41 protein-coding genes (1 of these 41 cut by a window edge) are annotated in these 43,960 nt (G+C 72.2%); 7 read left to right on the forward strand and 34 right to left on the reverse strand.

Going from position 1 to position 43,960, the window contains the following annotated elements; translation table 11 throughout:
- Positions 1-62: the beginning of a GuaB1 family IMP dehydrogenase-related protein gene (locus ACZ4Z1_RS01245; RefSeq protein WP_468484499.1), read on the reverse strand. The gene continues 1,378 nt to the left of window position 1, outside the view; the window shows 62 of its 1,440 coding nt (coding positions 1-62); the start codon lies at positions 60-62; its stop codon lies off the left edge, out of view.
- A gap of 483 nt (positions 63-545) precedes the next feature.
- Here ACZ4Z1_RS01245 and ACZ4Z1_RS01250 point away from each other — a divergent pair, with 483 nt between their 5' ends.
- Positions 546-1,688, forward strand: a complete 1,143-nt coding sequence (locus tag ACZ4Z1_RS01250; RefSeq protein WP_468484500.1) for a PP2C family protein-serine/threonine phosphatase — start codon at positions 546-548, stop codon at positions 1,686-1,688.
- Between the two features lie 66 nt (positions 1,689-1,754).
- Here the strand turns inward: ACZ4Z1_RS01250 and ACZ4Z1_RS01255 are convergent, their stop codons facing one another.
- From ACZ4Z1_RS01255 to fmt, 10 genes are all read right to left on the reverse strand, one after another.
- Positions 1,755-2,801, reverse strand: a complete 1,047-nt coding sequence (locus ACZ4Z1_RS01255; protein WP_468484501.1) for a hemolysin family protein — start codon at positions 2,799-2,801, stop codon at positions 1,755-1,757.
- On the reverse strand, positions 2,798-4,141 hold the full coding sequence (locus ACZ4Z1_RS01260) for a hemolysin family protein (protein ID WP_468484502.1): 1,344 nt from the start codon (positions 4,139-4,141) through the stop codon (positions 2,798-2,800). The genes ACZ4Z1_RS01255 and ACZ4Z1_RS01260 overlap by 4 nt, the downstream gene beginning before the upstream one ends.
- Positions 4,142-4,244: 103 nt before the next feature.
- On the reverse strand, positions 4,245-4,691 hold the full coding sequence (locus ACZ4Z1_RS01265) for a ribosomal maturation YjgA family protein (protein ID WP_468484503.1): 447 nt from the start codon (positions 4,689-4,691) through the stop codon (positions 4,245-4,247).
- A gap of 64 nt (positions 4,692-4,755) precedes the next feature.
- Positions 4,756-5,196, reverse strand: a complete 441-nt coding sequence (locus tag ACZ4Z1_RS01270) for a barstar family protein (RefSeq protein WP_468484504.1) — start codon at positions 5,194-5,196, stop codon at positions 4,756-4,758.
- Positions 5,193-5,639, reverse strand: coding sequence for a guanyl-specific ribonuclease (locus ACZ4Z1_RS01275; protein ID WP_468484505.1), 447 nt, complete (start codon positions 5,637-5,639; stop codon positions 5,193-5,195). The genes ACZ4Z1_RS01270 and ACZ4Z1_RS01275 overlap by 4 nt, the downstream gene beginning before the upstream one ends.
- 182 nt (positions 5,640-5,821) lie before the next feature.
- Positions 5,822-6,811, reverse strand: a complete 990-nt coding sequence (locus tag ACZ4Z1_RS01280; protein WP_468484847.1) for a sugar-binding transcriptional regulator — start codon at positions 6,809-6,811, stop codon at positions 5,822-5,824.
- 232 nt (positions 6,812-7,043) lie between these two features.
- A complete protein-coding gene (gene rpe, locus ACZ4Z1_RS01285) occupies positions 7,044-7,727 on the reverse strand; it encodes a ribulose-phosphate 3-epimerase (RefSeq protein ID WP_468484506.1) in 684 nt (227 codons plus the stop codon).
- Between the two features lie 243 nt (positions 7,728-7,970).
- On the reverse strand, positions 7,971-8,420 hold the full coding sequence (locus ACZ4Z1_RS01290; protein WP_468484507.1) for an RICIN domain-containing protein: 450 nt from the start codon (positions 8,418-8,420) through the stop codon (positions 7,971-7,973).
- A gap of 260 nt (positions 8,421-8,680) precedes the next feature.
- Positions 8,681-10,120, reverse strand: coding sequence for an RsmB/NOP family class I SAM-dependent RNA methyltransferase (locus ACZ4Z1_RS01295; protein WP_468484508.1), 1,440 nt, complete (start codon positions 10,118-10,120; stop codon positions 8,681-8,683).
- 184 nt (positions 10,121-10,304) lie between these two features.
- Positions 10,305-11,237, reverse strand: a complete 933-nt coding sequence (gene fmt, locus ACZ4Z1_RS01300; protein WP_468484509.1) for a methionyl-tRNA formyltransferase — start codon at positions 11,235-11,237, stop codon at positions 10,305-10,307.
- A 245-nt stretch (positions 11,238-11,482) separates the two neighbouring features.
- On the opposite strand from fmt, the gene ACZ4Z1_RS01305 reads away from it, so the two are divergent.
- Positions 11,483-12,025: a hypothetical protein gene (locus ACZ4Z1_RS01305; protein WP_468484510.1), complete on the forward strand. Its 543-nt coding sequence runs from the start codon at positions 11,483-11,485 to the stop codon at positions 12,023-12,025.
- Positions 12,026-12,340: 315 nt separating this feature from the next.
- Here ACZ4Z1_RS01305 and ACZ4Z1_RS01310 read toward each other — a convergent pair whose 3' ends face one another.
- On the reverse strand, positions 12,341-14,455 hold the full coding sequence (locus ACZ4Z1_RS01310) for a primosomal protein N' (RefSeq protein WP_468484511.1): 2,115 nt from the start codon (positions 14,453-14,455) through the stop codon (positions 12,341-12,343).
- Positions 14,456-14,674: 219 nt separating this feature from the next.
- Here ACZ4Z1_RS01310 and ACZ4Z1_RS01315 point away from each other — a divergent pair, with 219 nt between their 5' ends.
- The 4 genes from ACZ4Z1_RS01315 (at position 14,675) to ACZ4Z1_RS01330 (ending at position 19,976) form a co-directional block, all read left to right on the forward strand.
- Positions 14,675-15,982 (forward strand): helix-turn-helix domain-containing protein, encoded by a 1,308-nt coding sequence (locus tag ACZ4Z1_RS01315; protein WP_468484512.1) that lies wholly within the window; start codon positions 14,675-14,677, stop codon positions 15,980-15,982.
- Between the two features lie 66 nt (positions 15,983-16,048).
- Positions 16,049-16,813 carry a toll/interleukin-1 receptor domain-containing protein gene (locus ACZ4Z1_RS01320; RefSeq protein ID WP_468484513.1) on the forward strand — a complete coding sequence of 255 codons (765 nt, stop codon included), beginning with the start codon at positions 16,049-16,051 and terminating at the stop codon, positions 16,811-16,813.
- Positions 16,810-18,777, forward strand: coding sequence for a hypothetical protein (locus tag ACZ4Z1_RS01325; protein WP_468484514.1), 1,968 nt, complete (start codon positions 16,810-16,812; stop codon positions 18,775-18,777). Before ACZ4Z1_RS01320 ends, ACZ4Z1_RS01325 begins: the two co-directional genes overlap by 4 nt.
- A gap of 17 nt (positions 18,778-18,794) precedes the next feature.
- Positions 18,795-19,976: a hypothetical protein gene (locus ACZ4Z1_RS01330; protein ID WP_468484515.1), complete on the forward strand. Its 1,182-nt coding sequence runs from the start codon at positions 18,795-18,797 to the stop codon at positions 19,974-19,976.
- A gap of 70 nt (positions 19,977-20,046) precedes the next feature.
- Here ACZ4Z1_RS01330 and metK read toward each other — a convergent pair whose 3' ends face one another.
- The 13 genes from metK to pyrR form a co-directional block, all read right to left on the reverse strand.
- Positions 20,047-21,270 (reverse strand): methionine adenosyltransferase, encoded by a 1,224-nt coding sequence (gene metK / locus ACZ4Z1_RS01335; protein WP_468484516.1) that lies wholly within the window; start codon positions 21,268-21,270, stop codon positions 20,047-20,049.
- Positions 21,271-21,474: 204 nt separating this feature from the next.
- Positions 21,475-22,773, reverse strand: a complete 1,299-nt coding sequence (coaBC, locus tag ACZ4Z1_RS01340; RefSeq protein WP_468484848.1) for a bifunctional phosphopantothenoylcysteine decarboxylase/phosphopantothenate--cysteine ligase CoaBC — start codon at positions 22,771-22,773, stop codon at positions 21,475-21,477.
- A gap of 290 nt (positions 22,774-23,063) precedes the next feature.
- Positions 23,064-23,336, reverse strand: coding sequence for a DNA-directed RNA polymerase subunit omega (gene rpoZ / locus ACZ4Z1_RS01345; RefSeq protein WP_003982715.1), 273 nt, complete (start codon positions 23,334-23,336; stop codon positions 23,064-23,066).
- A gap of 38 nt (positions 23,337-23,374) precedes the next feature.
- Complete coding sequence (gene gmk / locus ACZ4Z1_RS01350; RefSeq protein ID WP_468484517.1) at positions 23,375-23,968, reverse strand: guanylate kinase; 594 nt, start codon at positions 23,966-23,968, stop codon at positions 23,375-23,377.
- Between the two features lie 38 nt (positions 23,969-24,006).
- Positions 24,007-24,330 (reverse strand): integration host factor, encoded by a 324-nt coding sequence (locus ACZ4Z1_RS01355; protein ID WP_365842196.1) that lies wholly within the window; start codon positions 24,328-24,330, stop codon positions 24,007-24,009.
- A gap of 192 nt (positions 24,331-24,522) precedes the next feature.
- Complete coding sequence (gene pyrF, locus ACZ4Z1_RS01360; RefSeq protein ID WP_468484518.1) at positions 24,523-25,437, reverse strand: orotidine-5'-phosphate decarboxylase; 915 nt, start codon at positions 25,435-25,437, stop codon at positions 24,523-24,525.
- A complete protein-coding gene (locus tag ACZ4Z1_RS01365; protein WP_468484519.1) occupies positions 25,434-26,543 on the reverse strand; it encodes a quinone-dependent dihydroorotate dehydrogenase in 1,110 nt (369 codons plus the stop codon). The genes pyrF and ACZ4Z1_RS01365 overlap by 4 nt, the downstream gene beginning before the upstream one ends.
- Before the next feature lie 96 nt (positions 26,544-26,639).
- Positions 26,640-29,951 (reverse strand): carbamoyl-phosphate synthase large subunit, encoded by a 3,312-nt coding sequence (gene carB, locus ACZ4Z1_RS01370; protein WP_468484520.1) that lies wholly within the window; start codon positions 29,949-29,951, stop codon positions 26,640-26,642.
- The gene (gene carA / locus ACZ4Z1_RS01375) at positions 29,944-31,125 is read right to left on the reverse strand and encodes a glutamine-hydrolyzing carbamoyl-phosphate synthase small subunit (RefSeq protein ID WP_468484521.1); all 1,182 of its coding nucleotides are present in this window, start codon (positions 31,123-31,125) and stop codon (positions 29,944-29,946) included. The genes carB and carA overlap by 8 nt, the downstream gene beginning before the upstream one ends.
- On the reverse strand, positions 31,122-31,712 hold the full coding sequence (locus ACZ4Z1_RS01380) for a PH-like domain-containing protein (RefSeq protein WP_468484522.1): 591 nt from the start codon (positions 31,710-31,712) through the stop codon (positions 31,122-31,124). Before ACZ4Z1_RS01380 ends, carA begins: the two co-directional genes overlap by 4 nt.
- Positions 31,709-33,004 (reverse strand): dihydroorotase, encoded by a 1,296-nt coding sequence (locus tag ACZ4Z1_RS01385; protein WP_468484523.1) that lies wholly within the window; start codon positions 33,002-33,004, stop codon positions 31,709-31,711. The genes ACZ4Z1_RS01380 and ACZ4Z1_RS01385 overlap by 4 nt, the downstream gene beginning before the upstream one ends.
- A gap of 2 nt (positions 33,005-33,006) precedes the next feature.
- Positions 33,007-33,996 carry an aspartate carbamoyltransferase catalytic subunit gene (locus ACZ4Z1_RS01390; RefSeq protein ID WP_468484524.1) on the reverse strand — a complete coding sequence of 330 codons (990 nt, stop codon included), beginning with the start codon at positions 33,994-33,996 and terminating at the stop codon, positions 33,007-33,009.
- 94 nt (positions 33,997-34,090) lie between these two features.
- Positions 34,091-34,666 carry a bifunctional pyr operon transcriptional regulator/uracil phosphoribosyltransferase PyrR gene (gene pyrR / locus ACZ4Z1_RS01395; protein ID WP_468484525.1) on the reverse strand — a complete coding sequence of 192 codons (576 nt, stop codon included), beginning with the start codon at positions 34,664-34,666 and terminating at the stop codon, positions 34,091-34,093.
- Between the two features lie 222 nt (positions 34,667-34,888).
- On the opposite strand from pyrR, the gene bldD reads away from it, so the two are divergent.
- On the forward strand, positions 34,889-35,389 hold the full coding sequence (gene bldD, locus ACZ4Z1_RS01400; protein WP_003982726.1) for a transcriptional regulator BldD: 501 nt from the start codon (positions 34,889-34,891) through the stop codon (positions 35,387-35,389).
- Positions 35,390-35,609: 220 nt separating this feature from the next.
- On the opposite strand, the gene nusB is transcribed toward bldD, so the two are convergent.
- From nusB to ACZ4Z1_RS01445, 9 genes are all read right to left on the reverse strand, one after another.
- Complete coding sequence (gene nusB, locus ACZ4Z1_RS01405) at positions 35,610-36,047, reverse strand: transcription antitermination factor NusB (RefSeq protein WP_468484526.1); 438 nt, start codon at positions 36,045-36,047, stop codon at positions 35,610-35,612.
- Positions 36,048-36,049: 2 nt separating this feature from the next.
- Positions 36,050-36,616, reverse strand: coding sequence for an elongation factor P (gene efp / locus ACZ4Z1_RS01410; protein ID WP_468484527.1), 567 nt, complete (start codon positions 36,614-36,616; stop codon positions 36,050-36,052).
- 65 nt (positions 36,617-36,681) lie between these two features.
- On the reverse strand, positions 36,682-37,788 hold the full coding sequence (locus ACZ4Z1_RS01415; RefSeq protein WP_468484528.1) for an aminopeptidase P family protein: 1,107 nt from the start codon (positions 37,786-37,788) through the stop codon (positions 36,682-36,684).
- A gap of 602 nt (positions 37,789-38,390) precedes the next feature.
- Positions 38,391-39,242 (reverse strand): AAA family ATPase, encoded by an 852-nt coding sequence (locus ACZ4Z1_RS01420; RefSeq protein WP_468484529.1) that lies wholly within the window; start codon positions 39,240-39,242, stop codon positions 38,391-38,393.
- A gap of 267 nt (positions 39,243-39,509) precedes the next feature.
- Positions 39,510-39,947: a type II 3-dehydroquinate dehydratase gene (gene aroQ / locus ACZ4Z1_RS01425; RefSeq protein WP_468484530.1), complete on the reverse strand. Its 438-nt coding sequence runs from the start codon at positions 39,945-39,947 to the stop codon at positions 39,510-39,512.
- A complete protein-coding gene (aroB, locus tag ACZ4Z1_RS01430; RefSeq protein ID WP_468484531.1) occupies positions 39,944-41,035 on the reverse strand; it encodes a 3-dehydroquinate synthase in 1,092 nt (363 codons plus the stop codon). The genes aroQ and aroB overlap by 4 nt, the downstream gene beginning before the upstream one ends.
- Positions 41,032-41,613, reverse strand: a complete 582-nt coding sequence (locus tag ACZ4Z1_RS01435) for a shikimate kinase (RefSeq protein ID WP_468484532.1) — start codon at positions 41,611-41,613, stop codon at positions 41,032-41,034. Before ACZ4Z1_RS01435 ends, aroB begins: the two co-directional genes overlap by 4 nt.
- Positions 41,610-42,794, reverse strand: coding sequence for a chorismate synthase (gene aroC, locus ACZ4Z1_RS01440; protein WP_468484533.1), 1,185 nt, complete (start codon positions 42,792-42,794; stop codon positions 41,610-41,612). The genes ACZ4Z1_RS01435 and aroC overlap by 4 nt, the downstream gene beginning before the upstream one ends.
- A 153-nt stretch (positions 42,795-42,947) precedes the next feature.
- Entirely contained in the window at positions 42,948-43,787 is an 840-nt protein-coding gene (locus tag ACZ4Z1_RS01445) for a shikimate dehydrogenase (RefSeq protein WP_468484534.1), read from the reverse strand.
- Between the last annotated feature and the right edge of the window lie 173 nt (positions 43,788-43,960).

Below are 43,960 nucleotides of genomic sequence, written 5' to 3' on the forward strand. Positions count from 1 at the left end.
ACCATGAACACATCGTCGTACGTCAGGTCGTACGGCGGCTTGGCATCGTTCAGAAACTTCATACTGGCTCTCTCACCTGCGGGTTCACTGCTCGGGCGGGTGGGGAGTCAGCTTCCGAACCGGCACCGGTCAGGATGCGGCTCCTAGGACATCATCCCTGATGAGTCCACCCTGGGGCGAACCGGTGTTCCCGTAAGCCCTCCGCACGCCCTCTTCCGGACGTCGCCTGACGCCTGCGGCGACCTCTCACAGACCGCCACCTTGTCACTCTCCGTCACTGAAATGACTGGTCTTCGACGGCCCGGACGGCCGGTCACCTGCGGTTCGACGCCAATGTGACCATATGACGGGATGGGAGGTTCTTGCTGGCCAGCAGGTGGGTAGAACCGTGTACGGGCCGCTTCGGGTGTCGATCCGCCGCGACCGCCGGGCCACCGGAAGCCTGGGCGATCACTTCGCAACTGGATACGTACAGTAACCGCGACGCGCGGTGGCGCCCGGCCGGGCCGGGCGCAGCCGCACCGGCCGTGGGGGAAGGGGAGGACATGCGCGAAGTCCGACAGGGCGCCCTGCTGCTGCTCACGGCCTTGGCCGGAGCCGCCGTCGCGGCCTGCGACCTGGCACTGGGCCCGGACGTCGGCCTGGCCGGGCTGCTGCTGGTGGGCCCACTGGTGGCGGCGACCAGACTCGAAGGCGCGTGCACGGCCGTGGTCTCGTTCACCACCCTGCTCCTGGGCGTGGCCGTCGCCGGACACGAACACACCCTGGGCCACACCGACCAGCTGCTGTCCCTGACCGTGCTCGCCGCCGCCGCGGCCTACGCGACCTGGACCTCCGACCGCCAGGCCGCCCTGGACAACCAGCTCGCCGGTGTCGCGGCCGCCGCCCAGCGCGCCATCCTGCGGCCGACCTCGTTCCGGGTCAGCGGCGCCTCGGTCTGCGCCCGCTACCGCTCCGCCGCGCCCCGCGCCGTCATCGGCGGCGACCTGTACGCCTTCGCCGACACCCCCAGCGGGCTGCGGGTGCTCATCGGCGACGTACGCGGCAAGGGTCTGGAGGCGGTGCGCCTGTCCGCCGCGGCCATAGGGCACTTCCGCGACTGCGCCTACACCCGCAGCAACCTCGCCGAGGTGGCCGAGGAGGTCGACCGGCGGCTGATCGACGACCTCGGCCCGGAGGACTTCATCACCGCCGTGATCGCCGAGATATCCCCCGGCCGGCTCCGGCTCGTCAACTGCGGCCACCACCCGCCCCTGCACCTGCCCGCCGCCGGCCCGCCCGTATTACTCACCCCCGCCGAGCCGACCACGCCCATCGGCCTGCTCCCGCTGCCGCGCGTGCAGGAGGTGGACCTGTCCCCCGGCGACCGGCTGCTGCTCTACACCGACGGCCTCGCCGAGGCCCGCGATCCCGACGGCACCATGCTCGACCTGGCCGGCCTGCTGCCGGCCTGCTCGCTGCCCGATCTCAACGACGCGATCGAGGCGGTGCTGTCGACGATGTGCCGGCACACCCACGGCGCCCAGGACGACGACGTCGCCCTCGTCCTGGTCGAGCTGGAGCCGAGCATCCCCCGGCAGCACCACGGCCACGCACCGCCCGCCGTCACCCGTACGAGCGCCGAGCCTCCCGGTGCCCCGCGGAACCCGGCCGGCCGCCCTGCGCCTTCCGCCGCGGTGTCCGACTGACGCGCGGCCTCCCGCCCTGCCCCTTCCGCCGCGGTGCCCCGACCGGCACGCGGCCTCGCCGCCCCCTCACGGTTCCCGGTCCGCGTCACGCCGGCGGGCCGGGTCCGGCGGGCCCACCAGCTCGTCCAGCACATCCGTCATGGTGACGAAGCCGAGCACCACACCCTGCTCCCCGCTGACGGCGGCCAGCTGGGTGCCGGCCGCCCGCATCGCGGTCAGCGTGTCGTCCAGCGGGGTCCCGCAGCCGACCCGCGGCATCGGGCGCAGCGCCTCCCGGGGGAACGGCCGGTCCCGGTCGGTGACGCCGAGGGTGTCCTTGATGTGGAGATAGCCGAGGACCGTACCGGCCGGTCCGGTGACCGGCAGCCGGGAGAATCCGGCGCGGGCCGCGGTGCGTTCCAGCTGGCCGGGGGTGACATCCCGGTCGACGGTGACCATCCGTGCCAGGGGGACGAGCAGTTTTCCGACCGGCCGCCGCCCGAGTTCCAGCGCGTCCCGCAGCCGCTCGCCGCCGGTGTCGGAGAGCAGCCCGGCGTGGCGCGATTCCTGGACGATACGGGCGAGTTCGTCGTCCGTGAAAGCGGCGGCGACCTCGTTCCTGGGCTCGGTCCTGGCGAGCCGCAGCAGGGCGTTGGCGAGGGCGTTGATGCTCACGACGACCGGGCGCAGCGCGCGGGTGAGGGCCACCATCGGCGGCCCCAGCAGCAGCGCGACCCCTTCCGGCGCGGCCAGCGCGACATTCTTGGGGACCATCTCGCCGACGAGCATGTGCAGATACGTCGCCAGCGTCAACGCCAGCACGAACGCGACCGGGTGGATCAGTCCGTGCGGGACGTGCAGCGCCTCGAAGGCCGGCTCGGCGAGGTGGGCGATGGCGGGCTCGGCCATCGCGCCGAGGAGCAACGAGGAGGCCGTGACGCCCAGTTGGGCGGTGGCGAGCAGCTCGGAGAGGTGTTCCAGACCCCACAGCACCCGGTCGGCCCGCCGGTCCCCCGCCTTGGCGCGCGGCTCGATCTGGCTGCGCCGTACGGAGATCATCGCGAACTCGCCGCCGACGAAGAAGGCGTTGCTGAACAACGTCAGCACGCCGACGGCCAGTTGGACGGCGGTCACGGCCGCTCCCCTCCCCCGCCGGCGGGCCGGGCCCCCGGCGAGGACGCGCCGGCGGGCGCGGTCACCCGTACCCGCTCCGCCCGGTGCCGGCGCACCGCCAGCACCGTCAGCCGCCAGCCGTCCGCCACCCGTACCTCGTCGCCGTCCTCCGGGATCCGGCCCAGCCGGGTGGCGAGCAGCCCGGCCAGCGTCTCGTACGGCCCCTCGGGCGCCTCCAGGCCGATCCCGGCCAGCCCGTCCAGGCGCACCCCGCCGTCCGCCTCCCAGGTGCGCGCCCCGGTCCGCAGCAGCTCCGGGCCCGCCACCGGGTCGTGCTCGTCCCGTACGTCGCCGACGATCTCCTCGACGATGTCCTCCAGGGTGACGATCCCGGCCGTACCGCCGTACTCGTCGATCACCACGGCCATGGAGCGGACCGTGCGCAGCCGGTCCAGCAGCCGGTCGACGGGCAGCGACTCCGGTACGAGCACGGGGTCGGCGGCCAGCTCGGCGGCGGAGGTGGCGGCCCGCTGCTCCGGGGTGAGGGCGAGGACGTCGCGGATGTGGACGGTGCCCACGACCTCGTCCAGGCCACCGCGGTACACGGGGAAGCGGGACAGCCCGGTGGCCAGGGTCAGGGTGGCCGCGTCGGCCGCCGTGGCGCGCGCCTCCAGGGCCCGTACGTCCACCCGCGGCGTCATGACGTTCTGCACGGTCAGCTCGCTCAGGTGCAGCGTCCGCACGAACAGTTCCGCCGAGTCGGCCGGCAGCGCGCCCTCCTGCGCCGAGTAGCGGGCCAGCGAAACCAGTTCGGCCGGACCGCGGGAGGACTCCAGCTCCTCGGTGGGCTCCAGCCCGAAGCGGCGTACCAGCCGGTTGGCGGACTGGTTCAGATGGCGGATGAACAGCGCGAACAGAGCGCTGAAGGCCCGCAGCGGCCCGGCCACGACCCGGGCCACGGCCAGCAGCCGGGAGATCGCCCAGTTCTTCGGCACCAGCTCGCCGACGACCATCAGCACCACCGTGGACACGCCGACACCGAGCGTGGACGCGACGCCCGGGACCACCGCGCCGGGCAGTCCGGCCGCCGCGAGCGGGCCGCGCAGCAGCGCCGCCAGGGACGGTTCCGCGAGCATGCCGATGACCAGCGAGGTCACGGTGATGCCGAGCTGCGCGCCGGACAACTGGAAGGCGAGCGCGCGGACGGCGCGCAGTACCCCTTCGGCCCCTCGCTCGCCCTCTTCCACCGCGCGCTCCACCGCGCTGCGCTCGACCGTGGTCAGCGAGAACTCCGCCGCGACGAACACGGCACAGGCCAGCGTGAGCGCCGACGCCACGAGCAGAAGCAGCACCTCGGCCACCGCGTCACCTCCCGCCGCACCTCGGTGCCCGGCGGCGGGCGGGTGAAACCTCACGTACGGCGGAGCGGGCGCATGTCCGTCGTGGCAGGCCGGGCCGTCCGGCTCAGACCGCTCCCGTACGGCGCCGGGCCCGCAGCCACCCGTGCGCCGCCCACGCGCACGCGGCGCCCACCGCGTACCAGAGCAGGTCCGGCGCGTTGAAGGTCGAGCCGAGCACCAGACGGGCCACCACACTGCGCCGGGAGAGCTCCGCCGGGACATCGCTGAGCTGCGCGAACTCCATCGCCCAGCTGAACGCCAGGGCCACGGCGGCCGCGACCGGCGGCCGGACGCGCGGCGCGGCCAGCACCACCAGCGCCTGTACGAGCACGGTGTACAGCGCGTCGCCGGCGTACTTGGCGACCTCCGGAGCCAGCCCCGCGCGGGCCGCGCCGGCCCGCACACCGAGCCCCGCCGCGACCGTCAGCAGCGCCGCCGCACCCGCCACCAGGCGCGTTCCGGAGCCGCCGCCGAGCCCTCCGCTCCGCCGTTCCCTGTCCCCATACGTCACGCCGTTCCCCATCCCCCCGTATGTCACGCCGTCCGCGCCTCCGGGCCCCCGTATGTCACGCCGTTCACGCTTCCGGCTCCCGGCCCCGCGCCATCACGACGACCAGCCCGGTGTCCGTGTCGCGCCAGAAGCCCACCGCGTCCGCGATGACCTCCTCCGCGACGCTCCAGTCGTCCGGCGAGGCGGCCGCGTACTGCTGCCAGCCGCACACCACCAGCACCCGGCCGCGGTCCGCCGGGCACCACGACAGGTCGGTGAGGCAGTCCGCGAGCGCGTCCCAGTTGCGGCCGAACCAGTCCGGCAGCCGCAGCGCCCGCGCACAGCGGTCCATGAACTCCGCCTTGCCGGTGACCCCTTCGAGGCCGAGCAGCGCACCGTGCCAGCCGGCCGCGCGCGCCGCGTCCAGCGCTTCGTGCGCGGGCCGGTCCTGCGGCCAGGGCACCACCCCGGGAGGCGTACTGCCGTCGAGCACCGCCGCGAGCGGCCGGGGCACGGGAGCCGTCATCGGAGCACCGCCTTGAAGGTCCGGTAATGGTCGTCGGTGTAGTACGTCTCGCGGCTGTCACCGGTGACGATCCGCCGCGCGCCGCGGTCCTTCGAGCCCGGCGTGCGGACCGTGTACTCGTGGTAATAGCCGCGCTTCTGCTTCGGCAGCCGTCGCTCGTGGTTGCCGAAGACCGTGCCGTCCTTCGGGTACGGGAACGGGCCGCGCGCGTCGATCAGCCGCAGCGTCTCGCGGGCCTGCGCGGGCAGCCGGCCGGCCGGCACGGTCGCCATGCCCCTGGCCCAGTCCGGCGTGGACGCCGTCGAGGGCGCCCCGTGCGTGGGCTTCGCGCTCCCCTTCCCGCCGCCACCGCCTCCGGAGCAGCCGGACACCAACAGCAGCAGACAGGCCAGCAGCGCGGCGAGTACGCCGGCGGCCGCGCGGGGAGCGGAGCGGATCACCATGCGCCGATGCTGTCACAGCCCGGCACGGGGTGCGCGCCCGCGCCCGTACAAGATCAAGTAGGCGGCCGTCCCAGGTCCCGGGCCCCGTCCGGACCCGCTTGCCCAGGCCCGCCCCCGTTCGGACCCGGTTGCTCAGGCTTCGGCTTGGCCCGGTTGTCCGGGCCCCGTCCTGCCCCGCTTGGTCAGACCCCGTCCGGATCCGCCCGCTCCAGCGCCGGACGCGGGCCGGGCCCCGTCTCCAGCAGCAGATGATCGGCGGCAGCCGTGTCCGTGACCAGGCTCGTCACCAGCCCGGACCGCAGCACCGCGCCGATCGCCGCCGCCTTCTGCCGGCCGCCCGCGATGGCCACGACCTCGGGGATGCGGCGCAGCCGGTCCGCCTCGACCGTGATGCACCGCTCGCCCAGGTCCCGGCCGATGCGGCGGCCCTCCGCGTCGAAGAGGTGCGCGGACATCTCGGCGGCGGCGCCCAGCGAGGCGTAGTGCTCCCGCTCCTGCTCCGAGAGCATGTCGTAGACGGTCGAGATGCCCGGCGCCCAGGAGCCGATGGACACACAGGCCACGGTGACCTTGTCGAAGTACTCGAACGCGCGGGCGATGCCGGTCTGGCCGCGCAGCGCGGCGGCCGTCGCCGAGTCGGGCAGCAGCATCGGCGCGTAGATCGGGTGCGCCTCGCCGCCGGAGACGTCGGCCGCCCGGCGTACCGCCTCGACCGAGCCGCGGTCCGCGGTGCCCGCGTCGTACACGCCGGTCAGCTGCACGACCGTGCACGGCGGGAGGCGGTGCAGCGCGGCCGCCATGTGGATGGTGGAGCGGCCCCAGGCGAGACCGAGGACGTCCCCCTCGGTCACCAGCTCCCCCAGCAGGTCGGCCGCGACCTCGCCGAGGTTCTCCGGGTCGGGGGCGTCGTCGGTGGCGTCGGCGGGCGACTCCACCACGACCGCGTGCCGCAGGCCGTAGCGGGCCCGCAGCGCGTCGGACCGTTCGGCGTCCAGCTCCGCCGGGACACGGATCTCGATCCGTACGAGGTCACGCTCCAGCGCCGTCTCCAGCACCCGGGCGACCTTGAAGCGGCTGACGCCGAACTCCTCGGCGATCTGGATCTTGGACTTGCCCTCCAGATAGAAGCGGCGGGCCATGGCCGCGGCCTGCACCAGCTCGGCGGGGCCCATTGCGGACTGCGGGCGGCTGGCAACCACGAGATTCTCCCCTTGTGCGCACCTGATCGAGTCTTTGCTCATCCTTGCAGAAACCCGAGGTGGTCGGGGACCATCACCGCCCCGGCCGTCGTGAACACCCGGTAGCGGCAACACCAAGAAACACCGGCGTACGGGGATCGGTGCGCGCTCCCCGCACACCACGTGCGGCGCCGGCGCCCACGGCGGACCCGCGGGCGCCCTCGTGTCAGTGGGCGCAGCCCCAGCCGGCCGCAGCCGTCGCGGACTCGGCCTGCGCACGCAGCTCGCGCACCGCCTTCGCCGGGTCGTCCGCGCCGTACACCGCCGAACCCGCCACGAACACGTCCGCGCCGGCCTCCGCGCACCGCTCGATCGTGGACGCCGAGACCCCGCCGTCCACCTGGAGCCACATCTCCAGGCCGTGCTTGGAGATCAGCTCCCGGGTCCGGCGGATCTTCGGCAGCATGATGTCCAGGAACGCCTGGCCGCCGAAGCCCGGCTCCACGGTCATGATCAACAGCATGTCCAGCTCGGGCAGCAGATCCTCGAACGGCTCGACCGGCGTGGCCGGCTTGAGCGCCATCGACGCCCGCGCCCCCTTGGCCCGGATCTCCCGCGCCAGCCGTACGGGCGCGGCCGCCGCCTCCGCGTGGAAGGTGACCGACCCGGCGCCCGCCTCGATGTACTGCGGCGCCCAGCGGTCCGGGTCCTCGATCATCAGGTGCAGGTCGAGCGGGGTGTCCGTCGCCTTGCTCAGCGCCTCGACGACCGGAGCGCCCAGCGTCAGGTTCGGCACGAAGTGGTTGTCCATCACATCGACATGCAGCCAGTCGGCGCCCTCGACGGCCTTCGCCTCCTCGGCGAGCCGGGCGAAGTCTGCGGACAGGATGCTGGGGTTGATCAAGGCCATACCTCCAGTATGTCCTGCCCGGCCCCTGGCGCCGAAGCGGGTGGGGCGGGCCGCAGGTCGCAGGCGGTGCCAGTGGCCGCCGGGGCGCACGGGAACGAGCCCGTAGCCCCCCGCCGGAGGGAGACAGCAAGCCGCCGGCCCTTCGCCCGCCGCAAGGCGGGCGAAGGGCCGGCGGCCGATGATCTCGATGATGCGTCACCGTGCCGGGGACCGGTCATGTCCCCCGCCGGGCGCCTTCGGGGGTCAGCTCCAGCGCTGGTGCTTGATGCCGCCGTCGAAGCCCGCGTAGACGGGCGAGCCGGCGCTGGTCTTGGAACCGAGGGTCAGCTTGGTGGCCTTGTTCTGCAGCCGCCAGCCCATGGAGTCCTTGATCTCGCGCCACTTCTGGTTCGCGCCGCCGTTGCAGACGTTGGTGTAGACGGTGCCGTCCTTCTTGCTGTCGAGGCAGAAGTCGTGGTCCGCGGACTTCAGGACGAAGGTTCCGTCGGACTGCTTGGTCTCCTTCCACTTCGCGGCGGCCCCGCAGCTCCCCACGCCGACCCAGAAGCCATTGGCCACCAGGCACTTGCCGTTGCCCTTGTTCTTCCAGGTGACCGTCTTGCTGGCGGCGAACGCCTGCCCCGAGGCGCTGAACATCAGGGCCGGTGCGAGAACCGCGGTGGCCGCGACCGTGCCTATCAAGCGCTTGATCATCGTGTTTTCCCCGTTCCTAGGGTCGAAATGACGACCCCGGCAGCAGTGACTGCCCATCTGGCAGACAGGTGAGGACCGGCACTCGGCCTCCGTCGGCACATGCGTCGACAAGGTCGGTGCCGACGCCTGGTCCGTACGCGTCGTGGCGTGCCTGTCCGACACCTCTGCGGCCGTGATCCCCGTTGTTACCGGCACCTTATCCCTGCATGATCACGCCAGGCAAAGCGCCCTTCTCAGGGCACCGGTACGCACCCCGGGCATCACGCCGTCCGCCGCAGCAGCGCCAGGTACATCGCGTCCGTACCGTGCAGATGCGGCCACAGCTGTACATCCGGGCCGTCACCCAGCGCGGGCACACCCGGGATCAGGGGACGCGCGTCGATCCACTCCGCCGTCACGTCCCCGCCGGCCCGGCCCTTGAGGACGTCGTCCACCACGGCGCGCGTCTCGGCCGGGTGCGGTGAGCAGGTCGCGTAGCCCACGACGCCACCGACCCGGACCGACACCAGCGCCTGGCGCAGCAGTTCCCGCTGCAACGGCGCGAAGCCGTCCAGGTCCTCCGGGCGGCGCCGCCAGCGCGCCTCCGGCCGCCTGCGCAGCGCGCCGAGCCCGGTGCACGGGACGTCCATCAGCACCCGGTCGAAGGAGCCGGGCCGCCACGGCGGGCGGGTGCCGTCGGCCGCGATGACCTCGTACGGGCCGGGGTTGCCCGCCAGCGACCGCTGCACCAGGCGTGCCCGGTGCGGCTGCTTCTCCGAGGCGAGCAGGCGCGCACCGCGCTGCGCGGCGAGCGCGCCCAGCAGCGCGGCCTTTCCGCCCGGCCCGGCACAGCCGTCCAGCCACATGCTGTCGGCGCCTTCGACAGGCGCGTTGGCCAAGGCCGCCGCGACGAGCTGACTGCCCTCGTCCTGCACACCGGCCCGGCCCTCGCGCACCGCGTCCAGGGCACCGGGCTCACCGCCCTCGGCGAGCCGTACCGCGTACGGGGACCAGCGCCCCGGCAGGGCGCTCTCCTCCCCGACGGCCGCGATGAGTTCCTCCGTGGTGGACCGGCCCGGCCGGGCCACCAGCGTGACCTCGGGCCGCTCGTTGTCGGCCTCCAGCAGGTCCTCCATGCCGGCACGACCGCCGCCGAGGGCGTCCCAGAGCGCCGAGACGATCCAGCGCGGGTGCGCGTGCACGATCCCCAGGTGCTCCTCGGGATCGTCGTCGTACTCCGGCGCGACCCGCTCCAGCCACCCGTCCATGTCGTCCGCGGCGATCTTCCGCAGCACCGCGTTGACGAACTTGGCCCGCCCGTCCCCCAGCACCACACGCGCCAGTTCGACGGTCGCGCTCACGGCGGCGTGCGTCGGGATGCGCGTACCGAGCAGCTGGTGCGCGCCGAGCGACAGGACGTCCAGGACCGGCGGGTCCACCTCCCGCAGCGGCCGGTCCACACAGCGCGCGATGACCGCGTCGTAGGTGCCCTGCCGCCGCAGCGTGCCGTACACCAGCTCGGTGGCCAGCGCCGCGTCCCGTGCGTCGAAGGCCCCGTTCTCCTGGTTCTCGCGCGCCTTGCGCAGCATCGGCGGCAGCACCAGGTTCGCGTACGCGTCCCGCTCGTCGACGGCCCGCAGCGCCTCGAAGGCGAGTATCCGGACCGGGTCCTTCTGGGGCCGGCGGTAGGGCTTGCTGGGACGACGCGACTGACCACTCACGAGAAATGTGCTCCGCTGTTACGGGACGAGGTTCGCCCCCAGCCTACGTGGCGCACCGGAGCGCGCCACGGCGCGGGCGGGACGGGCACTCCGGGCGCAAGCGGGGCGGGTTCCTCGGCGTACGGGCGGGGCGGGCGCTCCGCGTGCGCGCCCCGCGGGCCCCGGGCCCTGGCTCCCCCGCCCCTCACTCCCCCAGCCGCTCCCCTTCACCGATCCGCACCCCGCGCGCCCAGTCCGCGCCGCGCATCGGCTTCTTGCCCTGCGGCTGCACCCACAGCAGTTCGACCGCGTGGCTGCCCGTACCGGCGTACACCGCCTTCTTGGTGACGGCGAGTTCGCCGGGCGCCAGGTCCGTACGGTCGGGAACCAGGCCGACCGTCATCAGCTTCAGCCGCTCCCCCCGGAAGACGGTCCACGCGCCGGGCGCGGGCGCGCACCCGCGCACGACCCGGTCCACCCGCAGCGCGGGCGCCGTCCAGTCCGCCTTCGCGTCCTCGACCTCGATCTTCGGCGCGAGGGTGACGCCGTCGGCCGGCTGCGGGACCGGGGTGAGCGTGCCGTCCTCGATGCCGTCCATGGTGGCGGCCAGCAGACCGGCCCCGGCGAGGGCCAGGCGGGTCAGCAGGTCGCCACTGGTGTCGGTCGGCCGCACCTCCTCCGTCACCACCCCGAACACCGGCCCGGAGTCCAGCCCTTCCTCGATGAGGAAGGTGGAGGCGCCGGTCACCTCGTCACCCGCCAGCACCGCGTGCTGCACCGGGGCCGCGCCGCGCCACGCGGGCAGCAGCGAGAAGTGCAGGTTCACCCAGCCGTGCGCCGGGATGTCCAGTGCCGCCTTCGGCAGCAGCGCCCCGTAGGCCACCACCGGGCAGCAGTCCGGCGCGATCTCCCGCAGCCGGGCGAGGAAGTCCTCGTCGCGCGGCTTGGCGGGCTTGAGCACCTCGATGCCGGCCTCCTCCGCACGCTCGGCGACCGGGCTGGCGACGAGCCGGCGGCCACGGCCGGCGGGGGCGTCGGGCCGGGTGACGACGGCGACGACCTCGTGCCGGTCCGAGGCGATCAGGGCATCCAGGGCGGGTACGGCGACCTCGGGGGTGCCGGCGAAGACGAGCCTCATGGGTGGCGTACTACCTCTCACACGCTGCGGAACGGCGCACCAGTCTATGGGCCACGCCTTCGGGGGCGTGCGAACAGGCGCGCGCCCCTCATTGGAGCCTGTACGCCCCCATACCGTGACCGAAGCCGCGTCTGTCGCGTTGGTCAAGCAGCATTGACCGACCGGGCCGCCCTCGCGGCCCGCTCGTTTTCACCTGTTACGTCACGTTTCTCTGCACATTCAACGCCGGTTCGAGAGGCTTGTTCATGGCCGACCACGCAACCCACGACGCCCAGGCACGCGCCAGCCTGCACCTACTGGTACGGGACATCGAGCGGGTCCGCCGGCAGGTGGACGCCCTGCGCACCCTGACAGCTCAGCTCGGCAACGTCTACCGGCCGCGGCGCACCGGCCCGTCCGCCGGCTTCGTCGTCTACGGCCGCGCCCCCGCCCCGACCGTACGTCTCGCCCAGGAGCTGCGCGACAGCGTCGAGACCCTCGTCACGGCGGCGGTGGACTTCGACCGTTCGCTGGGCTTTTCCTGGGATGCGGTGGGTTCGGCCCTGGGCGTCACCAAACAGGCCGTGCACCGCCGTTACGGCGCCCGCCGCTCCACCGCCCAGCCCGGCCCCGACAACGGCGAGGCGGTCCGTACGCCCGAACCGTCCGCGGCCCGGAGCATGGCCGTCTCCCCCGGCCTGCCGAGCGCGCCGGCCGTCCCCGCCGCACGCACCCTGCCAGGCCAGTCCCCGGTCCCCGCGCGGGAAGAGGCGCGCCCCGGCGTCTTCCCCGGCCCCCGCAACGGCTGACCGCACCCACCGCCCCGGCCCGCCCCCGGGGCGGCCCCTTTCCTCTTCCCATCCGCACCCGCTCCACTCACGGGCCACTTCCGCTCACGGCCCGTACTACCCCTCCCGTTGCCTGTGTCTGTTCACTCATGGGCCGTGTCCGTACCCCGCGCCCTCTCACCTCATGACCCGTGCCCGTACCCCCGTGGCCCGCGCCCGCTCACCGCATGGGCCGTGCCCCCTCACCTCAAATGTCGTGCCTGGCCCATGGTCGCCTCATGTCGCAGCCCATGGCCGCTCACCTCACAGCCCATGGCTGCCACAGCCCATGGCCGCTCACCCGAGATCCGGCGGATCGACCCGCACCCGCACCGCTTCCCCCTCCCGCTTGACCAGCCGCGCCGCCTGCGCCGTCTTCAACGCCGCCGCCAGCGCGGCACCCTGGCCGGGGCGTACCCGTACCAGCGCCCTTTCCCATTCCTCCCCGGGCGGCGGGTCCCCCGGCCGGCGCGGCCGCCCCGCGTCGGGGGACGGCACCGGTACGGGGCCCAGCACCTCGGCGCCCTCCGGCAGCCCGGCCGCCGCGAGCATCTCCGCCACGTCCTCGGGACGGCCGGTCACCGACGCCATCCGCGACACCGGCGGGAAGCCCAGCTCGGCCCGCTCCGCCAGCTCGCGCACCGCGTGCCCGGCCGGATCCCAGCGCACCAGCGCCTGTACGGGGCGCAGCGTCGCCTCCGCGATGACCGCGACCGTACCGCCCTCGGCCTGGCCCCGTACCAGCGACGCGGCGTGGATCCAGCGCCGTAGCGCCTCCTCCCCCGCCCGCAGATCGGGCCGGCTCAGCAGCGCCCACCCGTCCAGCAGCAACGCGGCGGCGTAACCGCCCTCGGCGACCGGCTCCGCCCCCGGCGTACTCACCACCAGGGAGGGGACGTCGGGGACCGTGTCCAGCACATGGTCGCGCCCCGACGTGCGCACCGGCACGGCCGGGAACGCCCGCCCCAGCTCCTCCGCCGTCCGCCGCGCACCCACGATCTGGGCCCGCAGCCGCACGCCCCCGCACTCCACGCACCGCCAGTCCCCCTCTTCGCGCCCGCACCAGCCGCACCGCAGCTCCCCCGCGTCCCGCGCCTCCAGCGGCCCCGCGCAGGCCCGGCAGCGCGCGGGCTCCCGGCACCGCTCGCACGCCAGCCGCGGGACGTATCCCCGCCGCGGCACCTGCACCAGCACCGGCCCCTGCTTCAGCCCCTCACGCACCACCTGCCACGCCAGCGTCGGCAGCCGTGCGGCCCGCGCCGCCGCGTCCCGCGCCTCGTCGGCGTCACCGACCGTACGGACCAGGGGCGCGGCCGCCCTTACCTGCTCCCGCTCGGCCGTCAGCGGCCGCGCCCAGCCGGTCTCCACCAGCTGCGCCGCCTCGACCGTGCAGCTCAGCCCGCCCAGCAGAAACCCCGCCCGCTCCGTCACCGACCGCTGCAACAGCACTTCCCGCGCATGCGGCTGCGGCGCATGCGGATCGCTGTGACTCCCGTCCCCGTCATCCCAAATAGCAACCAACCCGACATCCCGTACCGGCGCGAACATCGCCGCCCGCGTCCCGATCACCGCCCGCACCGCACCCCGGCTGACCGCCAGCCACCGGCGGTACCGCTCCTCGGGCCCGGCATCGGCGCTCAGCACCACATGCCGCCCCTCCCCCACCAGCTCCCGCAACGCCACGTCCACCCGCGCGGCAGCTCGTCCGTCCGGCAGAACGGCCAGGGCCCCACGCCCGGACGCCAGCGTCGCGGCCATCGCCCGGGCCAGCTCCTCCGGCCAGTGCGGCCCCGGCAGAGCCGTCCACACGGCACGCGGCGAATCCCCCCGCCCCAACGCCTCCAAGAAACCGGCCCCCGCCGGATACCTCCCCCAACTCCCGGCCTCCGGCACCCCACTGACCGGCAACGGCCCCCTGCTCTCCTCCCCTTCCACCTTCGCCCGCCGAGGCGGCACGGCCAGCTGCACCACATCCGCGAGCGTCCCCGCATACCGGTCGGCGACGGCCCGGCACAGTCCCAGCAACTCCGGCGTCAGCACCCGCTCGGGCGACAGCACCTGCGCGATCGGCGCGAGCACTCCCCGGAAGTCGCTCTCCGCCACCCGCTCCACCACGAACCCGTTGACCAGCTTCCCCCCTTCCCGCCGGCCCCCCTTCTCCCCGGCCCCGAACCGCACCCGCACCCGCACCCCGGGCTGCGCCTCCGCGTCCAGCGCCGCCGGCACCGCATAGTCGAAATACCGGTCGAGATGCACCAGCCCCTTGTCCACCAGCACCCGCGCCACCGGCAACCGCTCCGCCAACTCGGCCCCCCGCCACGTCCGCGGCTTCGCCCGCGCCCCCCGCACCGCCTCCCGAATCAACGCAAGCTGCTCCGGCCCCGCACCCGGCCCCTCATCTTCCCTGCTCACAGCATCAGTCTTAGCAGACGGCACTGACAGCGCCCGCGGAGCCGGGGGGACGGTCGGGGGCTCGACAGCGGTCGGCCGTTCCGATTCGCTTCCCCTCCGGGCCACACCCCGGAACACGAAGAGGAAACGGGAAACCGTCCGGCTGCCTTGTCGGCACCGGCCCGACGACAGCAGGCTGACGTGCGGAGTCGGGACCGCCCGAGCGGCCGCACGGTCGACATGCCGGAGGTTCACGTGTCGGAGCAGCCGATCTCGTTCGGAATCGAACTCCGAAGGCGCCGCACAACCGCGGGGTGGTCCCTCACCCGGCTGGCCATGGCGGTGCACTACAGCAAGGGCCACTTGAGCAAGGTCGAAACGGGCCTCAAACGCCCGACGTCCGAGCTCGCCCGGCTCTGCGACGCCGCTCTGTGCGCCGACGGCGCACTGGCGGGGCTGGTACCGCCACAAGCAGCGGCGGAGGTGCCGCCCTTCCCCGACTCCCGGCCCGACGAAGAGGTGTGGATCATGCAGTGGGATTCGGACGGCTCGGTCCGCTTCGCGGCCATGGACCGCCGCCGCGCCCTGGCCCTGGGGGCGTCCTGCCTGCTCGCCGTGGCCGTGGGCGAGGATCAGGCCGCGGCTTCTCCGGCGGACGCGGGACTGCTCCAGGCCTCGCGGGCGATGTTCGACCAGTACCGGAGGCTGGGCCAGAGCGCGGAACCGGGCGCCCTGGTGCCGCCTCTGGTGGCCCAGGCCCAGGCACTGCGCGATCTCGCAAGCCGATCGGCAGGCGGAACCCGCCGTGGACTTCTCGTCCTGGCTTCCCGCTACGCGGAATTCGCCGGGTGGATGGCCCAGGAGTCCGGCAACGACCGCGCCGCGGCATGGCTGACCCGACGCGCGGTCGACCTCGCCGAAGCTGGAGGCGACCGCCACCTGGCGACCTACGCGCTGGCCCGGCAGGCGCTGATCTCCTTCTACGCCGGTGACGCCGCCGCGACCATCGGCCTCTCCCGCCAGGCGGCGAACACCAAGGACGCACCACCGCGCATCAGGGGCCTGGCCGCCCAGCAGGAAGCCCAGGGACATGCGCTCGCGGGGGACCACCAGGCGTGTATGAGCCGGCTGGAGACCGCACGCGCCTTACTGGGCGCCGACACCGAGGACCCCACCCTGCCGGTCATCGGCAGCAGCAACGTGACGGACCCGGTGTCCATGGCGACCGGATGGTGCCTCTACGACCTCGGCCGCCCGCAACAGGCCGCCGACGTCCTCGACACCGAGACCGCCCGGTTGCCCGGCCATTCCGTACGGAACCAGGTCCGTTACGGGATGCGCCGCGCACTCAGCCATGCTGCGGCCGGCCACATCGAGCACGCCTGTTCCGTTGCGGGGGACCTGCTCGGCCCTGCGTCCCAGGTCGATTCGGCGACGGTCCGGGCCGACGTACGACGGCTGGCCCGCCTGCTGACCCGGCACAGCTCGGATTCCGCGGTACGGGAGATCACGCCGCGGCTCACCTCGATCCTGCACCCCGCGACCTGACTCTCGTACGGCCGGCGTGGGGGCTGCCCGCGCCGGTCATCGCCCCGCACCGACGAAGGAGATACCGTGACCCGGCAACCCGAGATATTCATCAATTACCGCACGGTGGACGCACCGGAAGGTGCTGCTCTCATCGAGAATCACCTGTCCCAGCGATTCGGTTCGGAACTGATCTTCCGGGACGGCAAATCGATCCCGGCGGGCAGTCTCTTCCCCGAGGCTCTGCGGTCGGCCGTACGGAATTGCAGCGTGCTCCTGGCCGTCATCGGGCCACGGTGGCTGGACGGCCTCTTCGGACAGGCAGAGGGCGGTGGAGACGACTGGACGTGCCGTGAGATCGCCGAGGCGCTGGAAAGCGGAGCCCAGGTCATTCCCGTACTCATCGGTCCGGAAACCGCCCCGCCGTCCGCCGACCGCCTTCCGGTCGGCATCCGCGACCTGACGCACCGCCAGTTCCGCCGGGTCTCTTCCTACAGCTCGCACCACGACTTGCAGCTGCTCGCCGACGAACTCGCCGACCTGATCCCCCGGCTGGCCGCGGCGGATTCCCGTGCCTCCCAGGGCGACGATGCCGAGACGGAGACCCGCAACACAGTGAACGGCAATCACGGCACGCTCTTCCAGGCAGGCACCATCGGCACCGCGCTCAACCAGCCGGGCGGCGTCGTGCACAGCGGCCAGGGAGACCAGTACGTCAACTCGCACCGAGGAGACCGGTACACCCACTCCAACCACCAATCCGGGGGCAACGGCGTCCATGTCACCGGAGGAAACCGAGGCGGCATCAGCTTCAACGCCACTCCGCCCCACGATGAGAGCGAAGGCCGGTGACCGAGTTCATCGGAACGGCTTTCGGTGACGCTTCCGGACCACTGCATTCGGGCATCGGCGATCAGCACAATTACTTCGGATCGTCACCCACCGGAACTCCCCGCTGCCCTCCACGGGACGCCGCCCGGGACGAGCTGTTCCGGCTGCACCGTCGGTTCGTGTTTCCGCCGGGCTTCGAGCGTGCCCGAGCCCGCCTCTCGGAATACCGCACCGTGCTGGTGAGCGGGCCCATCGGCAGCGGGCGCAGCGCGGCGGCGCGCGAGCTGTTGTACGAACGGCAGCAGGGCAGCGGCAGCCGGTTCGTCAGGCTGCCGGACCGGGTGGAGGAAAAGGACGGTGCCATTCTCCATCCGGACGACGTTCAGCAATCCGACTTGATGCTGCTGGATCTCACGGCTGCCGGGCAGGGCGTACTGGAGCAAGCGCAGCGGGAGATGCCCGAATTCCGCGCTGCTGTACAGGCAAAAGGCGCCTGGCTCACCGTCGCCCTGCCGCCCGATGTCCGGGTCCGCGACGAACTGAGCGGGTTGTGCGTCCCCTTGGACCGGCCGGTCCCTCTCAAGGTGCTGCGCAGGCATTTGCATGCCGAGCAGATCGTTCCGGAGCAGGAGGAATTCGCCCGTGGCGAGCTGACATCGTTTCTCGCCACTGCGCACATGCGCGAAATCGCCCAGTTCGCGGACCTCGTCAAGCAGTACCGTGACCAGCAGGTAGCGGACGCGGGCCGTTTCACGGACTGGCTGGACCGTGCACTGGCGGCCACCGTCCGACGGCAGACTGAGGTGCGCGAAATTCTGGAGCGCTCCTCCGGGGCGCAACGCGCCCTCTTCCTGTCATGCGCCATGCTCCACGGAGCCCGCGGACAGACCGTTCAGCATGCGGCGGCGCAATTACTGCAAGTAGCGGAAGAACCCCATGTGGTGCAGCCCCTGCTCAGCCGTATGACACTGCCGCACCGCCTGGCGGGCGTCGGTGCGGAGATGACGGCCGGCGGCCGGGTGGTGTTTCGCGGCCTCCGTTACGACGAAGCGGTCAGCGACCGTTTCTGGGACGACTTCCCGGAAATGCGGTCCGTTCTGCGCGTCTGGACGGACCGCCTGGTCCGGGACGCCGCCGCAGCCGCCGAGGAGCGCGACGCCCTCGTCCTGCGCTACGCCAGGCAGTGCCTGCGTACCGATTGCCCTCAAGACCTCTCCGAGACAGCGGCCGGGTGGGCATCCGGAGGAACGCCGTCGTGGCTGCACCGATCCGCGTACCTCGCCTTGGACGCCGGTCTGTGTGACGAGACGCATGGTGGCCATTTCCGGGCGAAGACCTACGAGTGGGCGACCGGACGGCAGCTCAGCGCCGGCCTGGTGCGGGTCCTGGTGGGTGTCTGCTCGGGGGCCATGGCCGTCCAGCACCCCGACAGCGCTCTTGTGCGGCTGCTGCACCTCGCCCGCCGGGAAACCGCCGAGACCGCGCCCTTCGCCCACGACGCACTGTTCGCCCTCGCCTTTTCCGAAGGCCGCCTGACGCGACGCCTGCTGGACCGTATCGACCGTGCTTGGAGCCGGCCACTCACGTCCTGGCGCCGAGCCCGCGAGATCGAGTTGTTCTGGCGGCTCGCCGAACCGGAACGCTTCGCCGACCCGGGAGGCCGGGCTCGGCCCCTGATTGCCGAACCAGTTGTTCGCAGGCAGTTGACGTCCGGGTGGCGTGCGGTTCTCAAGGCGCGCTCATTCCCCGCTTGCTGCCCGAAGGCGGCCACCTGGCTGCGGGCCGCCCGCAACTGGCCGGCCGCGCGGGAGAGCATCCTGGACGTCCTGGTGCACGCCTGTGAGGGACGCGGCGAATTTCTCGGTGAACTCTACGCATTGGACTGGCATCTGCCGTGCGCCGCTCAGGAAGAGCAGACGGCGAAGGCAGAAGTCTCGGCACTCCTCTGGCAGAAAATCAAGGCCGCTCAGAATGTGAACAGCTGACTCGGGGGACAGGAAAGATGAGTTCGGGTCACAAGACCTTCACCATGTTCGTCACGGTGATCGGCGAACTGCTTGTCGCGATCGCCGGGCTGGCGCTGGGCTGGCAGCCGTTCTGGCTGTGGCCCGTGCTGTTCGTCTCTCTACTGGCCGGGGCGGTCGTGGCCTTCGTGGTCACCGACCGCAGAAAGCCGTTGATTCCGCGGGAGGCACTCCCCGACCCCGACCTGCCGATCCCGCCCCGCGAGCCGCAGGAACGTTTCGTCACCGATGTGGCACTGCCCAGTCAGTCACCTGACTACGACTTTCTCTTCTCCGCCCGCATCCGCTGGGCCGTCCTCGACGACTCCGGGTACGGGCCCCCGGTGAGCCCCGGCGGCCTGGCCGTGAGCGCGATACTGGAGCGCGCCCGCGCCGTCACGGCTCAGCAGTTGCCGCTCCGGTGTTCGCTGACCCAGCATCAGCTGGGTGGCGTGCTGGGCACCATGGAAGGCGATGCCTCCGGCCGTGTCCTGGCGATGGCCGACAACGTCACACTGACTCTGAGCGAGCCCGACCGTGACCGGCTGAGCAAGCTGTCGACCGTGCGCAAGGACGAGGCCGTCTGGGAGCACGAGCGCAAGTACGAGAAGAGCAAACGCGCTTATCTGGGTGACGACGTCCTCAAGGATCCTGGCAGCGCCGTCGTCTGGTACCTGTCCCGGAACGAGGACGCGATCGAGCACACCGTCGACCTGATCGGCACCCTCACCCGGCTCGCCGGAGCAGCCAACACCCGGGACTTCCCCGAACGTGTCGAGGAGCCGGAAGCACCGCCGACCGACGAAGACCGCCCCCACCTCGCGGGGGAAGACCATGGGCTCGCCTCGGAAGACGGCGAACCGAGCCCCGGTTCCGGAACGGTCGGTTGTGTCAGCCTCCTGCTGGAGGAGCTGGGCATTCCCGACACACCGGAAGGCGCGATGCTGGCCCAGCGCTTCGCGGAGTACATCGCCGAGTGTTCCGCCCCCGTCGCGGCCGAAGCCGCGGCAGCCGTCCGCGGCCATTTCGCTCCGCCCGCTCCCCCGCCGTACGAGAACACGGTCCGGGAGGACGACAGCCTGGCGTCCGAGGCCACCGCGGCCGAACAGCCTTCCGCCGAAGATCCCCAGCCCGGGCCGGCCTTTCCTCAAGAGCCGCCGTTCCCGGACGAGCAGAACTGAAGCGTCGGCCCCCATGCGAGAGGCCCGCCCCGGAAAGGGGCGGGCCTCCGACGCTGTGGGATCAGGAGCCTTACAGCCCCGCAGCCTTCTTCAGCGCCTCCACCCGGTCCGTCCGCTCCCAGGTGAAGTCGTCCAGTTCGCGGCCGAAGTGGCCGTAGGCGGCGGTCTGGGCGTAGATGGGGCGCAGCAGGTCGAGGTCGCGGATGATGGCGGCCGGGCGGAGGTCGAAGACCTCGGCGATGGCGTTCTCGATCTTGTCGACGTCGACGGTGGCGGTGCCGAAGGTCTCGACGAACAGGCCCACCGGCTCGGCCTTGCCGATGGCGTAGGCGACCTGGACCTCGCAGCGGGCGGCCAGCCCGGCCGCTACGACGTTCTTGGCGACCCAGCGCATGGCGTAGGCGGCCGAGCGGTCGACCTTGGACGGGTCCTTGCCGGAGAAGGCACCGCCGCCGTGGCGGGACATGCCGCCGTACGTGTCGATGATGATCTTGCGGCCGGTGAGGCCGGCGTCGCCCATCGGGCCGCCGATCTCGAAGCGGCCGGTGGGGTTGACCAGCAGGCGGTAGCCGTCGGTGTCCAGCTTGATGCCGTCCTCGACGAGCTGGTTGAGGACGTGCTCGACGACGAACTCGCGGATGTCGGGTGCGAGCAGGGAGTCGAGGTCGATGTCCGACGCGTGCTGCGAGGAGACGACGACGGTGTCGAGGCGGACGGCCTTGTGGCCGTCATACTCGATGGTGACCTGGGTCTTGCCGTCGGGGCGCAGGTAGGGGATGGTCCCGTTCTTGCGGACCTCGGACAGGCGCTTGGAGAGGCGGTGCGCGAGGTTGATCGGGAGCGGCATCAGCTCCGGGGTCTCGTCGCAGGCGTAGCCGAACATCAGGCCCTGGTCGCCCGCGCCCTGCTTGTCCAGCTCGTCACCCTCCTCACCTGCGGCGGCACCCTCGACGCGCTTCTCGTAAGCGGTGTCGACACCCTGGGCGATGTCCGGGGACTGCGCGCCGATGGAGACGGAGACGCCGCAGGAGGCGCCGTCGAAGCCCTTCTTGGACGAGTCGTAGCCGATCTCCAGGACCTTGTTGCGCACGAGGTTGGGGATGTCGGCGTACGCCTTCGTCGTCACCTCGCCGGCCACGTGGACCAGGCCGGTGGTGATCAACGTCTCGACGGCGACCCGGGAGGCCGGGTCCTCCTTCAGGAGGGCGTCGAGAATGGTGTCGCTGATCTGGTCAGCGATCTTGTCGGGGTGACCCTCGGTGACGGATTCCGAGGTGAACAGGCGGCGGGACACATCGCTCCCTGGGGTTGCAGCGGCTGCTGGCTGATCATTGGCGGAAAGGCCGAGAGCTGCGCTCGGCGCGATCCGGGGCCAGTTTATCGGTCATGAGCGGCGTTCGGGCACGCAGTCTCGATTTATGGACCCGCCGTGACCTGGGACACCTTGCCGGAGAGAGGAAGATCTCGTTCCGGCAACGGCCCCGAGAGGGGTTTCCGATCATGGGGTGGGCGGGGTGGAAGGGGCCCGGGAGGCGGTCAGGCGGGGGGCCACGAGGTCCCAGATCCGGTCCGAGAGGGCTTCCTTCGGGCCGTACGGTACGGGGGTCTCGGCGCCGTCGGCGGCCAGGATCACCGCCTCGTTCTCCGCCGACCCGAACGCCTTGTGGTCGCCGACCTCGTTGACGACCAACAGGTCGCACCCCTTCCGGGTGAGTTTGGCGCGACCGTTGGCGAGGACATCGTCGGTCTCGGCGGCGAAGCCGACGATCACCTGGCCGGGGCGGGGGCGGTCCGCTGAGATCTCGGCGAGGATGTCCGGGTTGCGGACCAGGGCCACCGGCTCGGGCTCCTGGCCGTCCTTCTTCTTGATCTTGCCGGTGGCGTACGCGGCGGGGCGGAAATCGGCCACGGCGGCCGCCATGACCACCGCGTCGGCGTCCGCGGCGGCCTTCAGCACGGCCTCGCGCAGTTGGACGGCCGTACCGATGTGGACCACGTCCACACCGGCCGGGTCGGGCAGCTCGCTGTTGCCGGCGACGAGAGTGACGCGGGCGCCGCGGGCCACGGCCGTACGGGCGAGCGCGTACCCCTGCTTGCCGGAGGAACGGTTGCCCAGGAAGCGGACCGGGTCGAGGGGCTCACGGGTGCCGCCCGCGCTGATGACGACGTGCCGGCCGGCGAGGTCCCGGGTGAGGCCGAGCGGGCCGCGGGCCAGCACGCGGCGGCAGGTCTCGAAGATCTCGGACGGATCGGGGAAGCGGCCCTTGCCGGTGTCCACGCCGGTCAGCCGGCCGACGGCGGGCTCGATGACGACGGCGCCGCGGCGGCGCAGCGTGGCGACGTTCTCCTGGGTGGCCGGGTGCTCCCACATCTCGGTGTGCATCGCCGGGGCGAAGATCACCGGACATCGTGCGGTGAGGAGGGTGTTGGTCAGCAGGTCGTCCGCCAGGCCGTGGGCGGCCTTGGCCAGCAGGTCGGCGGTGGCGGGGGCCACCACGACCAGGTCGGCGGACTGGCCGATGCGGACGTGCGGGACCTCGTGGACCGTCTCCCAGACCTCGGTGGAGGCCGGGTTCCCGGAGAGCGCGGCCCAGGTGGCCTCGCCGACGAAGTGCAGGGACGCCGCGGTCGGCACGACCCGGACGTCGTGCCCGGACTCGGTGAGCCGGCGCAGCAACTCGCACGCCTTGTACGCGGCGATGCCGCCGCTGACTCCGAGGACGACCCTGGGACGACGCGCCGGGCCACTCCCCTGGGCCACGTCGGCCCCACCAGCCGGGCCACCCGCCTGCGCCATCTCGGCACCGTCCGCCAAGCCGCCGCCCCGCGCCGCCTCGGCCCCGCCGGCCGGACCGCTCCCCCGCGCCACGTCCGCTCCACCCGCCGGACCGGCGGCCCGCCGCGACTCTGTCGGCTGCTCCATCGCGTTCTCTCCCCACGCCGTGGGTTCCGTCCCCTGCGGGGTGCGGACCCGGTTGGTTACCTGTCCCATGACACACCAAGGGCCCGGCAGCGGCGCTGCCGGGCCCTTGGTGAAGGCATCGGGACGGAATCCTCAGGACGCCGTACCGCTCGACGCCGCACTGCTCACTGAGCCGGGCCCTCGACGGCCTCGGAGGTCAGCAGGCCCGCGTTGATCTCACGGAGCGCGATGGACAGGGGCTTCTCGTGGACGTGGGTGTCGACCAGCGGGCCGACGTACTCCAGCAGGCCCTCGCCGAGCTGCGAGTAGTACGCGTTGATCTGACGGGCGCGCTTGGCGGCGTAGATCACGAGGCTGTACTTCGAGTCGGTGGCCTCAAGAAGCTCATCAATCGGCGGGTTGATGATGCCCTCGGGCGCGGTGATGGAAGAGGACACTCTCTGCCTTCCGAAGGGGGGGTAAACCGGTGTAAAGATCAAAGAACCTTCATCAAGGCTAGCAGCTCACGGCTGACGTCCTCGACGGAGGTGTTGACCAGGGTCTCGTCGAACTCGGTCTCGGCGGCCAGCTCGACCTTGGCGGCCGCCAGGCGGCGCTCGATGACCTCGGGTGCCTCCGTGCCCCGGCCGGTGAGCCGGCGGACCAGCTCGTCCCAGCTCGGCGGGGCCAGGAAGACCAGCTGGGCCTCCTTCATGGACTCGCGGACCTGCCGCGCGCCCTGGAGGTCGATCTCCAGCAGGACCGGCTCGCCGGCCTCCAGGCGGTCCTGGACGGCCTTGCGCGGTGTGCCGTAGCGGTTGCCCGCGAATTCGGCCCACTCCAGCAGTTCCCCGTTGGCGACGAGCTTGTCGAATTCCTCGTCGTCCACGAAGAAGTACTGGACGCCGTGCCGCTCCCCGGGGCGCGGCTTGCGCGTGGTGGCCGACACCGAGAGCCAGACCTCGGGGTGGACCTTGCGCAGATGGGCGACGACCGTGCTCTTGCCGACCCCGGAGGGGCCGGAGAGCACGGTCAGCCGCGGACGGGCGTCCGGGGATACGGGGGACGTCCCCCGAGGTGTTGCAGCCATACGGCGATTATTCCAGTTCCCCGGCAGTGCCAGAGAACTCAGCCGGCTTTCTCGCCGAACTCTCGCTCAAGTGCGGCGATCTGGTTGGTGCCCAGGCCGCGCACCCGGCGGCTCTCGGAGATACCCAGCCGCTCCATGATCTGCTTGGCGCGGACCTTGCCCACGCCGGGCAGGGACTCCAGGAGAGCGGAGACCTTCATCTTGCCGATGACGTCGTTCTCCTGGCCCTGCTTGATGACGTCATGAAGGGAGGCGCCGGAGTTTTTGAGCCGATTCTTGACCTCGGCGCGCTCCCGGCGAGCCGCGGCGGCCTTCTCGAGCGCGGCTGCGCGCTGTTCAGGGGTAAGGGGCGGAAGAGCCACGCCTACGTCACCTCGGATGTCGAACTGTCGGATAAGGACCGGTGTGGAACCTAGTCGCCCCGCATCTGCGGAGCAACGAGCAACGCGCTTACGTGCACTGCTCTCGTCGGAGACTAGCGGCATGGGCGCTCCGAGTCAGCGAGAACAGACGAAAAGTCCTGGTCAGACTCTGCTGACCAGGACATAACGGGACTAAAGTCCCTGCCGTTCGACCGCTGTGCGCACCTCGTCGGCACATCCGAAGGCGGCCTCGCGAAGTGCGGCGACCTCAGGACCGTGCCGCAGCACCCCCCGGCTGACGCTCGGCACGACGTTGCGGACCGCGTCCCCGAAGACCCGCGGGAGGTCCGCCGGGGTCGCGCCCTGCGCGCCGATACCGGGCGCGAGCAGCGGACCACCGGTCGCCAGGTCGTACGCGGACAGGTCGCCGAGCGTGGCGCCGACGACGGCCCCGTACGAGCCCAGCTCCCCCCGGGAGGCGGCGTCGGCGTTCTCCGCCTTCAGGTGCCCCAGGACGGTCGCGGCGACGGTACAGCCGTCGGCCCGTACCGCGTGCTGGACCTCCTGCCCCTCGGGATTCGAGGTCAGCGCGAGGGCGAACAGGCCGCAGCCGTTCTCCCGGGCCAGCTCGACGGCCGGGCGCAGCGACCCGAAGCCCAGGTACGGGCTGACCGTGACCGCGTCGGAGAACAGCGGGGAGGCCGGGTCCAGGTAGGTGGCGGCGTACGCGGCCATGGTGGAACCGATGTCGCCGCGCTTGGCGTCCATCAGCACGAGGGCACCGGCCTCGCGGGCCGCCGCGACAGTCTCCTCCAGGACGGCGATGCCGCGCGAGCCGAAGCGCTCGAAGAAGGCGGACTGCGGCTTGAGGACGGCGACGCGGTCGGCCAGCGCCTCGACGACGGTGCGCGAGAAGGCCGCCAGGCCCGCCACGTCGTCGCTCAGGCCCCAGTCGGCCAGCAGCGCGGCGTGCGGGTCGATGCCGACGCAGAGCGGGCCGCGCTCGTCCATGGCGCGGCGCAGGCGCACGCCGAAGGGGAGACACGCACGCTCCGGCCCGGAGGGCCTCGTCGAGGGGCGGTGACCGGGCGAGGGGCTGGCCGTCATGCGGAGACCTTCCTGTGCTCGGCGCCCACGGCGTCGGCGAGGGTGGCGTACGGGCTGTTGCGCAGGCGGGCGGCGAGGCCCTTGTGGATGGCGCGGGCGTAGAACGGGCCCTCGTAGATGAAGGCGCTGTAGCCCTGTACGAGCGTGGCACCGGCGAGGATGCGCTGCCAAGCGTCCTCGGCGTTCTCGATGCCGCCGACACCGACCAGGGTGACGCGGTCGCCGACACGAGCGTACAGGCGGCGCAGCACCTCCAGGGAGCGCGCCTTGACCGGGGCGCCCGACAGTCCGCCGGTCTCCTGGACCAGGGCCGGGTCGGAGGCCAGGCCGAGGCTCTCGCGGGCGATGGTGGTGTTGGTGGCGATGATGCCGTCCAGGCCCAGCTCCACGGCGAGGTCGGCGACCGCGTCCACGTCCTCGTCGGCGAGGTCCGGGGCGATCTTGACCAGCAGCGGGACGCGCCGCCCGGTGACGGTGCGGTCGGCCGCCTCGCGGACCGCGGCGAGCAGCGGGCGCAGGTGGTCGACGGCCTGGAGGTTGCGCAGGCCGGGGGTGTTCGGCGAGGAGACGTTGACGACCAGGTAGTCGGCGTGGGCGGCGAGGCGCTCCGTGGAGGTCACGTAGTCGGCGATCGCCTGGTCCTCGGGGACGACCTTGGTCTTGCCGATGTTGACGCCCAGCGTCGTGCGGAAGACCGGGCTGCGGGCCGCCAGACGGGCCGCCACGGCCGCCGAACCGTCGTTGTTGAAGCCCATCCGGTTGATGAGCGCGCGGTCCGGTACGAGGCGGAACAGACGCTTCCTGGGGTTGCCGGGCTGCGGCTCGGCGGTGACCGTGCCGATCTCGACGTGGTCGAAGCCGAGCATGGCCATGCCGTCGATCGCGACGGCGTTCTTGTCGAAGCCGGCGGCCAGCCCGAAGGGTCCGTGCATCCGGCGGCCCAGGGCCTCGACGCGCAGCTCCTTGTAGCGGGGGGCCAGGACGGCCGCGGCGAAGGTGCGCAGCACCGGCACGCGCGCGGCCAGCCGGATCCAGCGGAAGGCCAGGTGGTGGGCCTTCTCCGGGTCCATGCGGCGGAAGATCAGGTTGAAGAAGAGGGAGTACACGAGCGGGCGGGCCTTCCGCGGGTCGAAAGAGGCGGGATGGAGAGGTGGGGCGCATGAGGAGGGGGACACCGCGGCGGTGTCCCCCTCCGGGTGGCCCTACTCCTCGCGGGCCGCGGTCAGCTGCCGCGCGTGTTCCTGCAGGGAGCGCACGCCCACGTCGCCGCGGGACATCGCCTCGATGCCCTGGACGGCGGCGGCCAGCGCCTGGACCGTGGTCAGGCACGGGACGGCGCGGGCGACGGCCGCGGTACGGATGTCGTAGCCGTCCAGGCGGCCGCCGGTGCCGTACGGCGTGTTGACGATGAGGTCGACCTCGCCGTCGTGGATGAGCTGGACGATGGTCTTCTCGCCGTTCGGGCCCTCGCCCTCGCTCTTCTTGCGCACCACGGTGGCGTTGATGCCGTTGCGGCGCAGCACCTCGGCGGTGCCGGAGGTGGCGAGCAGCTCGAAGCCGTGGGCGACCAGTTCGCGCGCCGGGAAGATCATCGAGCGCTTGTCGCGGTTGGCGACGGAGACGAACGCGCGGCCCTTGGTGGGCAGCGCGCCGTACGCGCCGGCCTGCGACTTGGCGTACGCCGTGCCGAAGACCGAGTCGATGCCCATGACCTCGCCGGTGGAGCGCATCTCCGGGCCCAGCACGGTGTCCACGCCGTGCCCCGCGGCGTCGCGGAAGCGCGACCAGGGCATGACGGCCTCCTTGACGGAGATCGGCGAGTCCAGCGGCAGCGTGCCGCCGTCACCGCTCTTCGGCAGCATGCCCTCGGCGCGCAGCTCGGCGACGGTGGCGCCCAGCGAGATCCGGGCGGCGGCCTTGGCCAGCGGTACCGCGGTGGCCTTCGAGGTGAAGGGCACGGTGCGCGAGGCGCGCGGGTTGGCCTCCAGCACGTACAGGATGTCGCCGGCCATCGCGAACTGGATGTTGATCAGTCCGCGCACGCCGACGCCCTTGGCGATGGCCTCGGTGGAGGCGCGCAGCCGCTTGATGTCGTAACCGCCGAGCGTGATGGGCGGCAGCGCGCACGCGGAGTCGCCGGAGTGGATGCCGGCTTCCTCGATGTGCTCCATGACGCCGCCGAGGTAGAGCTCGTGGCCGTCGTAGAGGGCGTCCACGTCGATCTCGATGGCGTCGTCCAGGAAGCGGTCGATGAGGACCGGGTGCCGGTCGATGAGGCCGGCGTGCCGCTCCAGGTACTCCCCCAGCGACGGCTCGTCGTAGACGATCTCCATGCCGCGGCCGCCCAGGACGTAGGACGGCCGGACCATGACCGGGTAGCCGATCTCGGCGGCGATGCCCTTGGCCTCCGCGAAGGAGTAGGCGGTGCCGTACTTGGGGGCGGGCAGGCCCGCGTCGGTCAGCACCTGGCCGAACGCGCCGCGCTCCTCGGCCAGGTCGATGGCCTCCGGCGAGGTGCCGACGATCGGTACGCCGTTGTCCTTGAGCGCCTGGGCCAGGCCCAGCGGGGTCTGGCCGCCGAGCTGGACGACGACGCCGGCGACCGGGCCCGCCTGCTGCTCGGCGTGCACGATCTCCAGGACGTCCTCCAGGGTGAGCGGCTCGAAGTAGAGCCGGTCGGAGGTGTCGTAGTCGGTGGAGACGGTCTCCGGGTTGCAGTTGACCATGACGGTCTCGTAGCCCGCCTCGGACAGCGCGAAGGAGGCGTGCACGCAGGAGTAGTCGAACTCGATGCCCTGGCCGATGCGGTTCGGGCCGGAGCCCAGGATGATCACGGCGGGCTTCTCGCGCGGCGCGACCTCGCTCTCCTCGTCGTAGGACGAGTAGAAGTACGGGGTCTTCGCGGCGAACTCGGCGGCGCAGGTGTCCACCGTCTTGTAGACGGGGCGGACGCCGAGCGCGTGCCGGACCTCGCGGACGACGTCCTCGGTCAGGCCGCGGATCGCGGCGATCTGGGCGTCGGAGAAGCCGTGCCGCTTGGCGTACGCCAGGACCTCGGGGCCGAGCTGGTCGGCGGCCGCGATCTCGTCGGCGGTCTCCTTGACCAGGAAGAGCTGGTCGACGAACCACGGGTCGATCTTCGTGGCGTCGAAGACCTCCTCGGGGGTGGCGCCGGCCTGGATGGCCTGCATGACGGTGTTGATCCGGCCGTCGGTGGGGATCTCGGCCTTCACCAGCAGCTCGGCCTTGTCGCCCGGGTCGCCGGTGAAGTCGAACTGGCTGCCCTTCTTCTCCAGCGAGCGCAGCGCCTTGTTCAGCGCCTCGGTGAAGTTACGGCCGATGGCCATGGCCTCGCCGACCGACTTCATGGTGGTGGTCAGCCGGGCGTCCGCCGCCGGGAACTTCTCGAAGGCGAAGCGCGGGACCTTGACGACGACGTAGTCGAGGGTGGGCTCGAAGGACGCCGGGGTCTGCTCGGTGATGTCGTTGGGGATCTCGTCGAGGGTGTAGCCCACCGCGAGCCGGGCGGCGATCTTCGCGATCGGGAAGCCGGTGGCCTTGGAGGCGAGCGCCGAGGAGCGCGAGACGCGCGGGTTCATCTCGATGACGATGACCCGGCCGTCGACGGGGTTGACGGCGAACTGGATGTTGCAGCCGCCGGTGTCCACGCCGACCTCGCGGATCACGGCGATGCCGATGTCGCGCAGGGTCTGGTACTCGCGGTCGGTGAGCGTCATCGCCGGGGCGACGGTGATGGAGTCGCCGGTGTGCACGCCCATCGGGTCGAAGTTCTCGATGGAGCAGACGACCACGACGTTGTCGTTCTTGTCGCGCATCAGCTCCAGCTCGTACTCCTTCCAGCCGAGGATGGACTCCTCCAGGAGCACCTCGGTGGTCGGCGACAGGGCCAGGCCCTGGCCGGCGATGCGGCGCAGCTCCTCCTCGTCGTGGGCGAAGCCGGAGCCGGCGCCGCCCATGGTGAAGGAGGGGCGGACGACGACCGGGTAGCCGCCCAGCTCCTCGACGCCCTTCAGGACGTCGTCCATGGTGTGGCAGATGTAGGAGCGCGCGGACTCGCCGTGGCCGATCTTGCGGCGGACGGCCTCCACGACCTCCTTGAACAGGTCGCGGTCCTCACCCTTGTTGATCGCCTCGACGTTGGCGCCGATCAGCTCGACGCCGTACTGCTCCAGGGTGCCGGACTCGTGCAGCGAGATCGCGGTGTTCAGCGCGGTCTGGCCGCCCAGGGTGGGCAGCAGGGCGTCCGGCCGCTCCTTGGCGATGATCTTCTCGACGAACTCCGGGGTGATCGGCTCGACGTACGTGGCGTCGGCGATCTCCGGGTCGGTCATGATCGTGGCCGGGTTGGAGTTGACCAGGATGACCCGCAGGCCCTCGGCCTTCAGGACCCGGCACGCCTGGGTGCCGGAGTAGTCGAACTCGGCTGCCTGGCCGATGACGATCGGGCCGGAGCCGATGACCAGGACGGACTGGATATCGGTGCGCTTAGGCACGCTGGCCCTCCATGAGCTGGACGAAGCGGTCGAACAGGTAGGCCGCGTCGTGCGGACCCGCGGCGGCCTCGGGGTGGTACTGGACGCTGAAGGCCGGCCGGTCGAGGAGCTGGAGCCCCTCCACCACGTTGTCGTTGAGGCACACGTGGGAGACCTCGGCGCGGCCGTAGGGGGTCTCGGAGACCTGGTCGAGCGGCGCGTCCACGGCGAAGCCGTGGTTGTGCGCGGTGACCTCGACCTTGCCGGTCGTACGGTCCTGCACCGGCTGGTTGATGCCGCGGTGCCCGTACTTCAGCTTGTACGTGCCGAAGCCCAGCGCGCGGCCGAGGATCTGGTTGCCGAAGCAGATGCCGAACAGCGGCGTGCCGCGCTCCAGCACGCCCCGCATGACGGAGACGGGGTGGTCGGCGGTGGCCGGGTCGCCCGGGCCGTTGGAGAAGAACACGCCGTCCGGCTGGACCGCGTACACGTCCTCGACGGTGGCGGTGGCGGGCAGCACGTGCACCTCGATGCCGCGCTCGGCCATGCGGTACGGGGTCATGCCCTTGATACCCAGGTCGACCGCGGCGACGGTGAAGCGCTTGGTGCCCTGCGCGGGCACGACGTACGTCTCCTTGGTGGCCACCTCGACGGACAGGTCGGCGCCCTTCATCTGCGGGGCCGACTGCACCTTGGCCAGCAGCGCCGCCTCGTCGGCGAGGCCGGTGCCGGCCGGGCCGTCGAGCGCCGGGCCGGAGAAGATGCCGACCCGCATCGCGCCGCGTTCGCGCAGGTGGCGGGTGAGCGCGCGGGTGTCGATGCCGCTGATGCCGACGACGCCCTGGGCGGCCAGTTCGTCGTCGAGGGTGCGGGCGGAGCGCCAGTTGGACGGGGTGCGGGCGGGGTCGCGTACGACGAAGCCGGACACCCAGATGCGGGCGGACTCCGGGTCCTCGTCGTTGACGCCCGTGTTGCCGATGTGCGGGGCGGTCATGACGACGACCTGGCGGTGGTACGAGGGGTCGGTCAGGGTCTCCTGGTAGCCGGTCATGCCGGTGGAGAACACCGCCTCGCCGAAGGTCTCCCCCACGGCCCCGTAGGCGCGGCCGCGGAAGCTGCGGCCGTCCTCCAGGACGAGTATGGCGACAGGCGCCGCCCTCCTCTGCGAGGCGTTCCCCTGGTTGGAGGTCGTCATCGTGCGCCTTCCGTTGCAGTGGTCTTGCTGATCTTGTTGTTCTTGCTGGCCAGGTCGGTCAGAGCGGCGACCCATGTGGTGTGTTCGGCGGCCCGGTCGGACCGGAATCCGGAGTCGATCTCCTTCTCACCGTGCGCCCAGGTGATCACCAGCAGGCCGCCCTCGGGCAGGACCTTGCCGGCGATGCCCTTGTCCAGGCGGCCTCCGCGCAGCGCCGCCGCCGGGACGAAGAAGTCCTGCGCGCCGGGCCGTACGACCTCGACGCCGGCGTCCGTCAGGGTCAGCTCGGCGCGGCTGCGGGTGCCCAGGCCACGCGCGACGATGCGGTCCAGCCACTGCCCGGCGGTGGTCGAGCCGTGATAGCGGCCGGTCATCGTCAGCAGCGGCTCCCCGGCGTCCTCGGGGGCCGAGGGCAGCTCGGGCAGGTCGCCCTGGAGGGTGCCGCGCCACTTCCAGCCCTCGCGCATCAGCCAGTACAGGAGCGCGACGAACAGGAGCAGTCCGACGACCCAGCCGATCCGGGCCGCCCAGTCGGTGACCTCGGCGGACTTCTGCTCGGCTGCCAGTTGGATGATTGAAGATGTCACGCCAGTTTCCCGTCCACGACCGTTGCCCGGCCCCGCAGGAAGGTGTGGGTCACGCGACCCGGCAGCTCACGGCCCTCGTAGGGCGTGTTGCGGCTGCGGGAGGCGAAGCCCGCGGGGTCCACGGGTCCACGGTATGCCGGATCGAGCAGCGTGAGGTTGGCGGGCTCGCCAGGCGAGACGGGGCGGCCGTGGCCCCGGAGACGGCCGATCCCGGCGGGCCGGAAGGACATCCGGTCGGCGACGCCGGCCCAGTCGAGCAGGCCGGTGTCGACCATCGTGTGCTGGACGACGGACAGCGCCGTCTCCAGGCCGACCATGCCCATGGCGGCCGCGCCCCACTCGCAGTCCTTGTCCTCGTGCGGGTGCGGGGCGTGGTCGGTGGCGACGCAGTCGATGGTGCCGTCGGCCAGCGCCTCGCGCAGCGCGAGCACGTCGGCCTCGGTACGCAGCGGCGGGTTCACCTTGTAGACGGGGTTGTAGGACCGTACGAGCTCGTCGGTCAGCAGCAGGTGGTGCGGGGTGACCTCGGCAGTGACGTTCCAGCCCTTGGACTTGGCCCAGCGGACGATCTCGACGGACCCGGCGGTGGACAGGTGGCAGATGTGCACCCGCGAATCGACGTGCGCGGCGAGCAGCACGTCCCGCGCGATGATCGACTCCTCGGCCACCGCCGGCCAGCCGGCCAGGCCCAGCTCGGCGGAGACGATGCCCTCGTTCATCTGGGCGCCCTCGGTCAGCCGGGGCTCCTGGGCGTGCTGGGCGATCACGCCGTCGAAGGCCTTCACGTACTCCAGCGCGCGGCGCATGATCACCGCGTCGTCCACGCACTTGCCGTCGTCGGAGAAGACCCGCACGCCCGCGGCGGAGTCGTGCATGGCGCCCAGCTCGGCGAGCTTCTTGCCCTCCAGGCCGACGGTGACCGCGCCGACCGGCTGCACGTCGCAGTAACCGGACTCCTTGCCCAGGCGCCAGACCTGTTCCACGACACCGGCGGTGTCCGCGACAGGGAAGGTGTTGGCCATCGCGTGTACGGCGGTGAAGCCACCGACGGCGGCGGCCTTGGTGCCGGTCAGGACGGTCTCGGAGTCCTCGCGGCCCGGCTCGCGCAGGTGGGTGTGGAGGTCGACCAGGCCGGGCAGCAGGATCTGGCCCGCGGCCTCGACGACGGTGGCGCCCTCGGCGCTGGAGACGGTCGGACCGGTGCCGACGGCGGTGATCACACCGTCGGTGATCAGGACGTCCTGCGCCTCGCCACCCAGGACCTTCGCCCCGCGAATCAGCGTCTTGCTCATGATTACTTGCTCTCCTCGGTACGCGCGGCGGCGGTGGGGGCGGTGGTGGTGACGGCGGGTTCGTTCCCGCCCAGCAGCAGGTACAGGACGGCCATCCGGATGCTGACGCCGTTGGCCACCTGCTCGACGGCGGTGCAGCGCGGCGAGTCGGCGACCTCGGCGGTGATCTCCATGCCACGGTTCATCGGGCCGGGGTGCATCACGATCGCGTGGTCGGGCATCCGGCCCATGCGGTCGCCGTCGAGGCCGTAGCGCCGGGCGTACTCCCGCTCGGTGGGGAAGAAGGCGGCGTTCATCCGCTCGCGCTGGACGCGCAGCATCATCACCGCGTCCGACTTGGTCAGCACCGCGTCGAGGTCGTAACTGACCTCACAGGGCCACCGCTCGACACCGACCGGCACCAGCGTGGGCGGCGCGACCAGCGTCACCTCGGCGCCCAGCGTGGTCAGCAGGTGGACGTTGGAGCGGGCGACGCGGCTGTGCAGGATGTCGCCGACGATGGTGATGTGGCGGCCGGAGAGGTCCTGGCCCGCGCCGTCGGTCAGGTGCCGGCGCATGGTGAAGGCGTCCAGCAGCGCCTGGGTGGGGTGCTCGTGCGTACCGTCGCCGGCGTTGACGACCGAGCCGCCGATCCAGCCGGAGGTGGCCAGGCGGTGCGGGGCGCCGGAGTCGCCGTGCCGGATGACGACGGCGTCCGCGCCCATCGCCTCCAGGGTCAGCGCGGTGTCCTTCAGCGACTCGCCCTTGGAGACGGACGAGCCCTTCGCGGAGAAGTTGATGACGTCCGCCGACAGCCGCTTGGCGGCGGCCTCGAAGGAGATGCGGGTGCGCGTGGAGTCCTCGAAGAAGAGGTTGACGACGGTGCGTCCGCGCAGGGTGGGGAGCTTCTTGATCGGCCGGTCCGCCACCCGGGCCATCTCCTCGGCGGTGTCGAGGATCAGGACGGCGTCGTCGCGGGTGAGGTCGGCGGCCGAGATGAGGTGACGCTTCATCCGGTTATCTCCGTGAGTGATGGAGGTGTACGGGTATGTCCGTCGAGCAGGCATGACGGGCGGCCCGGTCGCACCGGGTCCGTCCAGGGGTGTGCTACTGCTCGCCGGCCGGGGCGGTCTGCTTGACACCGAGCAGCACGGCGTCGCGGCCGTCCTCCTCGGTGAGCAGGACCTTGACCGTCTCCCGCAGCGACGTGGGGAGGTTCTTGCCCACATAGTCGGCGCGGATCGGCAGCTCGCGGTGGCCGCGGTCGACGAGGACCGCCAGCTGCACGGCGCGCGGCCGGCCGATGTCGTTCAGGGCGTCGAGGGCGGCGCGGATCGTCCGCCCGGAGAAGAGCACGTCGTCGACGAGGAGGACCACGCGGTTCTCGATGCCGTCACCGGGGATGTCGGTACGCGCGAGGGCGCGGGCCGGGCCCAGGCGGAGGTCGTCGCGGTACATGGTGATGTCGAGCGAGCCGACCGGGATCGTGCGGCCGGTGATCTCTTCGAGTTTGGCGGCCAGCCGACGGGCGAGGAAGACGCCGCGGGTGGGGATGCCGAGGAGCACCACGTCGTCGGCGCCCTTGGCGCGTTCGACGATCTCGTGGGCGATGCGGGTGAGCATGCGCGTGATGTCCGGCCCTTCGAGGACCGGACGCGCAGCGTTGGAGCTGGGGGCGTCCATGACGAACGGACCTCCTTCTCCGCCTCACAGGACGGACTTTAAAGGACGTCGGGGTTACGCCGTTCACGGTACCAGGAGCTGCGGCGGAGTCCGAGCGCACCCCTTCGGGGCCACCGTGTGACTCATTCGGCTTGACGATGCCGAATTACGCTGCGTAACCTCACAGTGAGTTACCAGCCGCGCGGCCCGCGCCGCACGTCTACACAGCGTCCGGGGAGCTTTATGTCCAGCGAATACGCCAAACAGCTCGGGGCCAAGCTCCGCGCCATCCGCACCCAGCAGGGCCTCTCTCTCCACGGTGTCGAGGAGAAGTCCCAGGGCCGCTGGAAGGCCGTCGTGGTGGGCTCGTACGAGCGCGGCGACCGTGCCGTGACCGTGCAGCGCCTGGCCGAGCTGGCCGACTTCTACGGGGTTCCGGTGCAGGAACTGCTGCCGGGTACGACCCCGGGCGGCGCGGCCGAGCCGCCGCCGAAGCTGGTCCTGGACCTGGAGCGGCTGGCCCACGTCCCCGCCGAGAAGGCCGGCCCGCTACAGCGCTACGCCGCCACGATCCAGAGCCAGCGCGGTGACTACAACGGCAAGGTGCTCTCGATCCGCCAGGACGACCTGCGCACCCTCGCGGTGATCTACGACCAGTCGCCCTCCGTGCTGACCGAGCAGCTGATCAGCTGGGGCGTGCTGGACGCCGACGCGCGCCGCGCGGTGCAGCACGAGGACATCTGACCGTACGGGCGTCACCTGCAGAAACGTACCGCCGCTTCCGATCGCATCGGGAGCGGCGGTTTTCTATGTCCGCACCGGTGTCCGTGCCCGCACTGCCGGACGCGGCTGGTGCGCGCCCCGGCACAGGCTCCGGCCCGGCCCCGGCCCCGGTGAGCATCCCGGCATGCGGAAAGGCCCGGAGCATCGTGCGCTCCGGGCCCTTTCACGATCCACCGCCGCCTTACCGCGCTTCGTCGCGCCGCAGGCTGGGCTTCAGTTCCTTCAGGCGGGCCAGCAGGCCGTTGACGAAGGCCGGGGATTCGTCCGTGGAGAACTCCTTGGCCAGCTGTACCGCTTCGTCGATCGCCACGGCGTCCGGCGTCTCGTCCACCCAGATCAGCTCGTACGCGCCGAGCCGCAGGACGTTGCGGTCGACCGTCGGCATCCGGTCCAGCGTCCAGCCGACGGAATAGGAGGAGAGCAGCTCGTCGATGCGCTCGACGTACTCCGCGTACCCCTCGACCAGTTGCAGGGTGTACTCGTTGACCGGCGGCTGCCGCGGGTCGGTCCGGGCGTGCCGCATCCAGTCCGCCAGCACGGACTGCACGTCGGCACCGCGCTGATCGGCCTCGAAGAGGATCTGGAAGGCGCGCTTACGGGCCTTGTTGCGGGCGGCCACGGTTAGCTGTTCACCCGGCCGAGGTACTCGCCGGAGCGGGTGTCGACCTTGATCTTCTCACCGGTCGTGATGAAGAGCGGCACCTGGATCTGGTGGTCGGTCTCCAGCGTGGCGGGCTTGGTGCCACCGGTGGAGCGGTCGCCCTGGACGCCCGGCTCGGTCTCCTTGATGACCAGCTCGACGGCGGCCGGCAGCTCGACGTAGAGCACCTCGCCCTCGTGCTGCGCCACGACGGCCTCGAAGCCTTCGAGCAGGTAGTTGGCGGCGTCGCCGACGGTCTTGCGGTCGACGTGCAGCTGGTCGTAGGTGTCCATGTCCATGAAGACGAAGTACTCGCCGTCCATGTACGAGAACTGCATCCCGCGCTTGTCGACGTTGGCCGTCTCGACCTTCACGCCGGCGTTGAAGGTCTTGTCCACCACCTTGCCGGACAGCACGTTCTTGAGCTTGGTACGGACAAAGGCGGGGCCCTTGCCGGGCTTGACGTGCTGGAACTCGACGACGGACCAGAGCTGGCCGCCTTCGAGCTTGAGCACCATGCCGTTCTTGAGGTCGTTCGTGGAAGCCACGGTTGCGGAATCTCCTGGACTGCGGGTGGTGGGACCCCGGGCGCACACGCCGAACCGCATACGGTTCAGAGCGCGAGCAGCTCCTTGGTCGTGATCGTGAGTAGCTCGGGTCCGCCGTCCGCCTCGGGGCGGACGACGAGTGTGTCGTCGATCCGGACACCGCCACGGCCCGGGATGTGAACCCCCGGATCGACGGTGACCGGCACGCAAGCGTCCAGTTTACCCATGGCCGCAGGTGACAGCCGAGGGTCCTCGTCGATTTCGAGTCCCACGCCGTGTCCGGTACCCGGCCCCAGGCGCTCGCCGTGGCCCGCGCCGACCAGCACCTGACGCGCCGCCCGGTCCACCTCACGGCACTCCACACCCGGCGCCAGCGTCTCCCGGCCGGCCCGCTGGGCTGCGAAAACGAGATCGTACAGCTCGATCTGCCAGTCCGCGGGCGTGGTGCCGATGACGAACGTACGGCCGATCTCGCAACGGTAACCCCGGTAGTTCGCGCCCAGGTTGACGGACAGGAAGTCGCCTTCCTCGACCCGCCGGTCGGTGGGCAGATGTCCGGGCCGTCCCGAATGGGGACCGGAGGCGACCGAGGTGGCGAAGGCGGGGCCGTCCGCGCCGTGGTCGACCAGGCGGCGCTCCAGCTCCAGGGCGAGGTGCCGCTCCGTACGGCCCACCAGGATCGACTCCAGCAGCTCACCGAGGGCCTGGTCGGTGATCTCGGCGGCGATCCGCAGGCAGGCGATCTCCTCGTCGTCCTTGACGATCCGCTGCGCCTCGACGGCGCGGGCCAGGTCGGCCAGCCGCAGCTGCGGGGCGACCTGGGTCAGCGCCCGGTGCCGGGCGACCGTGAGGTGGTGCTCCTCGACGGCCAGCGAGCCCGCTCCGGCCCGCGCGGCCTGGTCGGCGGCGGCCACGACCGGGTCGCCGTCCCGGGTGGGCAGCTCGGAGACCCGCAGCTCCTCGGCGGGCCGCCCCTCCGAGGGATCACCGCTCAGCGGCCCCCCGGTCAGCAGGAGGTCGTCGGCGGGCCCGAGCAGCAGGGCCGCGCCGGGCGGCGCGCAGCCGGTGAGGTAGCGGACGTTGGCAGGACGCGAGATCAGCGCCGCGGCGCTGCCGGCGGCGACGCAGCGGTCGCGCAGCCGCGTACGCCGGGCCGAGTAGAGCTCGGACATGCACCGAGCGTACGGGCCCCGGCCTGGCCCGGCCGGTCGGGCGGGTCCGGCCGGGGGACCGCCCGACGGGGGCCGCGGGGGAAGACCGCCGGGGGTCGCCGGGAGGACCGCCCGGGGAGGGGAGACCGCCGGAGCTTCCGGGAGGACTGCCGGGGGCGCCGGGAAGACCGTGGAGGAAAACCGCCGGAAGCCGCCGGGAGGACCGCGGAGGGGGAGAAACCGCCGGGGTCGCCGGACGGGTCGGGCCGGACGGGTCGGGCCGAGCGGGTCTGGCCGAGCGGGCGGCTCTACGGGGTAAATCGAACGTGATCGTCCCCCCAATGGGGGAATACCCGGAGGGGGCGGCCGCAACCTCGGGAACTCGGCGCCTCGGCGCCTTTCGTGAGCCCGGGACTTCAGGCGCCCGGAGCCTCAGGCGTCCGGAGCCTCACGTCCCGGGATCGGCGCACCGGTCCCGGCATCGGGCCGGGAACCCTGCATCGGTCCGGGAGAAGCCTGCATCGAACCGGAAGCCCGGCATCCGTCCAGGGCCCGGCATCCGTCCGGAACCCCGGCCTCGGACACTGCACCGGCACGGCCGGACCACGGACCGTCTCCGTCCCCTACCAGCTCGGCGGGCTCGCGATGCTCCGGGCGACCACGTCGTCCAGAAGGCGGGCCGTGGTGGGCACGTCGTGCGCCGAGTTGTCGATGATGGGCAGGCCGGAGCCGTACCAGCCCGCCATCCGGCCGTGGATGCGGGCGACCTCCTCGTCGGAGAGGCGCCGGTTGCCCGTACGGCGGGCGTTGCGCTCCAGGACGATCTCCAGGCCCGGCAGCAGCACGATCGGCAGCAGCCCGGGGCCGACGTGGCGCTTCCAGCCGCCGAGGCCGATGACCGGGCGGTCCGGGAAGACGGCGTCGTCGAGGATGCAGGAGATGCCGTTGGCGAGGAAGTTGCGGGCCGCGAAGCCGCAGGTGCGGCGGGCCAGGCGGTACTGCGCCTCGGAGTGGTCGTTCCAGCCCGACTGCGGGTCGGCGAAGCCGGAGCGTACCCATTCGCGGACGTCGTCCAGGCTGATGTGCGCGGTGGGCACCCGCCGGGTGTCGGCCCAGTGCCGGGCGACGCTGGTCTTGCCGGCGCCGGCCGGGCCGATGAGCAGCACGGCCACGGCGGCGTGCGTCGCGTCCTGCGCCGAGGTGCCGGCGGGCGGGCTGGGCAGTGGGACGGGGGCGCCGGGGGGGAGCTGGATGTGCCCGGTGGCCTCGGCGGGCGGCGGCGCGGTCGGCGCGCCGTGCGGCGGTGCGGTCGGCGGCGGGGGCGCGGGCCAGCCGGGTGCGGGCGGCGCGGCCTGCGGCTGGTGCTGATGCGGCGGTATGGGGTGGCCGGGGCCGGGTGCCGGGCTCATCGCGGCTGTCCGGCCCGGCACCGGTCCGTGAGGCGGTGGCAGCGGAGTCCCCCCTGCGTGCTGCATCCGGTGGCTCTCCGTCTCGTGCGGTCGAATCTCGTGGGCCGCCCGCGACGTGCGGAGTGCTCGCGGTACGGGGTGGGGCTTTCGTCCGTACGGTGCTAGCGCGTCCGGTGCGCCGGGCGTCCGGCCCGGGTGGGCCGAGGTGGTTGTCCGGCGAACGGTACCCAAAGAAGGTGGCCGCAGTCCTCCCCCGGCAGGGGAGGCCGGTGTCCCCCGGCCGTCGGACCGGCGACGGCCGGGGGCGGCGCGGCGTGTGCCGAGGGGCCGCGCTCAGCCGGTGGGTTCGGCGGCCAGTGCGCGCAGCGCGAGTTCGTAGGAGCCGATGCCGAAACCGGCGACGGTGCCGCTGGCCACCGCCGCGATCACGGAGGTGTGGCGGAACTCCTCGCGGGCGTACGGGTTGGAGATGTGCACCTCGATCAGCGGCGCGGTGCGCTGGGCGGCGGCGTCCCGCATGGCGTACGAGTAGTGCGTGAACGCACCGGGGTTGATGACGACCGGAACCGATCCGTCCGCCGCCTCGTGCAGCCAGCGCACCATCTCGCCCTCGTCGTTGGTCTCCCGGACTTCCGCCGCGAAGCCCAGCTCCTTGCCGAGCGCGGTGCACCGTTCCACCAGACCGGCGTAGGAGGTGGCGCCGTACACGTCGGGTTCGCGGGAGCCGAGCCGGCCGAGGTTGGGCCCGTTGAGGACCAGGACGCGCCTCATGCGGCGATCTCCGCGTGGGCGGCGAGCAGCATCGCCGGGTCCGGGCCCTCCAGGACGGTGGGCTTGGCCAGGCCGTCCAGGACGATGAAGCGCAGCCGGTCGCCGCGCGTCTTCTTGTCGACCTTCATCGTCTCCAGCAGCTTGGGCCACTGGTCGCCGCGGTAGGTCAGCGGCAGGCCGACCGAGCCCAGCACGGCGCGGTGCCGGTCGGCGGTGGCGTCGTCCAGCCGGCCGGCGATGCGGCCCAGTTCGGCGGCGAAGACCATGCCGACGGAGACGGCGGCGCCGTGCCGCCAGTTGTAGCGCTCGTTCTTCTCGATGGCGTGCGCCAGGGTGTGCCCGTAGTTGAGGATCTCGCGCAGCCCGGATTCCTTGAGGTCGGCGGAGACGACCTCGGCCTTGACCCGGATGGCGCGCTCGATCAGCTCGGCGGTGTGCGGCCCGTCGGGGCGCTTGGCGGCCTCGGGGTCGGACTCGATCAGGTCCAGGATCGCCGGGTCGGCGATGAAGCCGGCCTTGATGACCTCGGCGAGCCCGGAGACGTAGTCGTGGACCGGCAGGGAGTCCAGCGCGGCCAGGTCGCACAGCACACCGGCCGGCGGGTGGAAGGCGCCGACCAGGTTCTTGCCCTCGGCGGTGTTGATGCCGGTCTTGCCGCCGACCGCGGCGTCCACCATGCCGAGCACGGTGGTCGGTACGGCGATCCAGCGCACCCCGCGCAGCCATGTCGCGGCGACGAAGCCCGCGACGTCGGTGGTGGCGCCGCCGCCGACGCCCACGATCACGTCGGTGCGGGTGAAGCCGGTCTGGCCCAGCGCCTTCCAGCAGTACGCGGCGACCTCGGCGGTCTTGGCCTCCTCGGCGTTGGGCAGCTGGACGGCGACGGCCTCGTAGCCCTGGCCCGCCAGATCCTCGCGCAGCGCCTCGCCGGTGGCGGCCAGCGCCTCCGGGTGCAGCACGGCGACGCGCTTGGCCTTCTTGCCGATCAGGCCCGCCAGCTCGCCCAGCAGCTGCCGGCCGACCAGGACCTCGTACGGGTCGGTGCCCGCGGTACCGCCGACCTGGATGCGGGTGGCCTGCTCCGTCACGGGTGTTCCTCTCTCCCGGGCGTGCCGGGGGCCGCGGCGTCCGCCGCCGGCGCCCCGGCCTCCGATGGTGTGTGTAGCTGCAACGCGTCCAGTACGGCGTCGGCGACCTCTTCGGGCGTCCGGCTGTCCGTGGCGACCACGGCCCGCGCGACCTCCGTGTACAGCGGGCGGCGCGCCTCCATCAGCTCGCGCCACCGCCGGCGCGGGTTGACGGCGAGCAGTGGGCGCGGTGCGTCCAGCCCCACGCGCCGTACGGCGTCGGCCAGTTGGACGTCCAGGAAGACGACCGGCAGGCCGGACAGCAGGGCGCGGGTGCCCTCGTCCATGATCGCGCCGCCGCCCAGCGAGAGCACCCCGGGGTGGCTCTCGACAGCGGCCCGTACGGCGTGGCGCTCCAGCTCACGGAAGTGCGGCTCGCCGTGATCGATGAAGATCTCCGGAATGGGCTTGCCCGCGCCCGCCTCGATGTCCGCGTCGGTGTCGCGGTATCCGGTGCCGAGCCGCTCGGCCAGCAGGGCCCCCACGGTGGACTTCCCCGCGCCCGGGGGACCCACCAGCACCACGAGCGGCGGCGTCACCTGATCGCCAGGCCGTCGAGGAAGGACCGCACGTTGCGGCGGGTCTCCGGCACGCTGTCGCCGCCGAACTTCTCCGCCACCGCGTCCGCCAGCACCAGCGCCACCATCGCCTCCGCGACGATGCCGGCCGCGGGGACCGCGCACACGTCCGAGCGCTGGTGGTGCGCCTGCGTGGCCTCGCCGGTGGCGACGTCGACGGTGGCCAGCGCGCGCGGCACGGTCGCGATGGGCTTCATCGCGGCCCGTACGCGCAGCAGCTCGCCGGTGGTCAGACCGCCCTCGGTGCCGCCGGAGCGGCCGGTGGTGCGCCGGATGCCCTCGTCGGTGGAGACGATCTCGTCGTGCGCCTGGGAGCCGGACACCCGGGCCAGGTCGAAGCCGTCGCCGACCTCGACGCCCTTGATCGCCTGGATGCCCATGAGGGCACCGGCCAGCCGCGCGTCCAGCCGCCGGTCCCAGTGGACGTGCGAGCCGAGGCCCACCGGCACGCCGTACGCCAGCACCTCGACGACGCCGCCGAGGGTGTCACCGTCCTTGTGGGCCTGGTCGATCTCGGCGACCATCGCCGCGCTCGCCTCGGGGTCCAGGCAGCGCACCGGGTCGGCGTCCAGCCGCTCCACGTCGGAGGGCTTGGGCACGATGCCGTACGGGGCCTTGGCCGCGGCCAGCTCGACCACGTGCGAGACGATCTCGATGCCGGCCGTCTCCTTGAGGTAGGAGCGGGCGACCGTGCCGAGCGCGACGCGGGCGGCGGTCTCCCGGGCGGAGGCGCGCTCCAGGATCGGGCGGGCCTCGTCGAAACCGTACTTCTGCATCCCGGCCAGGTCCGCGTGGCCGGGGCGGGGGCGGGTCAGCGGGGCGTTACGGGCCAGTTCGGCCAGCTCCGCCGGATCGACCGGGTCGGCCGCCATGACCTTCTCCCACTTGGGCCACTCGGTGTTGCCCACCATGATCGCGACGGGTGAGCCCAGGGTGAGCCCGTGCCGGACGCCGCCGAGGAAGGTGACCTCGTCGCGCTCGAACTTCATGCGGGCACCGCGGCCATAGCCGAGCCGGCGACGGGCCAGGGCGTCCGCCACCATGTCCGTGGTGATCGGGACGCCGGCCGGAAGGCCCTCCAGCGTCGCCACGAGTGCGGGGCCGTGCGACTCCCCCGCCGTCAGCCAGCGCAACCTGCTCAACGATGCTCCTCATGTCCTGCTACTGCGCGAACAGTCTTCCCCTGATCCTCCCACGTCCGCCCGGGCGGCCCGCTTCCCGTCCGGAAAACGGACCGGTGCCCGGGACAGGCCGGCCGTGCGCAGGAGCCCCGGGGCGCAGCCGCAGGTGCCGGGTCACCGCCCGGCGAGCGCCGCCTCCCCCGCCGCGCGCATCGCCTCCAGAGGCGCGGGGGACAGCCCCGTCATCTGCTCCACCTGCAGTACGGCCTGATGGACGAGGAGGTCCAGACCGCCCACGACCGCTCCGCCGCGGGCGCCCCACGCCGTGGCCAGGGTGGTCGGCCACGGCTCGTACAGCACGTCGAAGAGGGTGCCGGGCTGTTCGGGCACGGCGATGGCCAGCGCGTCGGTGGTCCCGGCCGGGGTGGTGGCGATCACCAGGGGCGCCTCGAAGGCGGCGGCCGCCTTCGACCAGTCGGCCGTACGGACGGCCACGCCGAGCCGCTCGCCCCAGCCGCGCATCTCCGCGGCCCGCGCCTCGCTGCGTACGTAGGCGGTCACCTCGCCCTCGCAGATCCGGGACAGGGCCGCGAGCGCGGAGGAGGCGGTGGCGCCGGCGCCCAGGATCGCGGCGTGTTCGACCTGCCGCACACCGCGTTCACACAGGGCGGCCAGCATGCCGGGGATGTCGGTGTTGTCGCCCATGCACCGGCCGTCATCGGTGAAGACGACGGTGTTGACGGCCTCGACGGAGGCGGCGGTGTCGCTGATCCCGTCCAGCAGCGGAATCACCGCGCGCTTGAGCGGCATGGTCAGGGAGAGCCCGGCCCAGTCGCCGTCCAGCCGCGCCATGAACCCGGGCAGCGCGGCCTCGTCGACCTCGTGCCGGCCGTACTCCCAGCCGGTCAGACCCAGTTCGGCATAGGCGGCCCGGTGCAGGACCGGGGAGAGGGAATGGGCGATGGGCGACCCGAGGACCGCCGCACGGTGTCGGCCCTGGACTTCACTGGACATGCTGCTCCTCAGCTCGGACCCGCGAAACGATAGACGAACCGTCGCGCGGCGGCCGGGGCGCCCCCGGCCCGGGGGGGGGACCCCCCACGCCACCAGCAAGCCCAAGGGGCCCACGACCCATCCGTTGTTCTTTTTTCCCTCTCCCCCCCACCTCCCTTTTCTCCTTGTTGGGT

This window comes from Streptomyces sp. NPDC030165 (assembly GCF_055573595.1).

Coding starts and splice junctions, on each gene's coding strand:
- ACZ4Z1_RS01250 (WP_468484500.1), top strand. CDS start 546: ATGCGCGAAGTCCGACAGGGCGCCCTGCTGCTGCTCACGGCCTTGGCC.
- ACZ4Z1_RS01270 (WP_468484504.1), bottom strand. CDS start 5,196: ATGACGGCTCCCGTGCCCCGGCCGCTCGCGGCGGTGCTCGACGGCAGT.
- ACZ4Z1_RS01275 (WP_468484505.1), bottom strand. CDS start 5,639: ATGGTGATCCGCTCCGCTCCCCGCGCGGCCGCCGGCGTACTCGCCGCG.
- ACZ4Z1_RS01280 (WP_468484847.1), bottom strand. CDS start 6,811: ATGGGCCCCGCCGAGCTGGTGCAGGCCGCGGCCATGGCCCGCCGCTTC.
- rpe (WP_468484506.1), bottom strand. CDS start 7,727: ATGGCCTTGATCAACCCCAGCATCCTGTCCGCAGACTTCGCCCGGCTC.
- ACZ4Z1_RS01290 (WP_468484507.1), bottom strand. CDS start 8,420: ATGATCAAGCGCTTGATAGGCACGGTCGCGGCCACCGCGGTTCTCGCA.
- fmt (WP_468484509.1), bottom strand. CDS start 11,237: ATGAGGCTCGTCTTCGCCGGCACCCCCGAGGTCGCCGTACCCGCCCTG.
- ACZ4Z1_RS01305 (WP_468484510.1), top strand. CDS start 11,483: ATGGCCGACCACGCAACCCACGACGCCCAGGCACGCGCCAGCCTGCAC.
- ACZ4Z1_RS01315 (WP_468484512.1), top strand. CDS start 14,675: ATGCCGGAGGTTCACGTGTCGGAGCAGCCGATCTCGTTCGGAATCGAA.
- ACZ4Z1_RS01330 (WP_468484515.1), top strand. CDS start 18,795: ATGAGTTCGGGTCACAAGACCTTCACCATGTTCGTCACGGTGATCGGC.
- coaBC (WP_468484848.1), bottom strand. CDS start 22,773: ATGGCGCAGGCGGGTGGCCCGGCTGGTGGGGCCGACGTGGCCCAGGGG.
- gmk (WP_468484517.1), bottom strand. CDS start 23,968: ATGGCTGCAACACCTCGGGGGACGTCCCCCGTATCCCCGGACGCCCGT.
- pyrF (WP_468484518.1), bottom strand. CDS start 25,437: ATGACGGCCAGCCCCTCGCCCGGTCACCGCCCCTCGACGAGGCCCTCC.
- carA (WP_468484521.1), bottom strand. CDS start 31,125: ATGACGACCTCCAACCAGGGGAACGCCTCGCAGAGGAGGGCGGCGCCT.
- ACZ4Z1_RS01385 (WP_468484523.1), bottom strand. CDS start 33,004: ATGAGCAAGACGCTGATTCGCGGGGCGAAGGTCCTGGGTGGCGAGGCG.
- ACZ4Z1_RS01390 (WP_468484524.1), bottom strand. CDS start 33,996: ATGAAGCGTCACCTCATCTCGGCCGCCGACCTCACCCGCGACGACGCC.
- pyrR (WP_468484525.1), bottom strand. CDS start 34,666: ATGGACGCCCCCAGCTCCAACGCTGCGCGTCCGGTCCTCGAAGGGCCG.
- bldD (WP_003982726.1), top strand. CDS start 34,889: ATGTCCAGCGAATACGCCAAACAGCTCGGGGCCAAGCTCCGCGCCATC.
- ACZ4Z1_RS01415 (WP_468484528.1), bottom strand. CDS start 37,788: ATGTCCGAGCTCTACTCGGCCCGGCGTACGCGGCTGCGCGACCGCTGC.
- ACZ4Z1_RS01420 (WP_468484529.1), bottom strand. CDS start 39,242: ATGCAGCACGCAGGGGGGACTCCGCTGCCACCGCCTCACGGACCGGTG.
- aroQ (WP_468484530.1), bottom strand. CDS start 39,947: ATGAGGCGCGTCCTGGTCCTCAACGGGCCCAACCTCGGCCGGCTCGGC.
- ACZ4Z1_RS01445 (WP_468484534.1), bottom strand. CDS start 43,787: ATGTCCAGTGAAGTCCAGGGCCGACACCGTGCGGCGGTCCTCGGGTCG.